Here is a 55,627-nt window from a genome sequence, read left to right as displayed (position 1 = left end):
CCATGCACGCGCGGGGCGTGGGAACGATCCTCAAGCCCGCCAGGCCCCTCCAACCGGTAGCGATCCAGCCACTTGTAACCGGTCTTGCGACTGATCTCGTAGCGCTCGCAAAGCTCCGTCATCGTCCACAAGCCGGTTCGCTGTTCCGATATGAAGCGTACCCGTTGGTCCATTGCACAGCTCTCTCGCCAAGGCATCGGCTGATCCTCCCAGCCGATAGAGAACTGTCACCCGTCCATCCGGTCTACTGTGTTACCAATCTATCCGGTTTGGACAGGAAGGCACCTTCTCCCACAAGGGGAGAAGGAAGGGATCACCGCGTCCTGCGGAACGTCAAATTAATCCGCTTCCTTCCCAGCAGCGCGTGCTCGCCTTCCGCAAGCGGCGCGACGCCGTGATAGGCGAGCCTGCTCGCCCCGCCCCAGACCACGACATCGCCATGCGCCAGCCGGAAGCGGCGCGGCTTGTCGCTGCGCGCCATGCCGCCGAACAGGAAGGTCGCGGGCAGGCCGAGCGAGACCGAGACGATCGGCGCCGAATAATCCAGCTCGTCCTTGTCCTGATGCAGCGACAGCCGCGTGCCGGGCTCGTAGCGGTTGACGAGGCAGGCATCGGGCGCGAAGTCTTTGAAGCCGCCCTGCTCCGCGGCGCGGCGGGCCAGATCGCAAAACACCGGCGGCATCGCTGGCCATGGCGCGCCGGTGCGCGGATCGATCGGATCATAGCGATAGCCGGTGTGATCGGTGATCCAGCCGCGCTCGCCACAATTGGTCATCGCCACGGACATCTGATAGCCGCCGGGCGTGGTCATCCGCCGGAACGGCGATTGCGCCACGATGGCGCGTACCGCTTCGATCAGCTCGGTCTCGATCGGCTTGACGAAGCCGCGCAGCAGCACGGCGCCGTCGGCGATCTCCTCGCGCGAGGGCTGCGCCTCGACGACGCTGTCGAACAGATCACTTGTCAATCGCAACGCTCATTTGGCATCGTGGAAGATCACACCCAGCGTGTGGCGCTGGCCGGACCTGATGCGGCTGACGCCGTGGCGGAGATTAACGCGGTAGGTGCCGCGTGTCCCCTGCACCGGGCGGTGATGCACAGCGAAGGCAACCGCATCTCCCTGCGCGAGCGGCACCACCTCGGCGCGGGACTGCATGCGCGGGCGCTGCTCGGTCAGCACGAACTCGCCACCGGTGAAATCGCGTCCGGGCTCCGAGAGCAGGATCGCGACCTGGAGCGGGAACACGTGCTCGCCATAGAGGTCCTGGTGCAGGCAGTTGTAGTCGCCCGCCTCGTATTGCAGCAGCAGCGGTGTGGGCCGCGCCTGCCCGGCCTCGTGGCAGCGCTTCAGAAACGCCGCGTGCGCTGAGGGATAGCGGATGTCGATCCCCATCGCCTCGTTCCAGCGATCGGCGACGCCTTGCAGGTGCGCATAGAGCGCCGGGCGCAGCTGCGCGATCAGATCGGGCAGCGGATAGGAGAAGTACTTGTATTCGCCGCGGCCAAAGCCGTGCCGGCCCATGACGATGCGGCTGCGGAAGTGTGCATCGTCAGGGTAGAGCGTTGCGATGGCGCGGCATTGGTCCGGCATCAGCAGGTTCTTCAGGACGGCGCAGCCCTGGGTGTCGAGTTCGGCGGTGATTTGTGGCCAGTCGAGGGCGTCGACGTGGGCGGCGAGGTCGGGAACGGAGGTTTGGGCCGATTTTCGTGCGGTCATTGTCATGGCAATCACCTATGCAGCCCGGCCCTCGCCCGCCACCCGATTTCCGATGACTACCTCCGCGTCATTGCGAGCGTAGCGAAGCAATCCAGGATCCCTCCGCGGAACCAGCCTGGATTGCTTCGTCGCAAGAGCTCCTCGCAATGACGCGGAGAGAGATCAGCCCCTCACCGGCAGCGTCGTCACGTCGTAGCCGTGCCTGATCGTCCGCTTCAGCACGGGGTCCTCGAGCTCGAAGTCGAAGCGCTCCGCCGGGCGGATGCCGCCCTTGGCCGCAAATGTGCCGCCGAACATGGCGCAGCCGTCGGGGAACTTGCCGCCCTCAAAGCCGCGCGCAATGAGATCGTTGACCGGGAGCATCGCGTCGAGCGTGCCCTCCTGGTAGAGCACGCGCTCGCCCTTGATCGTGGCGTAGGAGCGCAGGATCATCTTGTCCCAGTGGCCGACGACGTCCTCGAGCTCCCACAGCGTCGAGGCGATCGGCTTGTCGCACATCTGCTTGGAGACCGTGACATTATAGGCCTCGACCTTGCGGTCGGTATGATCGGAGCCGCAGCCGACGAAGATGCGGCCCTGCCAGCCGATCAGCACGAACTCGACCTCGCCACTGGAATCGCCGCCGCAGCATTCGATGCGGTCTTCCTGGGTCAACCGCCGCGCGGAGGCGCGGTAGTAGATCGGCGTCGAGGCCGGCGGGGCGATGCCCATCTCCTGCAGCTCGGCGATGTGCTTGTCGCGCGCGACGGGGTCGCGGCCGGTCCAGCCGGCGATGACCATCTGGTCGATCGCGAGCGTCAGCGGCGTGGTGGTGTCCTGGGCGTCGACGGTGAAAGTGAGGTCAAACACGAATGACGGCCTCCATGCCGGCAGCAAGTTCAAAGATGCGGCGGTCCGAGCCGCCCGCGCCCGCCAGCATCAGGCCGACGGGGACGTCGCCCGCGCGATGACAGGGCAGCGAGATGGCGCAGCCGTCGATCATGTTGATCAGGGTGCAGTTGCGCAGCGCGCGCAGGTTCTGAGTGGTGAACGCCTTGTCGTCGGCAAGATCGGCGATCTTCGGCGGCGTGTTGGCGGTGGTCGGCAGCACCAGGGCATCATAGGGTGCGATGCGTGCGTTGACGCGGGCGATCAGCGAGCGGCGCTCGTTGAGGAGATCGATGTAGTCCGCCGCGCTCTGCGCCTCGCCGCGCATGATGCGGACGACAACGCGGGGATCGTAGACGTCGCCCTTGGCCGTGATGAGATAGCGGTGCCAGGCATAGCTCTCGGACGCGGCGAAGCCGCCCTTGGCGTTCATCGGGCCGATGTCGTGGAATTCGGACATCTCGATCCGCTCGATGATGGCGCCATGGTCGGCGAGCGTCTTCAGCGCGCGCTCGAAGGTCGCGGAGACCTCCGCGTCGAGATCGTCGAGCGCGATCGTGGTGGGCACAGCGAGCCGCATGCCTCTTACGGGGCGCGGCTTCAGCGCCGTGATCGGCTCGTTGGCGAGCACGGCATCGAGTATGGCACAGCAGCTGACCGATCGCGCCAACGGCCCGATGCTGTCGAGCGAGAACGACAGCGGCACCGAGCCGTCGAGCGGCACGCGGCGCTGCGTCGGCTTGTAGCCGACGATGCCGTTGTAGGCGGCGGGAATGCGGCAGGAGCCGCCGGTGTCGGTGCCGAGCGCGCCATGCGCCATGCCGTCGAGCACGGACACCGCGGCGCCCGAGGAGGAGCCGCCGGGCACATGACCCTCGGCCCGATTCCAGGCGCCCTTCGGCGTGCCGTAATGCGGATTGATGCCGATGCCGGAATAGGCGAACTCGGTCATGTTGGTGCGGCCGATCAGCACGAAGCCGGCCTTGCGCAGCCGCGCGACCGCCGCCGCGTCGTGCTCCGCCGGATCGGAATCGTCGAGCGCACGGGAGCCCGCGCGCGTCGTCTGCCCCTGGATGTCGAAGAGATCCTTGATCGAGATGGGAATGCCGGCATAGCGCGACGGCGCCGCCTTGACCTTGCGCAGAGCATCCATGGAATCGGCGGTCGTCAGCGCCGCGTCCTTGTCGACATGGATGAAGGTGCGCCGGCCCTCGCCGGCAGGGTCGGCGATCCTGGCGATGCAGGCCTCGACCAGCTTGTGGGCGGTAGTGCGGCCGCCTTCGAGGTCTTCGGCGAGCTTCGCCAGCGTCGGAAAATCGGGCATGTCTGTCTCACGGAATATTGGCGCGCGCAATCTATAGCGCTGGCTCGGTTCGACACAAGCATTGTGCGCATGATGGCATGCATGCGCATTGCTGGACCGTTGACGCACGATGGTCGATTGTCGCATCAAGATCGAAACAGGCGGGCGCGAGGCCTGTCCTTGGGAGGAGCCGTCAATATGGCCGAACCGCAGCGCGCGCGACCGAAACCGACGCCGGAGACCCAGCACTTCTGGGACGGCACGAAAGCGGGCGAATTGCGCCTGCAGCGCTGCGACGTCTGCGCGCATGTCTACTTCCCGCCGCGCCCGTTCTGCCCGTCCTGTGCCTCGCGCAAGGTCAGCATCTTCAAGGCGAGCGGCAAGGGTTTCCTCTACAGCTACGTGATCAACCATCGTCCGGCCGCGCCCGGCTTCACGCCGCCTTATGCCATCGCCGTGGTCGAGCTCGACGAGGGCCCGCGGATGATGAGCAACATCATCGACTGCCCGCAGACGCCTGAGGCACTCGAGCTCGACATGAAGCTCGAGGTCGCCTTCCAAGAACTCGACGACAAGATCACCCTCCCCGTCTTCCGTCCGGCGAAGGGGTAAGTCATGCGCAGGAACCAGGTTGCCGTCGTCGGCGCGGCCGAGACCACCGAGCTCGGTGTCATCCCCAACACCTCGCAGCTCCAGCTCCATGCGGATGCGGCGCTCAATGCCATCGCGGACGCCGGGCTGAAGCTCTCCGACATCGACGGCTTTGCCACCGCGGTCGAGACGCCGCAGCAGGTCTGCCACTATCTCGGCATCAAGCCGACCTGGGTGGACGGCACCTCGGTCGGCGGCTGCTCGTTCATGCTGCATGTTCGCCACGCCGCGGCGGCGATCGAGGCGGGTCTCTGCAAGACCGTGCTGATCACCCATGCCGAGAGCGGCAAGTCGATGATCGGCAAGCTGCCGCGCTCGATCTCCGCCGACAGCCTGCAGGGCCAGTTCGAGGCGCCCTATGGCGTCTACGGCCCGCCCAGCATGTTCCCAATTCCCGTGCTGCGCTTCATGAAGACCTACGGCATCACGCACGAGCAGCTTGCTTCAGTGGCGGTGGTGCAGCGGGAATGGGCGGCGAGGAATCCGCGCGCGATGATGAAGGACCCGATCACGGTCACTGATGTCCTCAACTCGCGCATGATCGCCTATCCGTTCCGGCTGCTGCAGTGCTGCCTCGTCACCGACGGCGGCGGCGCGCTGATCCTGACATCGGCGGACCGCGCCAAGGATTTTCCGAGGAAGCCCGTCTACATCATGGGCACCGGCGAGAGCGTGGAGACGCCGATGGTCAGCCAGATGGAGACGTTCAACTCCTCGCGCGCCTTCAAGGTTGCCGGCCCCCTCGCCTTCAAGGAGGCAGGCATCGCGCACAACGACGTCGATCATCTCATGATCTACGATGCCTTCGCGCATCTGCCGCTGTTCGGCCTCGGCGACCTCGGCTTCATGCCCTATGAGGAGACGGGCCAGTTCATCGCGGACGGCAACACGCGGCCGGGTGGGAAACTGCCGCTCAACACCAATGGCGGCGGATTGAGCTACATGCATTCGGGCATGTACGGCATGTATGCGCTGCAGGAGAGCGTGCGCCAGATGCGCGGCATCGCGCCGGCGCAGGTGCCGAACGCGAAGATTTCGGTGTGCCACGGTGTCGGCGGCATGTTCGCGGCGAGTGGCACGATCGTGTTTACGAACGAGAGGTGATTTCTCGTCGTTCCGGGGTGGTCCGAAGGACCAGACCCGGAACCGCGAGATTCCGGGTTCGTGCTTCGCACGCCCCGGAATGACAGAGACAACAGGAGACTCCACATGAGCAAATCACTGCAGGACAAGGTCATCATCGTCACCGGCGCAGGCCGCGGCATCGGGCGCGAGATCGCACTGCTGTGCGCCGCGGAAGGCGCCAAGGTCGTGGTCAACGATCCCGGCGGAGCTGCCGACGGCGCCGGCTCAAACGCCGCGCCCGCGGAGGAAGTGGTCGAGGAAATCAAGAAGCGCGGCGGCACGGCCGTGGCCAATTTCGAGTCGGTCGCCGAAGCGATCCCCGCGAGCAAGATCGTGAAGACCGCGACCGATCATTTCGGCCGGCTCGATGGCGTCGTCAACAATGCCGGCATTTTGCGCGACATGATCTTCCACAAGATGAGCGTGGAAGCGTTCGAGGCCGTCATCAAGGTGCATCTGATGGGCTCGTTCTACGTCAGCCACGCCGCGGCGCGGATCTTCCGCGAGCAGGAGTCAGGCTCATTCGTGCATTTCACCTCGACCTCCGGCCTGATCGGCAACTTTGGCCAGGCCAACTACGCCGCCGCCAAGCTCGGCATCGTCGGACTATCGAAGTCGATAGCGCTCGACATGGGCCGCTTCAACGTCCGCTCCAACTGCGTGTCGCCGTTCGCCTGGACCCGCATGATCGGCACCATCCCGACCGAGACCGAGGCCGAGAAGGCGCGGGTCGAGAAGATCAAGCAGATGGGACCGGAGAAAATCGCGCCGCTCTGCGGCTATCTGCTCGGCGATTCCGCCAAGGACGTCACGGGGCAGATCTTTGGCGTGCGCATGAACGAGATCTTCCTGTTCAGCCAGAACCGCCCGATCCGCTCGGTGCAGCGGAGCGAAGGCTGGACACCGCAATCGATCGCGGAACACGGCATGCCGGCGCTGAAGGGTTCGTTCTACAAGCTCGACCGCTCCGCCGACATCTTCACGTGGGATCCGGTCTAACCGATCCCGGCATTTTGCTGCATTGCGAGCTCCGGTTGTCCAGCCGGAGATCGCCTGCTTTACGCCCGAATGCGGGCGGATGGTTTCCTCCCAACAAAAAATCGGGAGGCAACCATGACGAAACCACTGACCATTCCCGCAGGTACCAACGAGCCCTCTCTTGCGCGCCGCACCCTATTGAAGGGCGCGGCAGCCGCCGTCGCGGCGACGGGCGTCACCATGAACGGAGCCCTGGCAGCCTCCGTCGCCCCCCTGGGCCAGACCGGCGCACCGACGCGATCGACCGCGCCATTGCCCCTCGGACCACTGCCGGGCAGCCGCTACCCCGACTCTCATCTGGAATCGGCCAAGAAGGGGCCGCCGTCCTTCGGCCCGCCCGGCTTCCCGGCCTTCGCCGGCACCATGGCGGTCGAGCGCGTCGCAACCGGCTTCCGCTGGGCCGAGGGCCCCGTGTATTTCGCGGCCGGGCGATACGTGTTGTTCAGCGACATTCCGAACAACCGCATCATGCGCTTCTCGGAGGACGACGGTCATCTCAGCGTCTACCGCTCCCCGTCGATGAACTCGAACGGCAACACGATCGATCGCGAAGGACGCCTGATCACATGCGAGCATAGCGGCCGGCGCGTGACGCGGACCGAGCTCGACGGCTCGATCACCATCATCGCCGACAAATACAACGGCAAGCGGCTGAACTCCCCGAACGACGCGGTCGTGACTGCCGATGGCGCGATCTGGTTCACCGACCCCGCCTATGGCATCGGCGGCTTCTACGAGGGGATCAAGGCGGAGCCCGAGCAGGACAAGAAGAACGTCTACCGGGTCGACCCGAAGTCCGGCGAGGTCAAAGTCGTCGTCGACGATTTTGTCGAGCCCAACGGGCTCGCCATCTCGCCGGACGAGAAGAAGCTCTACATCTGCGACACTGGCTTCACCGATGGGCCGGACAACCCATCCCATATTCGCGTGTTCGACCTCGACGTGGCCGCGGGGAAGGTATCGAACAGCAAGGTCTTTGCAGACATGCCAAAACCGAGCATCACCGACGGTGTCCGCTGTGACACCGAAGGGCGGGTCTGGTGCTCGGTGGGCTGGGGCGATCCGAACGAGGACGGCGTGCGCTGCTATACGGCGTCGGGCGAATTGCTCGGCAAGATCCATATTCCGGAAACGGTTGCGAACTTGTGCTTCGGCGGCCAGCAGCGAAACAGGCTCTATATCTGCGGCTCGACATCGCTCTATGCCGTCTACACGAGTGTGCAGGGCGCGATGAAGCCGTGAGTTAGTGGCGCCGTCATTCCGGGCTGGTCCGCAAGGACCAGACCCGGAATCTCGAGGTTCCGGGTTCGATGCTTCGCATCGCCCCGGAACGACGGGTTGAGATTACCCCGTATTCCTCAACCCCGCCGAGATCCCGTTGATCGTCAGCTGAATCCCGCGCAGCACCTGCTCGTCCGGGTTCTGCGCGCGATGCTCTTTCAGCAGTTCGACCTGCACGTGGTTGAGCGGGTCGAGATAGGGGAAGCGGTGGCGCACTGAGCGCTCCAGCAGCGGATTGCCCTGCAGCAATCGGTCCTGGCCCATGATGTCGAGCAGCGTCTCGATGCAGGAATGCCATTCACGGCGGATGCGGCCGAAGATCTTTTCGCGCAAGGATTCGTCGGGCACGAGCTCGGCATAGCGCGAGGCGATTGCGATCGAGCTCTTCGCGAGCACCATGTCCATGTTCGACAGCAGCATGCGGAAGAACGGCCATTCCTTGTAGAGCTCTTTCAGGAACGGCATGCCCTGCTCTGGATGCGCGGCGATCCATTGCTCGACCGCGCTGCCGAAGCCGTACCAGCCCGGCAGCATCAGGCGGCATTGCGCCCAGGAGAACACCCAGGGGATGGCGCGCAGGTCCTCGATCGCGCGGGTCTTCTTGCGCGAGGCCGGACGGCTGCCGATGTTTAGCGTCGCGATCTCGTTGATGACCGTGGAGGCCCAGAAATAATCGACGAAGCCTTCGGTCTCGTAGACGAGGCCGCGATAAGCTCCAAGGGCGAGATTCGAAAGCTCGTCCATCGCGACCAGATATTCGCGGCGCGGCGCGCTCTGGCGCGGATGCAGGAGACTTGCTTCGAGCGTCGCGGCGGCGAGGATCTCCAGATTGTTGCGGCCGACCTCGGCGTTGGAATATTTCGACGAGATGATCTCGCCCTGCTCGGTGATGCGGATCTGGCCGTTCACGGCGCCGCCAGGCTGCGCGATGATGGCGTCATAGCTCGGCCCGCCGCCGCGGCCGACCGAGCCGCCGCGGCCATGGAACAGGCGCAGCCGCACGTGATGCCGCTCGAACACTTCGACGAGTCCGATCTCGGCCTTGTAGAGCTCCCAGCCCGAGGTGACGAAGCCGCCGTCCTTGTTGCTGTCGGAGTAACCGAGCATGACCTCCTGCACGCTGCCGCGGCTGTCGACGAGGCGGCGGTAATCGTGCAGCGACAGCATGCGGTCCATGATGCCGCTTGAAGCCTGCAAGTCCTCGATGGTCTCGAACAGCGGCACGATGTTGATGGCGCTGCGTCCGGAGGGATGGACGAGGCCGACCTCCTTCAAGAGTACCGCGACCTCGAGCATGTCGGACATGCCCTTGCACATCGAGATGATGCATTGCGGAATGGCGTCCGAGCCGAACCTCGCATGCGCCTCCGCGGCGGCATGGAACACATTGAGCTCGCCCATGGTCTCGTCGCTGTATTTGACGAAGGGCGACACCAGCGCGCGCGTCGAGCGCAATTCGTTCGTGAGCAGCGAGATGCGTGCGTCCTCGCCGAGCGCCAGATAGGACATGCCGGGATTGGCGGCGTCCATCAGCTCGGCAATGGTGCGTTCGTGCACGGCCGAGTTCTGGCGGATGTCGAGCCGGGCCAGGTGGAAGCCGAAGCAGTCCACCGCGCGGCGGAGCAGCCGCAGCCGGCCGCGCGCGATGACACGGGCGTTGTTGGAGATCAGCGAGCGGTGCAGCACGTCGAGGTCGGCTTGCAATTCCTTCACGCTCTCGTAGGGCGCGCCCTTGCCGACCGGCCGGCGCGTGATCTCGACCTCGAGCTTTTCGGCCGTGGCCGTGAGGCGGGCATAGATGCCGGAGACCGCCAGGCGATAGGGCTCGCCGCTCCGGTGCGGCGAAGTGTCCGGCGAACGCTCCGCCAGGTTGCGCAGCTCCTCGGAGACGTCGGCGAGGTGCGCCGCGATCGACAGCTCCGCGCCGAGCACGTGCAGTTCGTTCAGATAGAACTGCATCACCCGACTCGACTGCAGCCGCAGCGTGCCACGCATCACGTCGGCGGTGACGAAGGGATTGCCGTCGCGGTCGCCGCCGATCCAGCTGCCCATGCGCAGGAACGAGGCGAGCTCGCTGGCGGCCTGCTCGCCGCCCTCCTCCAGCCGGTCCTCCAGCGCGTTGATGAGCCGCGGCACCTCGCGCAGGAAGGTGTAGTCGTAGAACGCCAGGCCGTTGGCGACCTCGTCGAGCACGGTGAGCTTGGTCCGGCGGAGCAAATTGGTCTGCCACAGTGTCAGCACCTCGCGGCGGAGCTGCTCGTCGCTGGCATCTGCCTCCTCCCCAGTCAGCGCGACGCGCTCGCGGCGGTCGAGCAGGGCTGCAATCTCCATCTCGCGGTCCATGGTGCTCTTGCGGCGGACCTCGGTCGGGTGCGCGGTCAGCACCGGGCTGACCAGCGCGGTCTTGAAGAAGCTGCGAAGCTGGTCGGGGTCGATGCCGGCGTCCCTGGCGTGGGCGAGCGTTTCCGCCAGCACGCCGGAGCCGCCGCTTTTGGCGGCGCTGCGCGCGCGCATCTGACGGATGTTGTTCTGGTCCTCGGCGATGTTGGCAAGGTGCGAGAAATAGCTGAAGGCACGGACGATCCGCACGGTCTCGGAGATCGACATGCCGTCGAGGATCTGCTCGAGCTCGCGGCGGGCGAGCCGGTCCTCGTCGCGGTGAAACCGGATCGAGGTCTGCCTGATGCGCTCGACTAGGTCGAACACGTCGGCGCCCTCCTGGTCGCGCACGGTATCGCCGAGAATGCGCCCGAGCAGGCGGATGTCGTCCCGCAGCCGCGCATCCGCTTCCATCGCCTGGACGTCCTCAGGCCGGTTGGGGCGATGCTCGGTGGTGTCGGATGATACGGTCTGGAGGGACATGGCTCGCTCCCCTATTAGAGCTCCCAATGGCTCCCCGGCCCGTCGAGTGTGCGATATTTTTCTACCGCAGCGCAAGACGAAGTTGGTGGCGGCGCACAGGGCTGGGGTGATGATCAAGTGTCCCGGACAAGCAGCAACGCCGCAAGCGTTGCCGCGCAGAGCCGGGACCCAGATGCGACAGAACACATTGCCGCAATATGGGCCCCGGCTCTGCAGCGCACCACGCCGCGAAGACACGTCGCGCTGCGCTGCGTCCGGGGCACGAGAGCTTTCTCTTTTATAGGCATGCCTTCACGTTCTCGCGGCGCGTTCCGCCCGAGCTTTGCTGACCGTTTTCGCCCTCATCAAGAAGAAAGGGCGCAGGGAAGGCCGGGCGCCGGCTGGCACCCGAAGGTCCGCACGCGACAAGACGCACGCGGGGTGACCACAGGTGATGCCGGGCTCCCGGCCTTCCCTGCGCAATGGTTTTACGGCTTATGGCGCGCTCTCCCCGGGGAGCGATGCACTATTGCCCCCGTCGCCTTGCAGATGACTGATGCGCGCACCCGGTTGGGCCGCTTCACCACCGCAAGCCTTGACGCACAGACCCCGGGCGTCAGGACCACACGCTTTTGCCGTCCGCGGACGTCCCTCCCCAAACAGTCGGAAGCTCGCGCGTGCTCGCCCCCAATGCCGAAAAGAAACGCTGTGACCGCGCCGTGTCGTACCGCGGATCGTGATGGCTCACAGGCGCAGCCCGCCCTGCCACCCCGTCACGCGCCGGCGCTGCCGCGTCCATCGCATCCCGGCCTACGTATCGTGACGATCGCGAAACGTCCCTTTGACGGGCCAGGATGTGCTGCGGTTTACCCGAAACCGATAATTCGGTCAATCAGAATATTTTACGTTCCCATCCCTTGACCAGCATTTGGCGTGTTTTGCCCGCGGGCAACGAGAGGCATGGGCGCGCAGCATCGCCTGGTCGCGGCCCGCAGCACCGGAGATTGCCACCGACAGCCAGCGTAACAAACGAATGGAGATTTCGTCGCCTAAGGCCCAAGAGAACCTCACGACCATGTCCAATTCCAGCGCTTGCTGCGGCCAGAAAGCAAGATGACAACTTGCGGCGATAGTGGCAGAATGGTGACAGACGTGGTTTGAAGACTTGGCGACCAAGAACAACGAAGAGAATAGTTCGCCGCGGTCACGTTGTCCAAGGGAGGAGATGGCTCATGAAACGCTTGTTTCTGGGGTTGATCGCCGTTGCCCTGATCGCTTCGGCGTTTGTCGTATCCACCACAACAGTCATGGCGCAGACGAAGGTGTTGAAGATGCAGGCCACATGGCCGGCTTCGCTCACGCTCTATGACAACTTCACCTATTTCGCCGACCGGGTGAACAAGCTATCAGCCGGCGCGCTGAAGATCGAGGCGATGCCCGCCGGCCAGGTCGTGCCGGCGTTCGAGGTGCTGGATGCAACCCACAAGAAGGTGCTCGACGGAGCGCATGCGTGGGCCGGCTACTGGACCGGCAAGAACAAGACCGCGATCCTGTTCACCGGCGGTCCCGGCGGCACCTTCGGCATGGACTTCATGGACGTGATGGGTTGGCTCTATCACGGCGGCGGCCTCGATCTTTACAACGAGTTTTATCAGAAGGAGCTCAAGCTCAACCTCGTCGTGTTTCCAATCCTACCTGCGGGGCCACAGGCATTCGGCTGGTTCAAGAAGCCGATTCAGACGATCGAGGACATGAAGGGCATGAAATGCCGCCAGACCGGAATGGCCGGCGAAGTATGGCAGGCGCTCGGCTTCACGGTGGTCAACATGCCGGGCGGAGAAATCATTCCCTCCGCGCAACGCGGCGTGATCGATTGCGCCGAATGGGTCGGCGGCATCGAGGACCTGCAGCTCGGCTTCCACAACGTCTGGAAGTATCACTATTCACCCGGCTTGCATGAGAACGTGACGGTCGGCGAGCTCGTCATCAACGGCGATGTGTGGAAGGAGCTCAGCCCGCAACATCAGGAAATCATCAAGTCGGCGGCCAACGAGACATTCCTGGTCTGGTGGACCAAGTGGCAGCGCCAGAACGCCGATGCGCTGATTGAGATGCAGCAGAAGCACGGCGTACAGATCCTGCGCACGCCGACGGAGATCCTGCTGGCCTTCATCAAGAAGTGGGACGAGATCGCGGCGGCCGAGGGCGCCAAGAACCCGTTCTTCAAGAAGGTGCACGACTCGCAGAAGGCCTATGCCAGCGCTGTGGTGCCGTACAAGAGGTCTTACTTCCCGCCATACTCCTTCATGGCGAACTACTACTTCCCGACCGAGAAATAGGGACTTCCTCCGAGGGCGGCCGATTTGACCGCCCTCAATTCGCACGCAGGCGGCTGCTTTGTGCCGCGCGAACGATCGGCGAAAGGGGCGAGGCATGGCTGAGATAACAGGCAGGCAGCCGCCGGCGCTGCTGGCCATCATCCGGATGATCGACGGCTTCACGGACCGGACCGGCACGATCATCTCGTGGCTCTCGGTGCCACTGGTTCTCGCCGTCGCTTACGAGGTTGGAGCGCGTTACCTGTTCAACGCGCCGACCATATGGGCCTACGACGCAACCTACATGCTGTACGGCTCGCTCTTCATGCTTGGCGCCGCATACGCGCTGCACAAGGGCGCTCATATCCGTACCGACTTCTTCTGGGAGAAGTTCTCGATCCGTAGGAAGGGCTGGATCGACACGATCTCCTATGTCGTCTTCTTCTTCCCGAGCCTGATCATGCTGCTCCTGATCAGCTGGAACGAATTTCACTACGCGTGGCTGATCAACGAGACTTCGGACCAGACACCCTGGCGGCCCGTGCTGTGGCCGTTCAAATTCGTCGTGCCGCTCGCCTGCCTCCTGCTGCTGGTCCAGGGCGTGTCCGAGTTGATCAAGAGCATCTACATGGCGCGCACCGGCGTCGAACTGGAGCATAAGGAGAAGGTCGAGATATGACCGCAGAAGCGCTCATCGGCCTCATCATGCTTGTGGTGCTGCTTGGCGCGATCTTCATCGGTGTGCCGATCTCGTTCACGTTGCTGTTTCTCGCCTTCTCGTTCGGCTACTGGGGCATGGGCGGGACGGTCTTCGAGCTTGGTTACTTCCAGACCATCGGCATGATGAAGGAAGAACTCCTCGCCGCCGTACCGCTGTTCATCTTCATGGGCTTCATCACCGAGCAGGCGGGACTCATGGAGCGCCTTTTTACGGCGTTCCGCATGCTGCTTGCGCCAGTGCGCGGCGCACTCTTCCTCGTCGTCATCCTGACCTCGACCGTGTTCGCGATGGCGACAGGCATCGTCGGGGCGGCCGTCACCGTTCTTGGCATCATGGCATCGCCGATCATGACGAAGGCGGGCTATGATGCCAAGCTTTCAGCGGGCACCATCACGGCGGGCGGCACGCTCGGTATTCTCATTCCCCCGTCGGTCATGCTGATCGTGATGGGGCCGGTGCTCGGGGTTTCGGTCGCCGATCTCTATGCTGCAGCCTTCGGGCCGGGCTTTCTGCTGGCCGGCATCTACATCGCCTATCTGATGGGTCGCTCCTTCATCAATCCCAAGCTCGGGCCGCCAGTGCCAAAGGATGAGCGGATCCACTCCGCTGGATACATTGCGCGCGAGGTGGTCGTCGGCACGCTGCCGCTGCTCGGGCTCATCACGGCGACGCTCGGCTCCATCATCGGGGGACTTGCGACGCCGACGGAGGCGGCAGGCATCGGCAGCGTCGGCGCACTGATCCTCGCCATCGCATATGGCAGGTTCTCGTTCAGCGGACTGCAGCGCGCTATGACCTCGACGATGGCGACGTCGAGCATGGTTCTGCTGCTGGCGGTCACGTCGAACATTTTCGGCGCGGTGTTCGCCCGCCTCGGCTCGGCGAACTGGATCACCGAGTCGATGCTCGGCCTGCAGCTGCCGCCGAGCCTCATGCTGATCGTCGTGCTCTTTCTCGTCTTCCTGCTGGGGTGGCCGTTTGAGTGGCCGGCCATCATCCTGGTGTTTCTGCCGATCTTCTATCCCGTCGTGAAAGGCATGGGCATCGACCTCATATGGTTCGGAGCGTTGGTTGCGGTGGTGCTACAGACCGCCTTCCTGTCGCCGCCCGTCGCCATGTCAGCGTACTATCTCAAGCAGGTGGTCAAGGGTTGGAGTCTCGCGACGATCTACGCTGGCATGTTCCAGTTCATGGTACTGCAGGTGATCTGCGTTGGCCTGATGATTGCTTTCCCCGGCATTGCGACCTGGTTCCCACACACGCTGCAAGAAGCATCTCGCAGCCAGGTGATCCCGGAGGAGTACAGAAAAATCCTGGAACAGCAGAAACAAGCACCGTCCCTGGAAGACGAGGACTGGTTGACACCAAAAAAGAAGTAGCCGCGCGATTGCGTGCGCTGCGCTGCTCAATTTCCGCTTCGATGGGTTGAGCCCTTGCGAAACCCATCATGCTTCGTCATCCGCAGACGGTTTGATGGGATTCGCTTACGCTCTACCCATCCAGCTTCGTTATCGCGGATGGATTGATGGGTTTCGCAAGGGCTCAACCCATCCTACGAGCTCTGCTCTCTGCGGGCGACCGCCGGCCTTGGCTCAGCGCCCTCAATTGCGCTGTGCGGTCCAGTAGCCTGAACAGCGCGCGTTTCCTGAATGGCCGCTCCACGTCCCGCGGCCAAAATGGCTCGAGAGCCGACCTGAGCCGGAGGCGAATTTGTCCTGAACCGTCACCGACGCCCGAACTGCGCCGGAACGCGCCACATAGCCTCTGAACCTGACTAAATTCGGATGTGTAACTATTCCGTCAGTGATGTTGACGGTGAAATTATAGGTCGCATCGCAAGGTCCTCTTTGCGTCACGAAGATGAGGTCCCAGGAGCCGTCGAATGCAGAGCGGGCTTGCGCGACGGAGTTGAAGGCGACCAAGCAGCCCACGGTCGCCACACAGGTGAAAAGCTTCTTCATTGTCTGCTCCAAGCTGTCTCCCACACATGGCGAGCGGAGCTGGCGAGTTCAATGCGGCTCGCCGGGGGCCGGATCTGGACTCGACCGGGCCACCCGCTTTCCTATAGGTTTACCCATGTGCAGCTGCTTTCCAAGCACAGCCAGCGGTGAGCGAAATGGCTGAAAAAATCGATGTCGACGTTACCGGCAAATCGCAGTTTGAAGTCGCCTACGAGATGGCGAGATTCATTCTCGTCAATATGGAAGGCCGCCAAGTGAAAAACATAAAGCGGCAAGAACTCTTGCATTTGGTGGCCGACTGCATCGAAGCCTTGCGCGGCATCAAGGTCAAGGAGATCATCAGCTAAGGAGGTAACTGGCAGCAAGCGCGCAGGATAGGTTGAGCCCTTGCGAAACCCATCATGCTTCCTCATCAGCATTGATGGGTTTCGCTGTCGCTCTACCCATCCTACGAGTTCGTATCACGCCGGCACGATCACCTTGCCGATCGGCCAGAGCGCAATGCCCGCGAGCTTCAGATGGGCCCATGCGAAAGGGATGCCGATGATGGTGACGGCGAGCACCAAGGCCGTCACGAGATGGCCGAGCGCCAGCCACCAGCCGGCGAGCACGAACCAGATGATGTTGCCGATCACCCCGAGCGGACCGGTGCCGATATCCTCGACACCGGTAACCTCGTAGCGGCTGACCGCCCGCGAGCCGAACGGCAGCAGCGTGTAGACCGCGATGTTGAACGCCGCGCGCGCCCAGGGCAGGCCGATGATGGTGACGGCCATGATGACCGCAGCCACCAGCCAGCCGAACGCCATCCAGGCGCCGCCGATGAGGATCCAGAGGATGTTGAGCAGGATGGAAACGGGGGTCATGGGATGATCCGGAGATGGATGATCCCGTCTATATAGGTTCGAAATCTGTCGTCGCTAAGACGCTTCAATGCTGGCAAGGCGTCGCCCGGATGGAGCGCAGCGTAATCCGGGAAGATCTCTCCGCGGCGAGAGATCCCGGATTACGCTTACGCTCCATCCGGGCTACGGACTGTCAGATCTTCCGCCCCGCCTGCTCCCAATAGGGATCGCGCAGGCGGCGCTTGAAGATCTTGCCGGAATCTTCGCGCGGCAGCCCGGTGCGGATCTCGATGTGCTTCGGCACCTTGTAGTCGGCGAGCGAGGCCTTCAATCGCGCGCGGACATCGGCGGCATCGAGCGTCACGCCGGCTTGCGGCTCGACCACGGCCATCAGCGCCTCACCGAATTCGGCGTCGGGGATGCCGAACACGGCGCAGTCATGCACGCCGGGAACGGCGTGCAGCACGGACTCGATCTCGGCCGGATAGATGTTGACGCCGCCCGAGATCACCATGTCGCGCTTGCGGTCGCAGATGAAGACGTAGCCGTCCTCGTCGATGTAGCCGACATCGCCGGAGGTGATGAAGCCGTCGCGGTCGATCTCGGCGCGCTTCTCTGGCTTGTTGTGGTAGGTGAAGTCGGCCAGCTCCGCCATGCGGGAATAGATCTCGCCGATCTCGCCGACGCCGAGCACGCGTCCGTCCTCGCCGATGAAGCGCAGCTCGGCGCCGGGCGAGATCTTGCCGACGGTCCCGGGCTTCTTCAGCGCATCCTCGGAGGTTGCGAAGGTGACGGCGCTGGATTCGGTCGAGCCGTAGAACTCGTGGATCACCGGGCCCCACCACTCGATCATCGCGCGTTTGACGTCGGCCGGGCACGGCGCGGCGGCGTGGATGACATGACGCAAGGAAGAGACGTCGTACTTCCTGCGCACCTCTTCCGGCAGCTTCATCAGGCGGATGAACATGGTCGGCACCATGAAGATGGTGTCGATTTTGTAGCGCTCGATCGCTTGCAGAAATTTCTCCGCCTCGAAGCGCGGCATCAGCACCAGCACCCCGCCGAGCTTGCCGGCGCGGATGCCGAACGAATTCGGCGCGGAATGATAGAGCGGGCCCGGCAATAGCGCACGGGCACCTGGCTTGAGCCCATAGATCATGGCGCGCATGCGCTCGCCGGCGGCCTGCTGCTCCGGCGTCGGCGCGTTGCGGCGGACGCCCTTGGGATGGCCTGTTGTGCCCGAGGTGTAGATCATGTTCATGGGTTGCGGCACGACCGGGCCGTCATAGGGCTGGTGTTGCGCGAGCCAGGCTTCGAAATCGATCGCAAAGTCCGGGGTCGTCAGATGATCGGGATCGATCTTGTAGTTGGACAGGATCTCCGGCGGCGTCGGCACGCTGAGCACGGTGACGCCACTTGGGATCGCATCGCGGAGGGCGTGCAGCATGTCGGCATGCCCGATCAGCACTGACGTGCCGGAGTCGTTCAGGATGTAATTGATCTCCTCCGGCTTGAAGTGCCAGTTGATCGGCACGCCATAGGCGCCGAGCCTCATCGCAGCGTAGGCAGCTTCGAGGAAGGCGATGTCGTTGCGCATCAGCATGCAGACGCAATCGCCTTGGCGGACGCCGATTTTGGCGAGGCCGCTTGCGATGCGGTCGGCGCGGGCGGTGACCTCGACGTGGGAACGGCGGCGCTCGCCGGAGACGATACCGAGGAATGGGGACGTTTCGCTCATTTTTGTTTTTCTTTGTTGTGAGTTTGTCATTCCGGGATGGTCCGAAGGACCAGACCTCAGGTGCGCAATTGCGCACCGGGGAATCTCGAGGTTCCGGGTTCGATGCTGCGCATCGCCCGGAACGACCGGGAGATCAATCCGCAAACTTCGGCGCGCGCTTCTCCAGATTGGCACGCACCGCCTCGATCTGGTTGGCGCTGCCGATCAGCTTCTGCTGCTCGACGGACTCGGCCAGCAGCGCGGGCCCTGGATCGACCGAGAGATTGTTCAGCATCCGCTTGGCGGCGCGGATCGCGTCCGGGCTCTTGCCGGCGATCTCGCGCGCGACTTCGAGCGCGGCTGCGCGCGGATTGTCGCAGATGCGCGTGGCGAGGCCGTAAGTCATTGCCTCCTGTGCGGAGAAGATGCGGCCAGTGTAGGTGAGATCCCGCAGGATGTCGTCGCGCACCAGCGAGGCCAGGATCGGCGTGCCCGCCATATCAGGCACGAGGCCCCATTTGATCTCCATCACCGACATCCGCGCATCGGGCGCGAGGAAGCGCATGTCGGCACCGAGCGAGAGCTGGAAGCCACCGCCGAAGGCGACGCCATGCACGGCCGCGATCACCGGAACCGGAAGCTGGCGCCAGCCCCATACCGCCTGTTGCGGAAAGTTCGCCTGGCCATGCGTCCGCTTGGTGAGGTCGCGATTTTCGCCACCCGGAATTCCGTTGCCGCCCTTCTCCTTCATGGCGGCAAAACGCCCCATGTCGAGCCCGGCGCAGAAGGCACGGCCTTCACCCGAGAGCACGACGACGCGCAGGCCTTTTTCCTTGGAAAGCCGGTCGGTTGCGGCGACGAGGGCCTCGAACATGGGCTGATCCAGCGCATTCATCTTGTCAGCGCGCACCAGGCGCACGTCGGCGACGCCTTCCGAGATCGAGATCGAGACGCGATCTTCCATGGACGAATTCTCCCCTGTTCTTGTTCAGTGCCGCTTTACAGAAGGCTGACGGCCGGATTTAGTCAATCGACCAATTAACTGACAATCCGTACGGGAGAAACAGCGATGTTCAAGGAAAATCTTCTGGCCGGACGGCGCATTCTCGTGACCGGCGGCGGCACCGGGCTCGGCAAATCGATGGCGGCGCGCTTCCTCCAGCTCGGCGCCGAGGTGCACATCTGCGGCCGGCGCAAGATCGTGTGCGACGAGACAGCGACCGAATTGATGGATCTCTATGGCGGCCGCGTCACCAGCCACGGCGTCGACATCCGCAACGCGCTCGCGGTGGAGGAGATGATCGAGACCATCTTTCGCGATGGCCCCCTCACCGATCTCATCAACAACGCCGCCGGCAACTTCATCTCGCGTACCGAGGAACTGTCCCCGCGCGGCTTCGATGCGGTCGCCAACATCGTCATGCACGGCACGTTCTACGTGACGCACGCGGTCGGCAAGCGCTGGATCGCGCTAAAGCAGCCCGGCAATGTCGTCTCCATCACCGTGACCTGGGTGCGCAACGGCTCGCCCTACGTGGTGCCGTCGGCGATGAGCAAATCCGCCATCCATGCCATGACGATGTCGCTCGCGACCGAATGGGGCCGCTACGGCATCCGCCTCAACACCATTGCACCCGGTGAGATCCCGACCGAGGGCATGAGCAAGCGCATCAAGCCCGGCGACGAAGCCGGCGCGCGCACTAGGGCGATGAACCCGATGGGCCGGGTCGGCACAATGGAGGAATTGCAGAACCTTGCCGTGTTCCTGATCTCGGGCGGATGCGACTGGATCAACGGCGAGACCATCGCCATGGACGGCGCGCAGGCGCTCGCCATGGGTGGCAATTTCTACCAGCTCCGCGACTGGAGCGACGACGACTGGAAGACCGCGCGCGAGAGCATCATGGCGCAGAACGAGAAGGACCGGGCGAAGCGGGGGTGATCCGCGCTGCGAGAGCGAGGGCCGACGCTTTCGCCTCGCATCCAACTGTCGTCCCCGCGAAGGCGGGGACCCATAACCCCAGGGAGAAGTTTGACGCGAGACCGGCAACTCCGAGTCTTCGCAAAACCTCTCCCTGTGGCTACCGCGACGAGCGCAAGCGCTCGCGCTGAGGTCCCGGATCTGCGCGCGCTTTGGGCGCGCTTGTCCGGGACGACAGCGAGGCGTCTTGTCTTCACCCGCGGATGACGCCACACTCCCGGGCATAAAAACAAGAGCCACGGGAGAAACATGTCCACACAGCCATTGGCGAACCTCGCCGACATGGTGCGCGAGCGTGCGAAGAGCCGCGGCAGCGCCATTGCCTATGAGTTCGAGGGCCGCACCACCAGCTTCGCCGAGTTCGACATCAAGACCAACAAGGTCGCGAACGCGCTCCTCGCGATGGGCGTGAAGAAGGGCGACCGCATCGCCTATCTCGGCAAGAACAGCGACACCTATTTCGAGCTCTTGATGGGTGCGATGAAGGCAGGCGTGGTGATGGCGCCGGTGAACTGGCGGCTCGCCGGGCCCGAAGTCGCCTTCATCGTTTCGGATTGCAAGGCGCCGGTGCTGTTCGTCGGGCCGGAGTTCATCACACAGGTTCGCCAGATCAGGGATCAGATACTGGGAGTGCGCACGATCATCACCACCGAAGGCAGCGCGCCGGAGTGGCAGGATTTTGCGGCTTGGCGCGATGCGCAGAGCGGCGACGATGCAAGAGTGCCGATCGACACCAAGGACATCGCGATCCAGCTCTACACGTCGGGTACCACCGGCAAGCCGAAGGGCGCGATGCTGAGCCACGCGAACTTCCTCAACCTGGTGCAGACCGGAAACGCCGAGGACAAGCCGGAATGGAACCGGTGGTCGACCGACGACGTCTCGCTGGTGGCGATGCCGATCTTCCACATCGGCGGTTCGGGCTGGGGCGTGATGGGGCTCTATCACGGCGCCCGCGGCGTGATCGCGCGCGAGTTCGATCCGGCCAAGGTGCTGGATTTCTTCGAGCAGTCGGGCATCACAAAGCTGTTCATGGTGCCGGCGGCGATGCAGTTCGTGGTGCGGCAGCCGCGCGCCAAGACGGTGGATTTCTCCAGGCTGAAATACATGCTGTACGGCGCCTCGCCGATCCCGGCGGCGCTGCTGAAGGAGTGCATCGAGGTCTTCAAATGCGGCTTCGTGCAGATGTACGGCATGACCGAGACCACCGGCACCATCGTCGCGCTGCCGCCGGAGGACCACGTCGAAGGGCTGGAGCGGATGCGCTCGGCCGGCAAGGCGCTGCCGGGCGTCGAGATCGCGATCCTCGATCCCGACGGCAAGCCGCTGCCGCCGCGTCAGGTCGGCGAGATCGCGACGCGCTCGGGCTCGAACATGGCGGGCTACTGGAATCTGCCGGAGGCGACCGCCGCGACCCTGCGCAGTGACGGCTGGCTGCGTACCGGCGATGCCGGCTACATGGACGAGGACGGCTATCTCTACATCCACGACCGCATCAAGGACATGATCATCTCCGGCGGCGAGAACATCTATCCCGCCGAGGTCGAGAGCGCGCTGTGCGATCATCCTGACGTCGCCGAGGCGGCCGTGATCGGCGTGCCCGACGACAAATGGGGCGAAGCGGTGAAGGCTGTCGTGGTGATGAAGCCGGGCAAGCAGGCGACCGCCACCGACATCATCAACTTCACCCGCGAGCGCATCGCCGGCTACAAGACGCCGAAGAGCGTGGAGTTTCTGCCGGCGCTGCCAAGGAATCCGAGCGGCAAGATTTTGCGGCGGCAATTGCGCGAGCCGTATTGGGCGGGGAAGGATCGAAGGGTGAATTGATCGCGCGGCCCGTAGGGTGGGGTTAGCCGCAGGCGTAACCCACCTCTTTGCTGCCCGCGCGGATAGAGATCGGTGGGTTACGCCGAGCATTGCGCTTCGCGCAATCGCACGGCTAACCCACCCTACGGTCCAGCCTCAATGCTTCCCCGGCCCCATATACCCGAACAAGAACCCCGCCACCTTGCGCATCTGGATCTCCTCACTGCCTTCGGTGATGCGATAGCGGCGGTGGTGGCGGTAGATGTGCTCGAACGGCTTGTGGCGTGAGTAGCCCATGCCGCCGTGGACTTGCATGGCGCGGTCGGCGGATTCGCAGCAGAGGCGGTTTGCCCAGTAGTTGCACATGGAGACGCGGTCGGAGAGCGTGCGCTCGACCTGCTCCTCGGTGAGCTGGTCCATCTCCCAGGCGGTCTTGCGGATCAGAAGACGCAGCATCTCGGCTTGCGTGGCGAGCTCGACCAGCGGGAACTGGATCGCCTGGTTCTCCGCGAGCGCCTTGCCGAACGGCTTTCGCTCGCGCGCATATTTCACGCTCTCGTTGATGCAGTAGACGGCGGCGCCGAGCGAGCTTGCGGCCTGGCGGATGCGGTTCTGGTGCACGAAGCATTGCGCCAGCGACAGGCCGCGACCGACTTCGCCGAACAGCGCATCCTCGGGCACGAACACGTCGGTGAAGCTGACGCGGGGGTGATCGGTCGGCATGTTGAAGGTCCACATGTACTCCTCGACCTTGACGCCGGGATTCTTGGCCGGCACCAGGAAGCAGGTGATGCCGCGCGCATCGCCGTCATTGCCCGACGTGCGCGCGAACAGCGCGCAATGCGTGGCGACGTGCATGCCTGTCGTCCACATCTTCTCGCCGTTGATGATCCAGCCCTTGACGTTGTCGCGGGTCGCAGGCACCGCGCGTGTCTCCATGTGGGTGGCGTCCGAGCCGTGATGCGGCTCGGTCAGACCAAAGGTGATGCGGTACTTGCCCTTGATCGAGCCGTCGATCATCGCCTTCTGATCGTCGCGGCCGTAGCGGTCGAGCATGGTGACGACCGGGAAATTGCCGACGATGGAGTGCTCGTTCTGGAGGTCGTTGTGCAGGCCGAGGCCCTTCGCGGCAAAGTGCTCGCGGATCACGGCCATCCAGAGGTTGGAGCCGTCCTTGCCGCCATATTGCTTTGGCACCGGAAAACGCAAATGCCCGGCAGCATCGGCGAGATCCTTGGCCTTGCGCAGCAGCGCTTCCCATTCGTGGCGCGGCAGGCCGCCATTCTCGAAATCGGTGCGCGCCCATTCGCGGCGATGGTCGAAGAAGCGGATGTTGTCGTCGGCCTCTTCCAGCGGCTTGATCTCGCGTTCGATGAAACGGTCGAGCTCTCCGAGATAGGCGACGAGATCGGCAGGCAATGAGAAATCCACAGGTTCTCTCCCGGATTGATTTTATCGTTTTGCGTTAAGGCGCTAGGCGCGCTTTTGCTTGGCACGATTAAGGTGAGAAGAGCGCGTGCAAGTCAAGCAAGCCGAGACGTGATGACGACGCAAGGCGCACCAGCGCAATTCGATGGTGCTCGGGCGCACCCGCACGGTAGTATGGCGCCAATATTCCTTCGAAAGAAAATCCGGGAGCGCACGATGGAGCTGAAATTCTCAAAGGTGGAACGCAAGGGTCCGATCACGATCGTTACGCTGTCGCGGCCTGAGGTCTACAACGCGCTGCACACCGACGCGCATTTCGAGCTGCAGAAAGTATTCGACGATTTCTCTGCCGATCCCGAACAGTGGATCGCGATCGTCACAGGCGCCGGCGACAAGGCGTTCTGCGCCGGCAACGACCTGAAGTGGCAGGCGGCCGGTGGCAAGCGCGGCTGGGACAAGGGCGGCTTTGCCGGCCTGACCTCGCGCTTCGACTGCGACAAGCCGATCATCGCCGCCGTGAACGGCGTGGCCATGGGCGGCGGCTTCGAGATTGCGCTAGCCTGCGACCTCATCATTGCCGCGGAGAACGCGACCTTCGCCCTGCCCGAGCCACGCGTTGGCCTGGCCGCACTTGCCGGCGGACTGCACCGCCTGCCGCGCCAGATCGGCCTGAAACGCGCCATGGGCATGATCCTTACCGCGCGCCATGTCAGCGCCAAGGAAGGTTTTGAGCTCGGTTTCGTCAACGAGGTGGTGCCGCAGGGCGAGGCGCTCGCGGGCGCGCTGCGCTGGGCCGAGATGATCGCCAAGAACTCGCCGATGTCGATCCGGGCCTCCAAGCAGGCGATCCAGAAGGGGCTCGCCGTTTCGCTGGAGCAGGCCATCGCGGAGCAGCGGGAGTATCCGGCGGTGCAGGCGATGGTGGCCTCGCAGGATTATATCGAGGGCCCAAAGGCGTTTGCGGAGAAGCGGCCGCCGAAATGGGTGGGGAAGTAGAAGGTGTACCGTCACGACGTCGAGCGCGCCCAACATCACCGGTGTCATGCCCCGGCTCGACCGGGGCATCCAGTACGCCGCGGCTTCTACGTGGCTCACTGCCGTCTCTGGAATACTGGATCGCCCGGTCAAGCCGGGCGATGACAGCAGAAAATGTGGCGCTGCCTACTCGCCCCGCTCCAGCTCCCGCTTGTACGAGGCGTAGTTCGGCTGATCGACGGCGAGCTTGTCCAGCGTGGTCGCCCAGAGATGCTCGGCGAGTCCGGGCGTTGTGAGGTCAATCTCGCCTTTCGCTATTCGCTCGGCGAGCGCGCGGTTGAGCTCGGTGACCGTTCCGTCCATGCCGAGCAGCGCGCGCAGGCGCTCCACCTCCTTCGCGTCACTCCCCTCCTCCTGCGTCAGCTGCCGCGTCACGAGATCGAGGATGTTGATGGCGACGCGCAGCTTGAAGGCCTGATGGCCGGAGATCAGCGGCGCGATGTCGCTGCGGAGGAAGTCGGCGACTGCTTTCGTCAGCTCGATCGGCGTCGGTTCGTCCTGCATGCGTCAGCTCCCGCGCGGCGCCAGGAGCCGCAACAGATCGATCTCGGTCTCGGAGGCGCGACGGCCGATCATGGCGCGCTCCATGGAATGGTCGGGCCCTTCGCGAAAACGCTGCATCATGCCGCCGCACATGATGCCCCAGCGCAGTGTTCCCATCACTTCCCAGAATTTGACGCGCGCTGGATCAACCTTGCGGCCCGCGGCCTCGTAGCCCGCGAACAGCTCCTCGCGCGAGCCAAAGCCGCCGACCGGCTTGTCGATCTCGCCAAAACGCCAGGAGTTGACGCAGACCCAGCCGAGATCCTCCATGGGATCGCCGAGATGAGCGAGCTCCCAGTCGAGCACCGCGCGAACGCCATCCGCGCCGATGATGAGATTGCCGTTGCGGAAGTCGCCGTGCACCAGCGTCGTCTCGGCCGCAGGACCGGGATCGTGGTCACGCAGCCAGCGCAACGCCAGCTCGAACACAGGCTTGGGCCAGTTCAGGCTGCGATAGTCGCGTTCGAACTCGGCGATCTCCTGGGTCGCGCCGCGGCTGCGCAGCGCCGGCAGCTTGTCTTTTGGCAGTCGATGCAGGCCAGCGAGAATGCCACCGATCTGCCGTGCGAGATGCGGCCGCGCCGCCGCGTACTCCTCATCGCGCAGAATCTTGCGCGCGATGGTCTCGCCCTCGACCCGCTGCATGATGAAGCCGGTGCCGAGATCGTCCTCCGGCGTCAGCACATGCATCACGCGCGGCGACGGCACGCCGGCCTCAAACGCGAGCTGCATCAGCTGCGCTTCAGCGGCAAGACCGGCCGCACGCGACGGCGCCGCGCCATAGCCCTTCGGTGAGCGACGCAGGATCGCGCCGATCGGCCCATCGGGATGCACGATGTCGAAGCGCCAGGTTTCCTGGCTGGCGCCGCCGGACAGTTTTGCGGCGCCTGTGACGCCGGTTGCCCCCTTGCACCAGCGCTTGACGCTGCGCGAAAGCTCCGTCTCGATCATTTGCCCTTGAACTGCGCGGGACGCTTCTCCAGGAATGCGCCGACGCCCTCGCGAAAATCCTGGGTGTCGCCGGCGCGAAGCTGGCACTGGAATTCGAGGTTGAGCTGATCCTCGAAGGAACTTTCGGGGCTGTCCCAATAGAGCTTGCGGATCAGCGACAGTGCGACCGTCGGCCCGCTGGCGAGCTCGCGCGCGAGCTTCATCGCCTCCTCCATCAGCACGCCGTCGTCGTAGACGCGGTTGACCAGGCCCCATTCCAGCGCCTTCTCGGCCGGCAGCCGCTCGCCCATCAGCGACAATTCGATCGAGCGCGCGCGGCCGACGAGCCGCGGCAAGAGCCAGGTCGAGCCGCAATCCGGCACGAGGCCGATGCGGCGGAAGGCCTGCAGGAAATAGGCCGAGCGCGCGCACAGGATCATGTCGCCGAGCAGCGCGAAGCTCATGCCGGCGCCGGCGGCGGGACCGTTGACCGCGGTCACGATCGGGCAGTGCAGATTGCGGATGCGGCGCAGGAAGGGGTGAAAGCCGGTCTCCAACGTCAGGCCGGCCTTGGTCTTCTTCGATTGATTGTTGCGGCCCTGGAGATTGGCGCCGGTGCAGAACGCGCGGCCCGCGCCGGTCAGCACCACGCAGCGCACCTCGTCCCTCTTCTCCTCGATCGCATCGAGTGCTTCGGCGAGGCCGCCCAGCATGTCCACGGAGACCGCGTTCATCACCTCCTGATGGTCGAGCTTGAGGATCGCGACCGATCCATCGAAATCGAGCGTGACGTGTTTGAACTGCATGGTTTCCTCATCAGTTGCGCCTGCGTCAGTTTCGCAGACCGGAATTCATTTTGCCGGGGCGCATATTTGATTTTTGTCGCGACCTTGTCCATGGTGATCGGAGCATAGCAAGCAATCTTGTGCGCAGCGGCTGATGGGCCGCAGACCAAGAAACAGGAAACGCGCCATGAACATTTTCGACCTCTCCGGCCGCGTCGCCGTGATCACCGGCGGCAATGGCGGCATCGGGCTCGGCATTGCACAGGCGCTTGCCGGCCAGGGTTGCAACGTCTCGATCTGGGGCCGCAATCCCGACAAGAACAAGGCTGCTGCCGCGAACCTGGCCGGTCTTTCCGGCAAGGTCGATACCCGCGTCTGCGACGTCACCGACCGGGCCTCGGTCAATGCCGCGCTGAAGGCGACGCTCGATACCTTCGGCCGGGTCGACGGCTGCTTCGCCAATGCCGGCATCGGCGGCGGCGGCCGGCGCTCCTTCATCGAGCGCACCGAGGAGGAATGGCGCACGATGTTTGCGACCAACCTCGATGGCGTGTTCCACGCGTTCCAGGCCGCGGCGAAGCACATGACGGATCGCGCCAATGCCGGCGATGCCTTTGGCCGACTGGTTGCGACCTCGAGCCTCGCCTCGATCTTCGGCACCGCGCGCAACGAGCACTATGCCGCGACCAAGGCCGCGATCAACGCGCTGGTGCGCGCGCTCGGCGTCGAGCTGGCGCGTTACGGGGTCACCGCAAACGCGATCCTGCCCGGCTGGATCAAGAGCGACATGACCGCAGGGCTCATGGCCAACGACAAGTTCGTCGCCAACGTCATGCCGCGGATTCCGCAGCGCCGCTTCGGCGAGGCATCTGACTTCGGTGGCATCGCGGTGTACCTGATGAGCAAGGCGTCGTCCTATCACACAGCGGATACGTTCGTCATCGACGGCGGCTATACGGCGTTTTGAGATTTCGTGGCCCGGATGGAGCGCAGCGCAATCCGGGACCGGCGTAACGTGAGGCAAGACCCCGGATTTCGCTACGCTCCATCCGGGCTACAAATTCTGAGGGAACGGGCAAATGTTTTCACACGTCATGATCGGCACCAACGACCTGGACAAGGCCAAGGCGTTCTACGACCAGCTGCTCGGCACGCTCGAGGTGCGGCCAGCCAGAGGCGACGGCCATCGCATCTTCTACATCACCAAGACCGGCGTCTTCTCGGTGTCGAAGCCGATCAACGGCGAGCCGGCGACCTGCGCGAATGGCGGCACGATCGGCTTTGCCTGCAATTCGCCAGAGCAGGTAGATCAATGGCACGCAGCGGGCGTCGCGGCTGGCGCGAAATCTATCGAGGATCCGCCCGGCATTCGCCAGGGCCCGGGCGGCAAGCTCTATCTCGCCTATCTGCGCGACCTCGACGGCAACAAGATCTGCGCGATGCATCGGATGCCGGCGTGAGCTAGCCACACCCACAGCTGTCATGCCCCGGCTTGCCGCCTTCGCTAAAGCTCCGGCGCGCCGAGCACTCTTGCCCCGGCGTAGCCTTGGCGAAGACGGGACCGGGGCATCCAGTACGCCGCGGCTTCTCGATTCATCACTGCGGTCTCTGGAATACTGGATCGCCCGATCAAGTCGGGCGATGACCGCGGAGAGTGAGGCGCGCGCCTGCCGCCCCCCACACCATTCAAACAACATTTCAAACGGCCTCGCGATATTCCATCGCATGGCATGGCCCTACGTGAAAAATGCGCGCTCGCACTTTCGCAACGCTGCGACTATTCTTGCCCCAGCATGATCTCAGCGTCCCCGGGAGGAACAATGACAAAACACACCTACATTCCCCGCACCACCAATTACACCCTCAATCCCGGCGACGAGCTCAACGATCTCCGCATGTCGGATCAGGTCCGGCCGCTCTACGATCACGTCAAGAAATTCATCCGCGACACCGTCGAGCCGATGTCGATCGAGTTCGCCAAGGCAGGAGAAGGCAAGGAGGATCGCTGGAGTTTTACGCCGAAGCAGCTCGAGGTGCTGGAGAAGGCCAAGAACAAGGCCAAGCAGGAAGGCCTCTGGAACTTCTTCCTGCCCGATGACGAAACCGGCCAGGGCCTGAAGAATCTCGACTATGCCTATATCGCAGCCGAGCTCGGCAAGAGCCCGCTGGCGTCCGAGACCATGAACTGCTCGGCGCCGGATACCGGCAACATGGAGGTGCTGGAGCGCGTCGGCACCAAGGAGCAGAAGGAGAAGTGGCTGAAGCCGCTGCTCAACGGCGAGATCCGCTCGGCCTATGTCATGACCGAGCCGAACGTCGCCTCCTCCGATGCCAAGAACATCTCGACCACGGCAAAGCTCGTCGGCGACGAATGGGTCATCAACGGCGAGAAGTACTACATCTCAGGTCTCGGCGATCCCCGCTGCAAGATCCTCATCGTGATGGTGAAGACCAATCCCGATGCACCGCCGAGCAAGCAGCAGTCGCAGATCCTGGTGCCGCGCGACACGCCCGGCGTCGAGGTGCTCGGCCCCATGTACGTGTTCGGCCAGGACCACGCGCCGCGCGGCCACATGCACATGCGCTTCAACAATGTCCGCGTGCCGAAGGAGAACATCCTGCTCGGTGAAGGCCGCGGCTTCGAGATCTCGCAGCTCCGCCTCGGACCGGGCCGCATCCATCACTGCATGCGCACCATCGGCAAGGCCGAGAAGGCGCTCGACCTCATGGTGCAGCGAGGCCTCACCCGCGAAGCCTTCGGCAAGAAGATCGCCCATCTCGGCGGCAACATGCAGATCATCGCGCAGGCGCGCTGCGAAATCGAGGCGATGCGGCTGATGGTGCTGAAGGCCGCCAAGGCGATGGACGTGCTCGGCAACAAGGAAGCCCGCGTCTGGGTTTCCATGGTCAAGGCCATGGTGCCCGAGCGCGCCTGCAAGATCATCGACCAGGCCATCCAGATGCACGGCGCCACCGGCATCTCGCACTGGACCCCGCTCGCGGAGATGTATCAGGACGTGCGGCATCTGCGTTTTGCCGACGGTCCGGACGAGGTGCACTGGATGGTGGTGGGACGCCATGAGCTGAGCATGGCGTGAAGGTCTCTCCTCTCCCTCTCCCCGTTCTTACGGGGTCGCGACGAGCTTCGCTCGCGCTGAGAGGGTTGGGGTGAGGGGCCTCTCTCCACAGATGAGATGGCAGTGAGACCTGTACCCCCTCACCCGAATTCGATCTGCGATCGAATTCGACCTCCCCCCGCAAGCGGGGAGAGGTAAAGACGCTACGTCGCGGGCGCGAGCTTGTCCTGCGTCTTCGTTTCGAAATCGCTCGCGTCGTGACGCTCGTGCAGCTGGCTCGCGGGGTCGCCGGAGACACGGTTGACCATGCGGCCGCGCTTCACGGCCGGACGCTTGGCGATCTGGTCGGTCCAGCGCTGCACGTTCTTGTAGTCCTGCACCGAGAGGAATTCGCCGGCGCCATAGACCAGCCCCTTGGCGAGCGCGCCATACCAGGGCCACACCGCGATGTCGGCGATGGTGTACTCCTTGCCCGCGAGATATTCGTTGTCGGCGAGACGCCGGTCGAGCACGTCGAGCTGGCGCTTTGTCTCCATCGCGAAACGGTCGATGGCGTATTCGATCTTGGTCGGCGCATAGGCGTAGAAATGGCCGAAGCCGCCGCCGAGATAGGGCGCGCTGCCCATCTGCCAGAACAGCCAGGACATGGCTTCAGTACGGGTCTTGATGTCCTTCGGCAGGAAGGCGCCGAACTTCTCGGCGAGATAGAACAGGATCGAGCCGGACTCGAACACCCGGATCGGCTCCGGACCCGAGCGATCCATCAGCGCGGGGATTTTCGAGTTCGGATTGATATCGACAAAACCGCTGCCGAACTGGTCGCCATTGCCGATCCTGATCAGCCAGGCGTCGTACTCGGCCCCCTTGTGGCCGAGCGCCAGCAGTTCCTCCAGCATCACAGTGACCTTCACCCCGTTCGGCGTCCCCAGCGAATAGAGCTGGAGGGGGTGCTTGCCGACCGGCAGCTCCTTGTCGTGGGTGGGGCCGGCGATCGGGCGGTTGATGCTGGCGAACTGCCCGCCATTCTCCTTGTTCCAGGTCCAGACTTTGGGCGGCACGTAGGCGGGGGCGTCGGTCATGCGGGGGCTCCGGCGGAAAGATGCGTCTGCATTAATTAGCCCGCGGATGGCCGATGACAAGGGCGCCGAAATGCATTGTCGGACGGGCCAACTCTACTTTTTGTCATGGCACCCCCTCCCCGCCGTCATTCCGGGGCGCCCGCAGGGCGAGCCCGGAATGACGGCGTCACCGCCGCGACCTCGTCACTGATCCGCCAGGAGACGTCGGTGCTGCAGGCGTAATCGCACGACGTCTGCACGCAAGATGCGTCGTCGAATCCGGCATGGCATCGCAGGTGACGATCAGCTAGCGTCGTCTCGCATCGCTCCGAAGCCAACGAGAACGCGACGGTTGCCGCCGGGAGAGAGCCATGAAATCGCCGATCTGCGACATGCTGGGCATCGAATTCCCACTGCTCGCCTTCAGCCATTGCCGCGACGTCGTCGCTGCCGTCAGCCGTGCCGGCGGCTTCGGCGTGCTGGGCGCGACCGTGCACACGCCCGACACGCTCGAACGCGAACTGACATGGATCGACGATCACGTCGACGGCAAGCCCTACGGCATCGACGTGCTGATCCCCGAAAACATCTCGACCGCAGGCGAGAAGGACGTCACCTGGAAGAGCCTGGAAGCGCGCGTGCCGCAGGCGCACCGCGACTACACGCGCGATCTTCTGAAGAAATACGATATCGAGCTGACCGCCACTGAAGTGGCAGACAATCAACCGCAACCGTTCGATGCGAAGACCGCGCTTCAGCTGCTGGAGGTCTCCTTCAATCATCCGATCCGGCTGATCGCCAATGCGCTGGGCGTGCCGCCGAAGGCGATGATCGAGATGGGCAGGAAACACGGCGTCCCCGTTGCGGCACTGGTCGGCGCCAAGGAGCACGCGCTGCGCCAGGTCGCGGCCGGCATCGACATCCTCGTGGTGCAGGGCACCGAGGCCGGCGGCCATTGCGGCGAGGTCTCGACCATGGTGCTGGTGCCGGAGGTGATCAAGGCGATCAAGCCCATCCGCGACGTGCCGGTGCTGGCGGCCGGCGGCATCATGACCGGACGACAGATGGCGGCCTGCATGGCGATGGGCGCGGCCGGCGCCTGGACCGGCTCGGTGTGGCTCGCCACCGTCGAGGCCGAGACCACGGAGATCTTTCGCAAGAAGATGATCGCGGCCTCCTCGCGCGACGCGGTGCGCTCGAAAGGCCGCACCGGCAAACCGGCCCGGCAGCTCCGTTCGGTCTGGACCGATGCCTGGGACCGCGCGCCGGACAGCCCGGGCGCGCTGCCGATGCCGCTGCAAAGCATCATCAGCCGCGACGCCTTCCATTCCATCGACCGAGCTGCCGCAAGCGGCAACGCCAAGGCGCGCGATCTCGTCAGCTATTTCGTCGGCCAGGGTGTCGGCCTGATCGACAGCGTGAAGTCGGCGGGTGCCGTGGTGCAGGAGTTCAAGGAAGATTTTGCCGAAGCCGTCGAGCACATGAATGCGCTGGTGGCGGAGTAGTTGCTGTGGCCGGCGTGGTGTTCGCGGCCCATCCTTCGAGGCTCGCCCGACGGCGCGTTGCGCCGCCGGCCTCGCACCTCAGGATGACGCTTCCCCCGCAGCCGTCATCCTGAGGTGCCGTAGCGCAGCGAAGGCCTCGAAGGACGACGGCGTGCCCGAGACTGAAACGTGAAGCAAGAAGAAATGACCAATATTCCTGAAGACCGCATTCCCGTCATCGTCGGCATCGGCGAGATCGTCGACCGCCCCAAGGAGATCACGGAAGGCCTCGAGCCGCTCGATCTGCTCGAACAGGCGCTGCGGCGCGCCGAGGCCGATGCCGGTGCAAAGCTGCTCGGCGAGGTGCAGTCGCTCGACGTCGTCAACTTCCTGAGCTGGCGCTATCGCGATCCGGAGAAGCTTTTGGCACGGCGCCTCGGCATCTCGCCCGCGCATTGCTATTACGGCCCGGTCGGCGGCGAGAGCCCGATCCGCTACATCCACGAGGCGGCCAAGCGCATCGCGCGCGGGGAATGCGGCGTGGCGGCAGTCTGCGGCGCGGAGGCGCAGTCGACTGCGACCAAGGCGGAGCGTGCCGGCGTCAAGCTGCCATGGACCCCGTTCGCCCATGATGTCGAGGAGCCCAAGCGCGGCGCGGCGTTCCAGAAGCCCTTAGCGGTGAAGCTCGGCGTATTTCGTCCCGTCACCGTCTATCCGTTCTATGAGGCGGCGTCTTCTGCGCAGTGGGGCCAGACGCCGCGCGAGGCAATGGCGGAGTCCGGCACGCTATGGTCGCGCTATTCGGAAGCCGCCGGGCAAAATCCCAATGCTTGGCTGAAGCGGCGCTATGCGCCCGAGGAGATCACGACGCCGACTGCCGATAACCGCCTGATCGCGTGGCCCTACAACAAGCTCATGGTTGCCAATCCCAGCGTCAATATGGGCGGCGCGCTGCTGCTCACCAGTCTTGCCAAGGCGCGGGCGGCCGGGATTGCCGAGGACAAACTGGTCTATCCGCTCGGCGGCGCCTCGGCGGAGGAGCCGCGCGACTATCTGCTGCGCGACCAGTTCTACGAGAGCCATCCGCAGAACGCGGTGCTGAAAGCGGTGACGGACCTCGCCGGGGGCGACGGCAGACAATTCGACGCGATCGAGCTCTACAGCTGTTTTCCGTGCGTGCCCAAGATGGCGCGGCGGACGCTGGGCTTAGGTGCCGATGTGCAGCCAACCATGACCGGCGGGCTCACCTTCTTCGGCGCTCCGCTCAACACCTACATGACGCATGCGGCCTGTGCGATGGTGCGGCGTGTGCGTGATGGCGCAAGGCTCGGCCTGCTCTATGGCCAGGGCGGCTTCGTCACCAAGCATCATGCGCTGGTGGTCTCGAAGACGCCACCGCGCGAGGCGCTGGCGCAGGAGACGAGCGTGCAAGGCGAGGCCGACCGCAACAAGCGCGCGGTCCCGGAGTTCGTGACGGAGGCAAACGGCAAGGGCAAGGTCGAGAGCTTTACGGTGCTCTACGGCCGCGGCGGCGATGTCGAGCACGGCGTGGTGATGCTGCGGACGCTGGATGATCGCCGCACGTTGGCGCGAATTCCGGCGAGCGATAGCGCGACGCTGGCGCATCTGCTCAACATGGATCGCACGCCGGTGGGTTCGTTCGGCGAGATCACGATGGCTGGGGATGGCGTGCCGGAGTGGCGGGTGGCGTAGCCGGCTCTCGTGTCCCGGACGCGGTGCGGTGCGAAGTGCCGCTCCGCAGAGCCGGGACGACCCAGACAGCAACGTATACCGCTAGGAGAGATGGGCCCCGGCTCAGCAGCGCATCATTTCATGCTGCGCTGCGTCCGGGGCACGAGACCGCCCTAGCTCTTCGGCGGCTGCTTCTCCGACGCGGTCGCCGGCTTGCCCTTGGCGCCGGCGCCGACGACGCGGACCGCATCACCGTCGGAAAGACCATCCGGCGGCGCCGTGATGATGCGATCGTCCGGCGCGATGCCTGAGGCGAGCTCGATCTCGCGGCCGAGGTCGCGGGCGATGGTCACGCTCTTGAACCGCACCTTGTCGTCCGCACCGACGGTCGCGACACGCAGGCCGCTGCCGTTGAAGATCAAGGCGCTGGCGGGAATGCTGAGCGGCGCGGCGTCACGCTGGAGGCTCAGTTTCACGCTGGCATAGCCGCCGGGCATCAGCTCGCCTGACGAATTGTCGAGCCCGAGCTGCATGCGCGTGGTGCCGGAGGCGACGTCGACGGCCTGCGAGGAGGCCTCCACCGTCGCCTGGAACGTCCGGTTTGGATATTCCGGCAGCGTGATGGTGGCCTTGGCGCCGATTTTGATCGCCGGCACGTAATTCTGGGGCACGTTGACGTAGACGCGCAGCTTGGTGATGTCGGAGATCACGAACATCGCCGGGCCTGAGCCGCCGCCGGCATTGATCAGCGCGCCGACATCGGTGTCGCGCGCGGTGACGACGCCGTCGAACGGCGCGGTGATCTTCTTGTAGCCGGCGAGCGCTTCCAGCCGCTCGACATTGGCCTTGCCCGAATTGACCGCGGCGTTCTTGTTGGAAAGGTCGGCGGTGCGCTCGTCGATCTCCTGCGCGGAGACGAAGTTGGAAGCGACCAGCGTCTTGCGCCGGTTGAGCGTTGCCTCCGACAATCTGGCGCTGGCCTGCTGGCTGGCGAGATCGGCGCGGGCCTGCAGCAGCTGCTGATCGAGATCGGGCGCCTCGATCTCCGCAATCACCTGACCTGCCCTGACGCGGGCACCGATGTCGGCACTCCAGCTCTTCAGGTAGCCCGACACGCGCGCGAAGATCGGCGCACGGTAGTAGGCTTCCAGCCGGCCCGGCAGATCGATGGTGGCGTTGAGGTCCTTGACGCTGGGCAGCGTCACCGCCACGCTGGGAACGGCCTGGTCGTCAGTCCATTCTTTCAGCTTGATGCCCTGCTCCTCGCGGGCCCTGATGCCGGTGCCGACGACAAGGCCTGCCGCAATCAGCGCCACCACGCCGAAGATGCCCAGTTTCCGGTGCGACACCGCCGAGCGGGATTCAGTGGGCGACATGCGGAGTCTCCAATGAGGCGGCGGCTTTGGCGCCTTGTTTCTTGTGGACCATGCTGAACACCACGGGAACGAACATCAGCGTGGCGAAGGTTGCAAAGATGAGGCCGCCGATCACGGCGCGGCCGAGCGGCGCATTCTGCTCGCCGCCCTCACCCAGCCCCAGCGCCATCGGCGCCATGCCGATGATCATGGCGAGCGCGGTCATCAGGACGGGGCGAAACCGGACGAAGCCGGCTTCGAGCGCAGCAGTGATGGGATCGCCGAGCTCCTCGTAGCGCTCGCGGGCGAAGGAGATCACCAGCACGCTGTTGGCAGTGGCAACGCCCATGCACATGATGGCGCCGGTGAGCGCCGGGACCGACAGCGTGGTCTCCGTCATGAACAGCATCCAGACGATACCGGCGAGCGCGGCCGGCAGCGCCGTGATGATCACGAACGGATCGGACCAGGACTGGAAGTTCACGACGATCAGGAAGTAGATCAGCACGACGGCTCCGAGCAGGCCGAACAGCAGACCGGTGAAGGCGCTGTTCATGGTCTGCACCTGGCCGAGCAATACCACGGAGGAGCCCTTCGGAACCTCTTTCGCAGTGTCGGCGATCAATTTTCGGATGTCGGCGGCGACCGCGCCGAGATCGCGGCCCGAAGTCGTCGCAAAGATCTGCACCATCGACTGGATGTCGTATTGCGACACCACCGCGCTGGAGGTCGAGCGCTTGATGTCGGATATGCCGCCGAGGATCGGCGACTGCGCATTGCCGGCTGCGGTGATCGGCAGCGTCTGCAGCGCGCTGAGCGAGTCGATCTGGTATTGCGGCGTCTGCATCACGATCGAATAGGACACGCCGTTGTCAGGATTGAGGTAGTAGGTCGGCGCGACCTGCGATGAACCGGCGAGATTGACCACGAGGCTGTTGGTGACATCGCGCTCGGTCAGGCCGACATATTGGGCGCGGGTGCGGTCGACGTCGATGTTGAAGGTCGGGTTGTTCGGCGACTGCTGGATGCGTGCGTCGGCAACGCCCGGAATCTTGCGGACCTTGGCCAGCAGGCTGTTGGCATAAGCGAAATTCGCGCTCAGATTGGGGCCGCGGATTTGCAGGTCGATCGGCGCCGGCGCGCCGAAATTCAGGATCTGGCTGACGATATCGGCCGGCAGGAACGCGAAGCTGACGCCGGGGAACAGGCGCGGCAGCTGCTCGCGCAGCACCTTCACGTGCTCTTCCGTCGGCTTGTGGCCTTCCTTCAACTTGATCTGGATGTCGCCGTCCTGCGGGCCGATCACGCCGGTGTTGTTGTAGGTCATGTTGATGCCGGAGATCGGCATCCCGATGTTGTCGGTCATGGTCTCGATCTCGCCCGGGATCAGCTTGCGCACTGCCTTCTGCACATCGGCGAGCTGGTTCGCGGTCTCCTCGACGCGGGTGCCTACTTGCGTGCGGACATGCATCAGGATGTTGCCGGCATCGACCGCCGGGAAGAAGTTGCGTCCCAGGAACGGCACCAGCGCGAAGGACGCGCCGACCACGCAGAGGAAGCCGATCACGAACACCGCGCGGTGCGCCAGCGCGAGAGCGAGCAAACCACGATAGCCGCCACGGATACGTTCGAACCGCGCTTCGAAGCCGCGCTGAAACCAGATGAAGGGATTGCGCGATTTCGGCGGTCCGCCTTCGTGATGGACGTGCGCTTGCAACAGATAGTTCGCCATGGTCGGCACCAGCGTGCGCGACAGGATGAACGACCAGATCATCGCGAACATCACGGCTTCCGCCATCGGCACGAACAGGAAGCGTGCCACGCCGGTGAGGAAGAACATCGGCACGAACACGATGCAGATGCACAGCAGCGAGACGAAGGCCGGCGTCACGATCTGGTTGGCGCCGTCGAGGATCGACTGCTCGACCGGCTTGCCCTGCTCCAGATGGTAGTTGATGTTCTCGATGGTGACGGTTGCGTCGTCGACAAGGATGCCGACCGCGAGCGCGAGACCGCCGAGCGTCATGATGTTGAGCGTCTCGCCGATCGCCGACAGCATGATGATGGCGCCGAGCACGGAGAGCGGGATCGACACCGCGATGATGATCGTCGAGCGCCAGCTGCCGAGGAACAACAGGATCATGACGCTGGTGAGCAGCGCCGCGATCACGCCCTCGAAGGCGACGCCTTGGATCGCGCCGCGGACGAACACCGACTGGTCGCCGATGAAGCCGATCTTCAGCGCATCCGGCATCTGATCCTTGACGTCGATGACCTTCTGCTTGATGCCGGCGATGATATCGAGCGTCGAGGTCGCGCCCGCCTTCAGCACCATCATCAGCACCGAGCGGTTGCCGTCGACATGGACGATGTTGGTCTGCGGCGGATTGCCGTCGCGCACGGTGGCGACGTCGCGCACATAGACCATGGCGCCGTTGACGGTCTTGATCGGCAGATTGCCGAGCTCGTCGATCCGGAGCGGCGAGTTGTTGAGCTGAATGTTGTATTCGAACTGACCGATCTTCTGGGTGCCGACCGGCGTGATCAGGTTTTGCGCGGCGAGCGCATTGGCGACATCCTGGCCGGAGAGGCCGCGGGCCTGGAGCGCGGTGGGATCGAGGTCGATCTGGACCTGGCGCTGCTTGCCGCCGAAGGGGTAAGGGATCGCCGCGCCGGGCACGGTGACCAGCGGCGTGCGAAGCTGATTGATGCCGATATCGGCGAGGTTCTGCTCGGTGAGCCCCTCACCTGACAGCGCGACCTGGATGATCGGCACGGTGGACGCCGAGTAGTTCAGGATCAAGGGCGGCGTCGCGCCCGGCGGCATCTGCTTGAGCAGCGTCTGCGAGATCGCGGTCACCTGCGCGTTGGCGGTGCGGATGTCGACGTTGGGCTGGAAGAAGATCTTGATGATGCCGAAGCCGTTATAGGAATTGGCCGTGATGTGCTCGATGTCGTTGACGGTCGTCGTCAGCGCGCGCTGGAACGGCGTGGTGATGCGGCCAGACATCTGGTCCGGCGGCAGGCCGGTGTACTGCCAGACCACGCCGATCACGGGAATGCGAATGTCCGGGAAGATGTCGGTGGGCGTCCGCAGCGCCGCGAGCGGTCCGATGATCAGCAGCAGCAGCGCTAGCACGACGAACGTATAAGGTCGGCTCAGGGCAATACGGACCAGAGCAATCATGCGCCAGGCAGTTCCAGGTCAGGCAGAGATACGGAATCCGCCCCCACGGGGATCCTGTTTCCCCTTTACCTGAGCACCGCCGGAAACGCTAACCTCCGGCGGCCTTCACGCATTCACTTCCCTGCTACCGCACTGCGAAATCGACATCGCAGCCATGCGGCCAGACGTCTCACGCCGCGCGGACGTTGGTCAGGAAGTTGCTGACCTCGGTCTTCAGCCGGTTCGAGTCGTTGGACAGCATCTGCGCCGCCGACAGCACCTGCGAGGAGGCCGTGCCGGTCTCGGTCGCGCCGCGCTGCACGTCGGTGATGTTGGACGAGACCTGCTGGGTGCCCTGCGCCGCCTTCTGCACGTTGCGGGCGATTTCCTGCGTCGCCGCGCCCTGCTCTTCCACAGCCGCCGCAATCGCCGAGGAGATTTCCGACAGGCGCTCGATGGTCGAGGAGATCTCCTTGATCGCACCGACCGAATCGTTGGTCGCCGCCTGGATGCCGGAAATCTGCTGGCCGATTTCGCCGGTTGCCTTCGCGGTCTGCTCGGCCAGCGCCTTCACCTCGGAGGCGACGACAGCGAAGCCGCGACCGGCTTCGCCCGCACGCGCCGCCTCGATGGTGGCATTCAGTGCCAGGAGATTGGTCTGGCCGGCGATGGTGTTGATCAGCTCGACGACATCGCCGATGCGCGAGGCGGCCTTGGAAAGCTCGCTGACGCGCTCGGTGGTGGAACGCGCCTGGCCGACGGCATCGCCCGCCATCCGCGCCGATTCCTGCACCTGACGGCTGATCTCGCCGACCGAGGAGGCCATCTCCTCCGTCGCCGAGGCCACCGATTGCACGTTGGTCGAGGCTTCCTCCGAGGCGCCCGCCACTGTGGTCGCCAGTCGCTGCGAGCGGTCGGCGGTCGCAGTCAGGGTCGAGGCGGAGGCTTCGAGCTGGGTCGAGGCCGACGACACGGTCTGGACGATCTCCCCGATCATCGTTTCAAATTCGCGGGTGATGTTGTCGACGCGACGGCCACGCTCGATCTTGGCCTCGGCATCGGCCGCGGCGGCTACGTCCGCGGCCTTCTTGGCGATCAGCGCCTCCTTGAAGATCTGGAGCACGTCGGCCATGGCGCCGATCTCGGTCTTCTCGCCGCGATGGGGGACTTCGGCGGAGAGATCGCCCTTACCCAGCGCCTGCATCGGCTGGATGATCGAGTTGATGCCGCTGGAGATGTCCCGGACGAGATAGAAGCTGATACCGATACCGGCGATAACCGCGGCGCCGAGGATGATCGAGACCAACATGAATGCAAAGGAATAGCTGTCGGCCGCATCTTGCGCAGCTTGATCACCGCCCTTGGTATTAAGCTCGATGTCCCTGTTCAGGATCTCATCGGCCTTGAGCCCGATCTTGTTGACCTTGATGTTGAGCTCATGAGCCTCGTGCGGGACCTTGCCGGCTTCCTTGCGCGACAGCGCCATCACTTCCTGAGTACCCGCCTTGTACTCGTCCCAGACCTTGGACCATTCGTTGTAGAGCGCGCGCTCCTCCGGCGAGGTGATCATCGGCTCATACTTCTGGCGGAGCTTGGTGTTGGCTTCGACCATGGTCGCCAGCGTCTTCTCGTTCGTGAGCTTCTCTTCCAGCGTCTCGGCGAGCATGTGTTCGCGGATCACGTCGCGATAGGTAATCACCCCGGCTCGCAAGTTGCCAAGCACCCGCACGCTCGGCATCCAGCTCGTGGTGATGTCGACCGTGTTGGCGTTCATCGACCGCATCTTCATGACGGCGAGCAGGCCCATGCCAGCCATCGCAACCAGCAGGAACGCCACGACACTGATGATCTTGGCGCGGATGGAAATGGTGGCGAGCATAATCGGGTCTCTTTGTACTGGCGCGGGTGGCGCGTCCGGAAATTCTACGAATCAACCAAAGGGAGCAGCAACGACATCCAACACCAGAGCACCTGTGCAGATGTTAACTACGACTCCGTACGAGTACGGAGCCCGAAAGAAATGAACAGGCAGCTAAGAATGCTCTGCGCTCAGCGCATGAGCCTAAGCGCATCGGAGAAAAACTCTCCGCCGCCGAAATTTCCGGACTTCAGTGCGAGCAGCATGTCGCTGTCGGCGCCGACCGCGCGCAGCACCGGGACGCCCGCCGCGATCTCCACTCCTACGAGAAACCCAGGAATCTTCAACCGATCGACAACGGCCCCGGACGTCTCGCCGCCGGCAACGATCAGTCGCCGCACACCCGATTTTACGAGGTTTTCTGCAATATCGGCCATGGCCTGCTCGATCGCATGGCCGGCGGCGTCGCGACCGTGGCGCGCTTGCAGCGCGGCGACCTGATCGGGTGTCGAGCTCGATGCAATCAGCACCGGACCCTCGGCCAGTCGTGGTCTTGCCCAGTCCAGCGCGCGCTGCGCTTCGCCTGACCCCGCAATGATACGGTCTGGGTCGAGATGGAGCACCGGCATGATGCGTTCGGCGTTGGCGATCTGCTGAAGCGTCGCCTGCGAGCAGCTGCCGGCAAGACACGCCACCGATCCGCCGACCGCCGTGCCGGTTTCGCTGCTCGCCGCAGCCGTCTTGACCTTGCCCGTCGACACCAACGCGCGCGCGAGCCCAAGACCGATGCCGGAGGCGCCGACCGACAGCCGATGTTCGGCCGCGACGAGACCGATGATCTCGAGGTCGCGGTCGAACACGGCGTCGATGATCGCAGCGCCGATACCTTTGCCTGCGAGCTCGGCCAATCGCGCCCGGACCGCATCGGCGCCGCGCGTGACGGTGGCGAGATCGACGAGGCCGATCGGTGTCCTGCTCTGACGCGCCAGCACGCGCACCAGGTTGGAATCATGCATCGGGTTGAGCGGATGGTCCTTCAGCGGGCTCTCGTTGAGCGGCGCGGCGCCGACGAAGAGGTTGCCCTGATAGACGGTGCGGCCGGTCTCCGGAAACGCCGGCGTCACCAGAACGGCAGCCTCGCCGCAATCGGCGCGCAGCGCGTCCATGACGGGGCCGATATTGCCGGCGTCGGTGGAATCGAAGGTCGAGCAAATCTTGAACAACACGTGGCCTGCGCCGCGGCCGCGTAGCCACGCCTCCGCCGCGCGCGAGCGCGACACGGCAAGGCCCGCCTCGATCGAGCGGCTCTTCAGGGACACCACGACGGCGTCGACCTCGGGCAGCGCGAGATCGTCCGCGGGCACGCCGATGGTCTGCACGGTACGCAAGCCGGCGCGCGTCAACGTGTTGGCGAGATCGGAGGCGCCGGTATAGTCGTCGGCGATGCAGCCCAACGCAAGTGTCACGGCTTCACTCCAGCATAAGGCTTGAACCAGGCAAGGCCGTCGGTGGTCTTGCCGCGCGGATTGTATTCGCAGCCGACAAAGCCGGCATAGCCGAGCCGGTCGAGCTCTTCGAACAGGAACGGATAGTTCAGCTCCTCGCCGTCAGGCTCGTTGCGCGAGGGAATGCTGGCGATCTGGATGTGGCCGATGATCGGCATCATCTCGCGCAGCCGCATGGTGACGTCGCCATGGATGATCTGGCAGTGATAGATATCGAACTGGAGCTTCAGGTTCGCAAGTCGCAGCTCCTGGATCAGATCCCGCGCGAAGCCGAAATCGTTGAGGAAGTAGCCGGGCACGTTGCGGGCATTGATCGGCTCGAGCACGATATCGATGCCATGGGGTGCGAAGAATTCCGCGGCCCAGGCCACCGATTTGTAGAACGCCTCGATCGCAACGCGCTCGCCGCGGTTGGCGATGCCGGCCATCAGGTGCAGCCGCTTGACGCCGGTCGCCTTGGCGTAAGGCAGCGCTGTCTCCAGGCTCGCCTTGAGATCATTGAACCGCGCCGGGAGCGCCGCAAAGCCCTTCTCGCCGGCATTCCAGTCGCCCGGCGGCAGGTTGAACAGCGCCTGCGTCAGTCCGTTACGCTTGAGCCGCTCGCCGACCGCCTCGGCCGGATGCTCGTAAGGAAAAAGGAACTCAACGGCGGTGAAGCCCGCTTGCGCGGCGGCATCGAAGCGGTCGAGGAATGGCACCTCGGTGAACATCATCGAGAGATTGGCGGCGAAACGGGGCATCAGAGTTCCTCTTGCTTACTTGTCGCCGGGCAGCTTGACGCCGGTGACCTGCGCATACATGCGCGCAACCGACGCGTCGTCGTCGCGGCCCATGCCGGCGGCTGATGTCATCAGGAACATCTGGAGCGCGGCGGCGGAGACCGGCACCGGGAATCGGGCACTGCGCGCCATGTCCTGGATAATGCCGAGGTCCTTGACGAATATCTCCACCGCGCTTCGCGGTGTGTAATCGCCGTCGAGCACGTGCGGCATGCGGTTTTCGAACATCCAGGAATTGCCGGCGGACGCCGTGATCACCTCATAGACCTTGCGGATGTCGAGGCCCTGCTTGGCGGCGAACGCGATGGCTTCGCTGGCGGCAGCGATGTGCACGCCGGCGAGAAGCTGGTTGATCATCTTGAACGCCGCACCCTGCCCGGCGGCATCGCCGAGCTCGTAAAGCTTTGCCGCCATGGCATCGAGCGCGGGCCGCGCCTTGGCAAAAGCGGCGGGACTGCCGGAGGCAAGGATCGTCAGCTCGCCTTGCGCAGCGCGCTGCGCCCCGCCCGAGATCGGCGCATCCAGATAGTGCCGGCCGGTCGCCTCCAGCTGCTTGGCGAGGCGCCGCGCCACGTCGGGATCCATGGTGGCCGAGGATATGAAGACGCTGTCCTTCGGCATGGTCTCGGCGGCACCATCCTTGCCGAACAGGATCGCCTCGGTCTGCGCCGCATTGACGACGACGCTCACGACGATGTCGGCGTCCTTGGCCGCCTCGGCCGGCGTTTTGGCGCCGGCGCCGCCATCCTTGACGAACCGCGCCACAGCGTCCGCCGAAACGTCGCAGCCGGTGACGGCATGGCCGGCGCGTCTCAGCGAGGTCGCCATGCCAAAACCCATCGAGCCGAGCCCGACGACGGCGATACGCTGATTTTGTGACGTGGAGGCGGACATGCAATTAACCCTTGAACGTTTCCCGAATAGCCGCCCTTTGCGGCAGCTTGGCAACCGAATAACACGGCTTGGCCGCGCTGCCAAAGCATGAGACAAGCAGGCATGACGGCCATGAGCAACGAGACATTGCTGCGCGAGGATATCTGCCGCTTCGGACGGTCCCTGTTCGAGCGCGGGCTGACGCCGGGATCCTCCGGCAATATCAGCGTCAAGCTGGACGATGGCGGCTGGCTGGTGACGCCGACCAACGCCTCGCTCGGCTTCCTCGACCCCGCGAAGCTGTCGCGGCTGGATAGCCAGGGCCGGTTGGTCTCGGGCGACGCGCCGACCAAGGAAGTTCCGCTGCACAATGCGCTTTATGACACGCGTGGGAGTGCGCGGGCCATCGTGCATCTGCACTCCACGCATTCGGTCGCGCTCTCGATGCTCCCCGAGATCGACCCGCGCGCCGCGCTGCCGCCGATGACGGCCTATTACCTGATGAAATGCGGCGCCACCGCGCTCGTGCCCTATTACCGCCCCGGCGATCCCGCGGTCGCGGACGCGATCAAGGGGCTGGCGGGAAAGTACTCATCCGTGCTGCTCGCCAATCACGGCCCGGTCGTCGCCGGCGACACGCTGGAGGCGGCGGTGTTCGCCACGGAAGAGCTGGAGGAGACGGCGAAGCTGTACTTGCTGCTGCGCGGGACGAACCCGCGGTATCTGTCACCGGAGCAGGTGACGGATCTGGTCAAGGTGTTCGGGGTGACGTTGCCGGAGCATGGGCACGAGGATTAAGCCCCGCTCTACCCTCGTCATTGCGAGCGCAGCGAAGCAATCCAGAGTCTTTACGCCGAGGGATTCTGGATTGCTTCGCTACGCTCGCAATGACGGAGGACGTGGCAGCGCCTGTAGCCCGCATGAGCGAAGCGACATGCGGGACCAGCGGCCCCGGATATCGTTGCGCTCATCCGGGCTACGGCAGTGGGCTTGCGCCTACAGCCCCAGATACGCCTTCCTCACGTCCGGATTGCCCTTGATCTCCGCGGAGGGGCCCTGCATCAGCACGCGGCCGGTTTGCAGGATGTAGGCGCGGTCGGCGATCTCCAGGCACTCGGCCATGCGCTGCTCGACGATCAGCACGGTCATGCCGGCGTCGCGGATGCGCTTCACCGCCTGGAAGATCTCGTCCACCAGTTTTGGCATGATGCCTTGCGAGGGCTCGTCCAGCATCAACAGCCGCGGGCGCGTCATCAGGGCGCGGCCGATCGCGAGCATCTGCTGCTCGCCGCCAGAGAGCGTCTCGGCGCGCTGCTCGAGGCGTTCGGACAGGCGCGGAAACAGCTGGAAGACGAGATCGAGCGGCCCCTCGCGGTTCGCCTCGCCGCGATAGAGATAGCTGCCGAGGCGAAGATTGTCGCGCACGGACAGGCGCGGGAACAGGCGACGATTCTCTGGCACATAGGCGATGCCTGTTGCGGTGATGTGATGCTGCGCCAAGCCGTCGAGGCGCTTGCCGTCGAACGTCACCGAGCCCGCGCGCGGGCGTTCGGCGCCGGCGATGGATTTCAGCAGCGTCGACTTGCCCGCGCCGTTGGCGCCGGCGACGCAGACGATCTCGCCCTTCTGTACCTCGATCGAAACCGCGGAGATAGCAACCAGCCCCTGATAGGCGGTGGTGACTTCACGCACCGACAGCATGACGATCTCCCAGATATGCCTTGATCACCTTGGGATCGCGCACGACGTCGGCGGGCTTGCCCTCGGCCAGCACCTTGCCGAGGTCGAGCACGATGGCGCGGTCGACCAGCGGCATCACGATCTCCATGACGTGCTCGACCATCAACACGGTGATGCCGGAATCGCGCACCTTGCGCACCAGCGCCACGCCGGTCTGCGCCTCGGTCGGCGTCAGGCCGGTGAGGACCTCGTCGAGCAGCAGCAGCTTCGGCTCCGTTGCGAGCGCCCGCGCGACTTCGAGACGGCGCTTCTCGGCCGGCACGAGGTCGCTGGCGAGCACGTCGGCACGCGCGGCGAGGCCGGTAAACTCCAGCACCTCATGCGCCTTGCGGCGGGCCTCGCGCATCACGGTGTTGCGCACGAGAGCCCCGACGATGACGTTGTCGATGACCGTCATGGTCTCGAAGCTCTTGACCACCTGGAAGGTGCGCCCGATGCCGCGCTGGCAGCGCGCGGCCGCCGGCAGATTGGTGACGTCCTCGCCGTCGAAGACGATCGAGCCCTGGGTTGGCGGCAACACGCCGGCGATCAGGTTGAACAGCGTCGACTTTCCGGCGCCGTTCGGACCAATCAGGCCGACGATCTCGCCGCGCCCAACGGAGATCGAGACGTCGCTGTTGGCGATCAGGCCGCCGAAGCGCTGCCAGACGCCGCGGGTTTCCAGGAGCGCCGTCATCGCGTGGCCTCCTTGCGCCGCCGCGAGAACAGGCCGACCAGCCCTTCCGGCCGCGCGAGTGCGATCAGGACGATCAGCGCGCCGTAGACGATGAGGTCGACGCCGCGGCCGGAGCCGCCGATATAGGAGCGCGTCAACTCGGTGATCGGGATCAGGATGACGGCGCCGAGCATCGGTCCCCACAGCGTGCCGATGCCGCCGAGCACTGCCGGCAACGCCATCAAGAGCGAGAACTGGAAGCCCATGACGCTTCCGGGATCGATGTAGGAAACGAACTGCGCATAGAAGCTGCCGCCGACCGCGACCAGGAAGGCGGAGACCGCCGCCGCGCCCATCTTCGAATTGAACACGACGACGCCGAGGCTCTCGGCCGCCTGCGGATTGTCTTTCACCGCGCGCCACCAATAGCCCCATTTGGAATCTTCCAGCCACCAGGTGACGAACCAGGCGACGCAGGCGAGCACCAGCGCGAAGTAGAAGTATGGCAGTTTCGAGCGCGTGAACTGGAATTTAAGCCAGCTGTCGCCGCGCACGGGAATGTCGATGCCGAGGGCCGCGCCGGCCCAATCCCAGTTCTGGATCAGCAGCAATCCGATCTCGGCGATCACGATGGTGGCGATCGCAAAGTAGTGGCCGCCGAGGCGGAAGCAGGGATAGCCGAGCGCCATCGCGATTGCGGCGGAGATCAGCCCGCCGGCGATCATGCCGAACCACGGCAGCACGCCGAACTTGGTGAACAGCAGCGCGGTGGTGTAGGCACCGAGCCCGAAATACAGCGCGTGTCCGAGCGATATCTGCCCGCAATAGCCGGACAGGATGTTCCAGCTCTGCGACAACGCCGCGTACATCAGCGTCAGCACCATGATGTTCTGGACGTAGACGTCCTTGACGAACAGCGGCACGATCGCGGCGACGGCCGCGAGACCGGCGGCGGTGATGAGGTCGCGGCGGCGCCGCGCGACGAATTGCTTGTCCATCACATCGACCCGAACAGGCCACGCGGCCGAATGAACACGACGAGCAGATAGACCGCGTAAATACCGACCGACTTCAACGATGGCGGCAGGATCAACGCAGTGGTGGCTTCGACCAGGCCGACGACGATGCCGCCGGCAAAGGCGCCGAACACGCTGCCAAAGCCGCCGAGCGCCACTGTGACATAGGCGATCAGCGCAAAGGACGCGCCGACGTCGGGATAGATGTAGAAGAAGGTCGCCATGATGGCGCCGGCAAGCCCGACCAGCGCACCGCCGAGGCCCCAGCCGAGCGCGAACACGCGGTTCTTGTCGATGCCGACGAGGGCCACCGCGCCGGGATCTTCACGGGTCGCTTCGAGCGCGCGGCCGAAATCGGTGCGGTTGATGAATAGATAGAGCCCGCCGAACGCGGCGATCGCGACCAGCGCGCCGAACAGCTGCGGCTGCGGCAGGTAGATCCCGGCGACCGATACCGTCTTGCCGCCGAGCCATGAGTTGGGAACGCTGCGGTAGTCGGCGGTGAAGAACAGCTGCGCTAGGCCCCGCATCACGATCGCGAGGCCGAAGGTGGCGAAGATCTGCACCATGCCGACATTGGCCTTGGCACGCATCGCAAACCGCACGATCAGGAGATAGACCGCCGCCCCCAGGACAAACAGGGCAGCGGCGGCCAGCGGCGCCGACAGCAGTGGATCGATCGCGAAGAACGTGAACAGGAAGAATGTCACGTACATCGCCAGCATCAGGAATTCGCCATGGGCGAAGTTGACGACGTCCATCAGGCCAAAGATCAACGCCAGGCCGACGGCGATCAGTCCGTAAAGCAGCCCCATCAGCAGGCCGCTCGCGAGACTCTGGATAATCGTTTCAGCTGTCACGTCGCTTCGTCCCCCGCCCGCAACCTGATCGCTTACTTCATCGGCCAAATTGCATCCGCCACCGCCGCCTGCGACGGGAAGACGGTGACGAACTTGCCGCCGACATATTGCAGCAGGACCGGATCGGCATCGTTGTTCTGGCCCGACTCGTCGAACTTGACGCGCTTCCAGGGCATGATGGTCTGGTCGCCCGGCATCTCGGTCGCGGCCAGCGCGTCACGGATCTTCTCGCCGTCGGTCGATTTGGCGCGGTTGATAGCGTCCGCCATGATGATCATGGCCATAAACTGCCGCGACGTGTTGTCGTTGAGGTCCTTGCCCGACTTGGCCTTGAATAGGTCGTTGATCTTGCCGACCATCGGCCGCTTGGCGGCGAGATCGAGCGAGAAGCTGCCGCGGGTGATCGCACCCTCGAGCTTGTCGCCAACGGCGTCGTAGAGCGCTTTCTCGGAGAAGCCGGCCGCCTGGGCCACGATCGCGTTCGGCTTGTAGCCGAGCTCGGCCATGGTCTTGACCAGCAGGATGCCGTCCGTGGTGTAGCTCGACGGCATTAGCACGTCGGCATTGGCAGCCTTGAGCTGCTGTACCTCGGCCGACAGCGACGGCGAGTTGGCGCGGTACTTGATGTCGGCGACGATCTTGTAGCCGCGCTCGGTCGCGAGCTTGGTCTGGGCGTTGGCGGAGTCGGTGCCGAAGATGGTGTCTTCGTGGAACAGCGCCAGCGTCTGCGCCTTGGCGCCCTTCTTCTTCATCGCATCGAGGAAGTCGAACATCCCGGCCGAAAACATCTCGTCATGCGGCGAGGCGCGGAAGTAATATTTCAGACCGCGGCGATGCAGGCTCGGCGAGGAGTTGTCCGCCGACATGAACGGAATCTGGTAGCGTTCGCAGATTTGGCTGATCGTCACCGCGACCGCGCTTTGATAGGAACCGAGGATGGCGCAAACCTTTTCCTGCGTGATCAGCCGCTCGGCTTCGGCGCGCCCCTTCTGCGGATCGCCCTGGGTGTCGGCATAGACAATACGGATCTTGGCACCGCCGAGGCCGGGCAAACCTACGCCCTTCGCGAGCGGAAGCTCGAAGTCCTGGTCGTTATTGATGATGTCGATCGCGGTCTCGAAAGCACGCTGCGCATCGACACCCACCTGCGCGCCGGAGCCCGACAGGGGATAGGTTGCGCCAATCACCACCTCAGACGTTTGCGCGCGCGCAGCTAGCGGCAGCAGCGCAGCGGCGGCGGTGGCTCCGAGCAGTACGTCGCGGCGAGTCATCGTCATTGGCTAAGGTCCCCTGTTATCCGATTTTTTGCGCGTATCGAATGAAGCGATTGGCAAAGAGCGTAAAGCCCGAAGAAGCAGCAAACGCTGCCTACTAAATCACGGCCATGTTTCTGTTTTTCAGATCGGTCACCAGCATCAGGCCGGGCGAATGCGTGATCGCGAACGGCAGCTTCGCTGCGTTGATAACCGATTGCGGCGTCACGCCGCAGGCCCAGAATACCGGAATCTCGTCTTCGGCGACAGGTACGGGGTCGCCGTAGTCGGGCTTGGCGATGTCCTTGATGCCGATCAGGTGCGGATGGCCGAGATGCACGGGCGCACCGTGCACTGCGGGATAGCGCGAGGTGATCTGCACCGCGCGGATCGCATCGGCCGGCTTGAACGGACGCATGGATACCACCATGGGGCCGGCGAACGGACCGGCCTCGCCGCAGGCGATGTTAGTGCGGTACATCGGCACGCGCACGTTCTTTTCGATGTGGCGGATCGGCATGCCCTCCTCGAGCAGCGCCTCCTCGAACGAGAACGAGCAACCGAGCACGAACGTGACGAGATCGTCGCGCCAGTAGCTCTTCACGTCGGTCGGCTCGTCGACGACTTCGCCGTCGCGCCAGACGCGGTAGCGGGGAACGTCGGTGCGGATGTCGAGATCGGCGCCGAGCGAGGGGATGAAAGGGCTGCCGACGGCGGACATGCCGATGATCGGGCACGGTTTCGGATTGAGCTGGCAGAAGCGGTGAAAGGCGCCGGCATATTCCGCCGGCAGGATCGCCAGATTGCCCTGAACGTAGCCGGCGGCCACGCCGGCGGTGGAGGCGACCAGCCCCTCGCGGTAGGCGAGCCGAGCCTTGCGGCTCGGAAGGGCATCGGGCGTTTCAGTTTGCTGCGCTGCCACCAAAACAGTCATGTGATCGACCTGCCTATAAACTCGACAAAGACAAGCCAACACCAAGCGTGCTATAATGTCTAATCTTCGTTTCTAATCAATCTCGATAAATCTGATTTATCGATTGGGAAAATCGTTCCAATGCTGGACTTCAGGTCGATCGAGACGTTCCTGTGGGTTGTGAAGCTCGGAAGCTTCCGCGGCGCCGCGCAAAGGCTCAACACCACCCAGCCGGCGATCTCCCAGCGCATCGCCCAGCTCGAGCGCGAGATGGGCGTGAAGCTCCTGAACCGCGATCATCGCATCGCTTCGCCGACGCCGAGCGGCCGGCAGATGATGGTCTATGCGGAGAAGCTGATCGGCCTGCGCGCCGCGATGATGGCGGAGATCGGCGACCGCTCGGCGATGCGCGGCGTGATGCGGCTCGGCGTCGCGGAGACCATCGTGCACACCTGGCTGCCGCGGCTCGTCAAGAGCGTGAACGAGGTCTATCCGAACCTGTCGCTGGAGATCGAGGTCGACATCACGCCGAACCTCACCGCGCGCCTGCTCGCGCAGGAGATCGAGCTCGCCTTCGTCGTCGGGCCGCTGTCCGCTTCCGGCGTGCACAACCGCGTGCTCGCCGACTACCCGATCGGCTTCCTCGCGAGCCCCGCGCTGGGGCTCGGCAAGGGCCCGCTGACGTCGGCGGAGCTCGCGCGGTTTCCGATCATCACCTTCCCGCGCAAGACCAAGCCTTACGAGGTCGTGCGCGAGGTGTTCGACCGGCCGGAGCTGCCGCCGATCCGCCTGCATGCCTCCGCCTCGCTGGCGACCGTCATCCATATGGCGGTCGAGGGACTCGGCATCGCCGTGATCCCCGACGCCATCGTCGAGAACGAGCTTGCCGACGGCCGGCTGCAACTGCTCGACACCGATCTCGCGATCGCGCCGCTGACCTTCACCGCGAGCTGGCTCGCCTCGCCCGACGTCGTCGCCGTGGAGCGCGTCGCCGAGCTTGCACGGCAGATTGCGCAGAGCAGCCTCGCGGTTGACGCGCCCGCGCAGGCGCGTCATTGAAAAAGGCGCCGGACAACCTTTTCCTTTTCCCGTCATTCCGGGATGGTGCGTAAGCACCAGACCCGGAATCTCGAGATTCCGGGTTCGATGCTCCAGGCCGCGCTTTGCGGTCCTGTCGCATCGCCCCGGAATGACAGATTAAAATGGACTGACGCATGAGCCGAGCCGCCACCAATCTACAAATCGATTCCGCCCGCCTGTGGGGCTCCATCCACGAGACCGCGCAGTTCGGCGCGACCGCCAAGGGCGGCGTGCGGCGGCTGACGCTCAGCAGCGAAGACAAGCAGGTGCGCGACTGGTTCCGCAAGGCCTGCGAGGATGCCGGACTGGAAGTCCACGTCGACGCGCTCGGCTCCATGTTCGGCCTTCGCAAGGGCCGCGACATGTCGAAGCCGCCTGTCGGCATCGGCTCGCATCTCGACACCCAGCCGACCGGTGGCAAATATGACGGGATCCTGGGAACGCTCGGCGCGCTGGAAGTGATCCGCACGCTGAATGATGCCGGCATCGAGACCGAGGCGCCGATCTGCGTCGTCAACTGGACCAACGAGGAAGGCTCGCGTTTCGCACCTGCGATGATGGCCTCCGCCGCCTATGTCGGCGACTTCACCACCGACGACATTTTGTCGCGCAAGGACGCCGAAGGCATGACCGTCGGCCAAGCGCTCGACAGCATCGGGTATCGCGGCGACAAGCCGGTCGGCTTCCAGAAGCTCGGCTGCTTCGTCGAGCTGCACATCGAGCAGGGGCCAATTCTGGAAGCGGAAGGCAAGACCATCGGCGTTGTCGATTCCGGCCAGGGCGTATTGTGGTACGACGGCAAGATTTCCGGCTTCGAGAGTCATGCGGGTTCGACCCCGATGCCGCTGCGGCGCGATGCGCTGGCGACACTGTCGGAGATCGTGCTGGCGATGGAAGCGATTGCCAAGAAGCATGGGCCCAACGCGGTCGGCACCATCGGCGAGGCCGTGATCGCAAATCCCTCGCGCAACGTCATTCCCGGCGAGATCGCCTTCACCATGGACTGCCGCAGTGCCGATGGCGGGATCATGGACGCGCTCGATCGCGATCTTCGGGCGGCGATCACCGAGATCGCCGCGCGCCGCAAGGTCGAGGTCAAGATCGATCTGGTCTGGCGCAAGCCACCGACGCATTTCGATCCGAAGCTGATTGCGGCAGTCGAGAACGCCGCGAAGACGCTCGGCTATTCCTCTCGCCGCATCACCTCCGGCGCCGGCCACGACGCCTGCAACCTCAACACAATCATGCCGGCCGCGATGGTGTTCGTGCCCTGCAAGGACGGCATCAGCCATAACGAGCTGGAGGATGCGACGCAAGGCGACTGCGCCGCGGGCACCAATGTCCTCATGCATACCGTGCTGGCGATCGCCGGCGTCGCGTCCTGACCGGAGAGAGCCATGCGCGGAGTTTTCGTCGACGCCAATGAAGCCCTCGCGGCGATCATGGAGCGGCTAACGAGGCCCGGCGACCCCAAGGTCCGGATCCACAGGGACCCTGATATCAAGCCCGAGCAATACCCTGAGATCCTCGACGGCGCCGAGATCGCCATCGTCGACCACACCGCGCTGCCGACCGATGTCGCAAAGAAGTGCGCCGGCTTGAAGCACGTCGTGTTCCTCGGCACCGGCGCGCGCAGCTACATGAACCCGGAGGAGCTTAGTCAGCTCGGCATCTCCGTCCATCTGATCAAGGGCTATGGCGACACGGCGGTTGCCGAATCCGCGATCGCGCTGATGTGGGCCTCGGCCCGCGTCATCGCGATGATGGACCGCGAGATGCGGGCCGGGAACTGGCTGCGCGAAGACGGCATGCAGCTCACCGGCAAGACCCTCGGCCTGATCGGCTTCGGCGGCATCGCCGCCGAAGTTGCGCGCATTGCCAGCGGCAGCGGCATGAAGGTGATCGCCTGGAACCGCTCGACCAAGAGCTATCCGGGCGTCGAATTCACCGACCTCGACACGGTGCTGGCCAAAAGCGACGTCGTCTCGCTGCACCTGCTGCTCAATGACGAGACGCGCGGCATGATCACGCGCGAGAAGATCTTTGCGATGAAGCATGGTGTCATCCTCGTCAACACCGCCCGTGCCGCTGTTGTCGACGAGGCCGCCATGATCGACGCACTGAAATCCGGCCACATTCGCCATGCCGGCCTCGATGTCTTCAACATCGAGCCGTTGCCCGGCGACCATCCGCTGACGAAGCTGCCGAACGTGACGCTGTCGGCGCATTCGGCGTTCCGCACGCCGGAGGCGAGCGAAAACCTGATTGAAGCGGCGTTGGTCCACTGCCGCCGGATCGTGAAAGGATAAGAGCAACAACAATGGCCGACTATCGCACCATCAAGGCAGAGCCGCTCACCAACGCCATCCGCGCCATCGTCAAGGCCGGCGGCTCCTCGGACCGCGAAGCCGAGCTCGTGTCCACCAATCTCGTCGAGGCCAATCTGAAGGGACACGACTCCCATGGCGTCGGCATGATCCCGCGCTATGTCCAGAGCGTCACCAATGGCGGCCTCGCCGTGAACCAGCACGTCAAGATCGTGCTCGACACGGGTCCGCTCCTCACCCTCGACGGCCTCACCGGCTATGGCCAGGTGATCGGCCATGAAGCGATGGAGCTGGCGGCCGAGCGCGCCAAGCGCAACGGCGTGTGTCTCGTCGGCCTCTCCAACTCGCACCACATCGGCCGCATCGGCCACTGGGCCGAACAGTGCATCGACCACGGGCTGGTCTCGATCCACTTCGTCAACGTGATCTCGCGTCCGATCGTGGCGCCCTGGGGCGGCAGCGATGCGCGCCACGGCACCAACCCGTTCTGCGTCGCCATCCCGCGCACGGGCAAGGACCCGATCGTGCTCGACTTCGCCACCAGCAGGATCGCGCAGGGCAAGACCCGCGTCGCCCACAACAAGGGCGTCGAGCTGGAGCCCGGCACCATCATCGACAATGAAGGCAACCCAACGGTCAATCCGCGCTACACCGTGATCCCGCCGTACGGCGCCATCCTGCCGTTCGGCGAGCATAAGGGGTCGGGCCTCGCGTTGGTCTGCGAAATCCTCGGCGGCGCACTCTCCGGCGGTCAGGTGGTCAAGGGCCCGTCCGACGGCAAGTACAATGTCCTCAACGGCATGCTGTCGATCATCATCGACCCGACCAAGCTCGGCACCGGTGAAAACCTCGCACGCGAAGTCGAGAGCTTCGTCGCCTGGCACACCGGCTCGCCGCCTGCCCCCGGCGTCGACAAGGTCAGAATCGCCGGCGAGCCCGAGCGCGAGACCAAGAAGAAGCGCCTGGCCGAAGGCATTCCGGTCGATCCGAACACCTGGCAGGAGATTCTGGAGGCCGGGAAGAAGTTCGGGTTGGATCAGGCGGCGATCGAGAAGATCGCGGGTTGATCGGAACGAGGCGCGTTCCTCGGCGTCGCCTCGCTCCTCATGACCAATCGCGCAAGAGAAGCTGGACGGCGGCGAAATGTCGACGTGCTCGCGGGAGGGGTTTGAACCGCCCCGCATGACCTTGCGACAACGCGGATATCCCGACCACATCCGCCCCCGAGGTTCACATGCTCTCCCGTCTCGCAAAGTTCGTGTCCGGCTCAAACCGGCCGTCGCCCGGATCCGATCTCTACCAGCAACGGCTCGCCGTCTATGAGAGCGAGCTCGGCGAGCCTGAGCGCACATTCACGGACTACGCAGAGCGCCGCATCGACATCCACGCCTTCGGCCGCGATTTCGTCCCGGTCTGTCAGGAGGGCTCCGACGAAGGTTATGTCCTTCTGACCAACGGCATGAGCGAGCAACGGATGCACGGCGTCCCCGGGGACGCAAAGCCTCGCGCCGAGCTGATGTGGTATGTCCGCGAGCCGACGGAAGAGGTTTGCGCCAATCTGCGCTGGCTGGCCAATCTTCCGTTCGTCGACACGACCTGGTTCGGCTTCGGACATCGCGTCGCGCTTCCGTGGCCGCCGGTTGCAGGAACGGACTTCCAGACGTTCCTGTTTCTCACACCGATCATCGGCCCCGACAAGGAGATCGCCGAGGCGCTGAAGATCGCGGGCGATCCCGTGGAGATTTTGACCGTGAACCTGATCTCGCATCAGGAGCTTGCGCTGATTAAGTCCGAAGGGCTGGATCCCTTCCTCGATCTACTCGATGACAACGACTATCCGCCGATCTTCGATCCGGCGCGGAAGTCGTATGTTTGAGGCGTAGGCCAAAAGCACTGCTGCCCTTCCCTTCTCCCCTTGTGGGAGGTGGCGCGAAGCGCCGGATGAGGGGTTCTCTCCGCGAGCAATTTTACGAGTGATAGGTCTGCATCTGCGGAAACAGACCCCTCACCCGTCTTCGATGCTTCGCATCGAAGCCACCCTCT

Annotated in this window: 49 protein-coding genes; 22 read left to right on the top strand and 27 right to left on the bottom strand. The window is 64.4% G+C overall.

The genetic code is table 11. The annotated features are described in order from the left end of the window. The 5 genes from YU9_RS49675 to YU9_RS0102130 all read right to left on the bottom strand — a co-directional run. Positions 1–173: helix-turn-helix domain-containing protein (locus YU9_RS49675; RefSeq protein ID WP_256375851.1), on the bottom strand; the 173-nt coding region annotated here is incomplete at its 3' end. A 140-nt stretch (positions 174–313) separates the two neighbouring features. Next, entirely contained in the window at positions 314–967 is a 654-nt protein-coding gene (alkB, locus tag YU9_RS0102145) for a DNA oxidative demethylase AlkB (RefSeq protein ID WP_027571297.1), read from the bottom strand. A gap of 9 nt (positions 968–976) precedes the next feature. Beyond that, positions 977–1,723, bottom strand: coding sequence for a 2OG-Fe(II) oxygenase (locus YU9_RS0102140; protein ID WP_027571296.1), 747 nt, complete (start codon positions 1,721–1,723; stop codon positions 977–979). Positions 1,724–1,879: 156 nt separating this feature from the next. Next, entirely contained in the window at positions 1,880–2,566 is a 687-nt protein-coding gene (locus YU9_RS0102135) for a DUF2848 domain-containing protein (protein ID WP_027571295.1), read from the bottom strand. Then, positions 2,559–3,908 carry an amidase gene (locus YU9_RS0102130; protein ID WP_027571294.1) on the bottom strand — a complete coding sequence of 450 codons (1,350 nt, stop codon included), beginning with the start codon at positions 3,906–3,908 and terminating at the stop codon, positions 2,559–2,561. The genes YU9_RS0102135 and YU9_RS0102130 overlap by 8 nt, the downstream gene beginning before the upstream one ends. A 177-nt stretch (positions 3,909–4,085) precedes the next feature. Here YU9_RS0102130 and YU9_RS0102125 point away from each other — a divergent pair, with 177 nt between their 5' ends. From YU9_RS0102125 to YU9_RS0102110, 4 genes are all read left to right on the top strand, one after another. Further along, positions 4,086–4,499, top strand: coding sequence for a Zn-ribbon domain-containing OB-fold protein (locus tag YU9_RS0102125; RefSeq protein ID WP_027571293.1), 414 nt, complete (start codon positions 4,086–4,088; stop codon positions 4,497–4,499). 3 nt (positions 4,500–4,502) lie between these two features. Continuing rightward, on the top strand, positions 4,503–5,642 hold the full coding sequence (locus YU9_RS0102120; protein ID WP_027571292.1) for a thiolase: 1,140 nt from the start codon (positions 4,503–4,505) through the stop codon (positions 5,640–5,642). Positions 5,643–5,747: 105 nt separating this feature from the next. Then, the gene (locus YU9_RS0102115) at positions 5,748–6,662 is read left to right on the top strand and encodes an SDR family NAD(P)-dependent oxidoreductase (RefSeq protein ID WP_027571291.1); all 915 of its coding nucleotides are present in this window, start codon (positions 5,748–5,750) and stop codon (positions 6,660–6,662) included. Between the two features lie 114 nt (positions 6,663–6,776). Beyond that, positions 6,777–7,943, top strand: a complete 1,167-nt coding sequence (locus tag YU9_RS0102110; RefSeq protein ID WP_027571290.1) for an SMP-30/gluconolactonase/LRE family protein — start codon at positions 6,777–6,779, stop codon at positions 7,941–7,943. 102 nt (positions 7,944–8,045) lie between these two features. Here YU9_RS0102110 and ppc read toward each other — a convergent pair whose 3' ends face one another. Then, positions 8,046–10,775: a phosphoenolpyruvate carboxylase gene (ppc, locus tag YU9_RS0102105; protein ID WP_371259096.1), complete on the bottom strand. Its 2,730-nt coding sequence runs from the start codon at positions 10,773–10,775 to the stop codon at positions 8,046–8,048. Positions 10,776–12,055: 1,280 nt separating this feature from the next. On the opposite strand from ppc, the gene YU9_RS40615 reads away from it, so the two are divergent. From YU9_RS40615 to YU9_RS40605, 3 genes are all read left to right on the top strand, one after another. Beyond that, positions 12,056–13,162 (top strand): TRAP transporter substrate-binding protein, encoded by a 1,107-nt coding sequence (locus YU9_RS40615; RefSeq protein WP_084298871.1) that lies wholly within the window; start codon positions 12,056–12,058, stop codon positions 13,160–13,162. 94 nt (positions 13,163–13,256) lie between these two features. Continuing rightward, positions 13,257–13,820, top strand: coding sequence for a TRAP transporter small permease subunit (locus YU9_RS40610; RefSeq protein WP_051380303.1), 564 nt, complete (start codon positions 13,257–13,259; stop codon positions 13,818–13,820). Beyond that, complete coding sequence (locus YU9_RS40605) at positions 13,817–15,241, top strand: TRAP transporter large permease subunit (RefSeq protein WP_063623697.1); 1,425 nt, start codon at positions 13,817–13,819, stop codon at positions 15,239–15,241. The genes YU9_RS40610 and YU9_RS40605 overlap by 4 nt, the downstream gene beginning before the upstream one ends. A gap of 222 nt (positions 15,242–15,463) precedes the next feature. Here YU9_RS40605 and YU9_RS45300 read toward each other — a convergent pair whose 3' ends face one another. Further along, positions 15,464–15,823: a hypothetical protein gene (locus YU9_RS45300; protein WP_084298875.1), complete on the bottom strand. Its 360-nt coding sequence runs from the start codon at positions 15,821–15,823 to the stop codon at positions 15,464–15,466. Positions 15,824–15,978: 155 nt separating this feature from the next. Between YU9_RS45300 and YU9_RS0102085 the strand changes: the two genes are divergently transcribed. After that, the gene (locus YU9_RS0102085) at positions 15,979–16,170 is read left to right on the top strand and encodes a hypothetical protein (RefSeq protein ID WP_027571288.1); all 192 of its coding nucleotides are present in this window, start codon (positions 15,979–15,981) and stop codon (positions 16,168–16,170) included. Positions 16,171–16,284: 114 nt separating this feature from the next. On the opposite strand, the gene YU9_RS0102080 is transcribed toward YU9_RS0102085, so the two are convergent. The 3 genes from YU9_RS0102080 to YU9_RS0102070 all read right to left on the bottom strand — a co-directional run bounded on the left by YU9_RS0102080 (position 16,285) and on the right by YU9_RS0102070 (position 19,349). Beyond that, positions 16,285–16,689, bottom strand: a complete 405-nt coding sequence (locus YU9_RS0102080; RefSeq protein WP_027571287.1) for a YccF domain-containing protein — start codon at positions 16,687–16,689, stop codon at positions 16,285–16,287. A 172-nt stretch (positions 16,690–16,861) separates the two neighbouring features. Further along, positions 16,862–18,406 (bottom strand): acyl-CoA synthetase, encoded by a 1,545-nt coding sequence (locus YU9_RS0102075; protein WP_027571286.1) that lies wholly within the window; start codon positions 18,404–18,406, stop codon positions 16,862–16,864. 133 nt (positions 18,407–18,539) lie between these two features. After that, positions 18,540–19,349: a crotonase/enoyl-CoA hydratase family protein gene (locus tag YU9_RS0102070; protein WP_027571285.1), complete on the bottom strand. Its 810-nt coding sequence runs from the start codon at positions 19,347–19,349 to the stop codon at positions 18,540–18,542. 105 nt (positions 19,350–19,454) lie between these two features. Here YU9_RS0102070 and YU9_RS0102065 point away from each other — a divergent pair, with 105 nt between their 5' ends. Together YU9_RS0102065 and YU9_RS0102060 are read left to right on the top strand one after the other, a co-directional pair. Beyond that, complete coding sequence (locus YU9_RS0102065; RefSeq protein WP_027571284.1) at positions 19,455–20,327, top strand: SDR family oxidoreductase; 873 nt, start codon at positions 19,455–19,457, stop codon at positions 20,325–20,327. 288 nt (positions 20,328–20,615) lie between these two features. After that, positions 20,616–22,193, top strand: coding sequence for a fatty acid--CoA ligase (locus tag YU9_RS0102060; protein WP_027571283.1), 1,578 nt, complete (start codon positions 20,616–20,618; stop codon positions 22,191–22,193). A gap of 135 nt (positions 22,194–22,328) precedes the next feature. Here YU9_RS0102060 and YU9_RS0102055 read toward each other — a convergent pair whose 3' ends face one another. Continuing rightward, positions 22,329–23,603 (bottom strand): acyl-CoA dehydrogenase family protein, encoded by a 1,275-nt coding sequence (locus YU9_RS0102055; RefSeq protein ID WP_027571282.1) that lies wholly within the window; start codon positions 23,601–23,603, stop codon positions 22,329–22,331. A gap of 213 nt (positions 23,604–23,816) precedes the next feature. On the opposite strand from YU9_RS0102055, the gene YU9_RS0102050 reads away from it, so the two are divergent. Continuing rightward, positions 23,817–24,596, top strand: a complete 780-nt coding sequence (locus tag YU9_RS0102050; RefSeq protein WP_027571281.1) for an enoyl-CoA hydratase-related protein — start codon at positions 23,817–23,819, stop codon at positions 24,594–24,596. Positions 24,597–24,761: 165 nt separating this feature from the next. Here the strand turns inward: YU9_RS0102050 and YU9_RS0102045 are convergent, their stop codons facing one another. The 3 genes from YU9_RS0102045 to YU9_RS0102035 are packed head-to-tail and all read right to left on the bottom strand — an operon-like array spanning position 24,762 to position 26,914. Beyond that, a complete protein-coding gene (locus YU9_RS0102045) occupies positions 24,762–25,139 on the bottom strand; it encodes a DUF6285 domain-containing protein (protein ID WP_027571280.1) in 378 nt (125 codons plus the stop codon). A gap of 3 nt (positions 25,140–25,142) precedes the next feature. After that, on the bottom strand, positions 25,143–26,129 hold the full coding sequence (locus YU9_RS0102040) for a phosphotransferase family protein (protein WP_027571279.1): 987 nt from the start codon (positions 26,127–26,129) through the stop codon (positions 25,143–25,145). After that, complete coding sequence (locus YU9_RS0102035) at positions 26,126–26,914, bottom strand: enoyl-CoA hydratase/isomerase (RefSeq protein ID WP_027571278.1); 789 nt, start codon at positions 26,912–26,914, stop codon at positions 26,126–26,128. Before YU9_RS0102035 ends, YU9_RS0102040 begins: the two co-directional genes overlap by 4 nt. 166 nt (positions 26,915–27,080) lie before the next feature. Between YU9_RS0102035 and YU9_RS0102030 the strand changes: the two genes are divergently transcribed. The 3 genes from YU9_RS0102030 (at position 27,081) to YU9_RS0102020 (ending at position 29,991) form a co-directional block, all read left to right on the top strand. Next, positions 27,081–27,860, top strand: a complete 780-nt coding sequence (locus YU9_RS0102030; protein WP_027571277.1) for an SDR family NAD(P)-dependent oxidoreductase — start codon at positions 27,081–27,083, stop codon at positions 27,858–27,860. Positions 27,861–27,972: 112 nt separating this feature from the next. Beyond that, positions 27,973–28,353, top strand: a complete 381-nt coding sequence (locus YU9_RS0102025) for a VOC family protein (protein ID WP_027571276.1) — start codon at positions 27,973–27,975, stop codon at positions 28,351–28,353. A gap of 360 nt (positions 28,354–28,713) precedes the next feature. Beyond that, complete coding sequence (locus tag YU9_RS0102020; protein ID WP_027571275.1) at positions 28,714–29,991, top strand: acyl-CoA dehydrogenase family protein; 1,278 nt, start codon at positions 28,714–28,716, stop codon at positions 29,989–29,991. 182 nt (positions 29,992–30,173) lie between these two features. On the opposite strand, the gene yghU is transcribed toward YU9_RS0102020, so the two are convergent. Beyond that, complete coding sequence (gene yghU / locus YU9_RS0102015) at positions 30,174–31,049, bottom strand: glutathione-dependent disulfide-bond oxidoreductase (protein ID WP_027571274.1); 876 nt, start codon at positions 31,047–31,049, stop codon at positions 30,174–30,176. Between the two features lie 350 nt (positions 31,050–31,399). Here yghU and YU9_RS0102010 point away from each other — a divergent pair, with 350 nt between their 5' ends. Both YU9_RS0102010 and YU9_RS0102005 read left to right on the top strand, forming a co-directional pair. Beyond that, positions 31,400–32,533, top strand: coding sequence for a nitronate monooxygenase (locus YU9_RS0102010; RefSeq protein ID WP_027571273.1), 1,134 nt, complete (start codon positions 31,400–31,402; stop codon positions 32,531–32,533). Positions 32,534–32,716: 183 nt separating this feature from the next. Then, positions 32,717–34,225, top strand: coding sequence for an acetyl-CoA acetyltransferase (locus YU9_RS0102005; RefSeq protein ID WP_027571272.1), 1,509 nt, complete (start codon positions 32,717–32,719; stop codon positions 34,223–34,225). A 152-nt stretch (positions 34,226–34,377) separates the two neighbouring features. Here YU9_RS0102005 and YU9_RS0102000 read toward each other — a convergent pair whose 3' ends face one another. The 6 genes from YU9_RS0102000 to ltnD form a co-directional block, all read right to left on the bottom strand. After that, positions 34,378–35,580: an efflux RND transporter periplasmic adaptor subunit gene (locus YU9_RS0102000; protein ID WP_027571271.1), complete on the bottom strand. Its 1,203-nt coding sequence runs from the start codon at positions 35,578–35,580 to the stop codon at positions 34,378–34,380. Beyond that, positions 35,567–38,746 (bottom strand): efflux RND transporter permease subunit, encoded by a 3,180-nt coding sequence (locus YU9_RS0101995; RefSeq protein WP_027571270.1) that lies wholly within the window; start codon positions 38,744–38,746, stop codon positions 35,567–35,569. The genes YU9_RS0102000 and YU9_RS0101995 overlap by 14 nt, the downstream gene beginning before the upstream one ends. Before the next feature lie 169 nt (positions 38,747–38,915). After that, a complete protein-coding gene (locus YU9_RS0101990) occupies positions 38,916–40,604 on the bottom strand; it encodes a methyl-accepting chemotaxis protein (RefSeq protein WP_027571269.1) in 1,689 nt (562 codons plus the stop codon). 170 nt (positions 40,605–40,774) lie between these two features. Then, the gene (gene otnK, locus YU9_RS0101985; protein ID WP_027571268.1) at positions 40,775–42,049 is read right to left on the bottom strand and encodes a 3-oxo-tetronate kinase; all 1,275 of its coding nucleotides are present in this window, start codon (positions 42,047–42,049) and stop codon (positions 40,775–40,777) included. Next, positions 42,046–42,828, bottom strand: a complete 783-nt coding sequence (otnI, locus tag YU9_RS0101980; protein WP_027571267.1) for a 2-oxo-tetronate isomerase — start codon at positions 42,826–42,828, stop codon at positions 42,046–42,048. Before otnI ends, otnK begins: the two co-directional genes overlap by 4 nt. Positions 42,829–42,843: 15 nt before the next feature. Further along, positions 42,844–43,761: an L-threonate dehydrogenase gene (ltnD, locus tag YU9_RS0101975; RefSeq protein WP_027571266.1), complete on the bottom strand. Its 918-nt coding sequence runs from the start codon at positions 43,759–43,761 to the stop codon at positions 42,844–42,846. Positions 43,762–43,863: 102 nt separating this feature from the next. Between ltnD and YU9_RS0101970 the strand changes: the two genes are divergently transcribed. Next, complete coding sequence (locus tag YU9_RS0101970; protein WP_036016775.1) at positions 43,864–44,538, top strand: aldolase; 675 nt, start codon at positions 43,864–43,866, stop codon at positions 44,536–44,538. A 198-nt stretch (positions 44,539–44,736) separates the two neighbouring features. Here the strand turns inward: YU9_RS0101970 and YU9_RS0101965 are convergent, their stop codons facing one another. The 6 genes from YU9_RS0101965 to YU9_RS0101940 form a co-directional block, all read right to left on the bottom strand. Beyond that, positions 44,737–45,441: an ABC transporter ATP-binding protein gene (locus YU9_RS0101965; protein WP_027571264.1), complete on the bottom strand. Its 705-nt coding sequence runs from the start codon at positions 45,439–45,441 to the stop codon at positions 44,737–44,739. Next, positions 45,425–46,156, bottom strand: a complete 732-nt coding sequence (locus tag YU9_RS0101960; protein WP_027571263.1) for an ABC transporter ATP-binding protein — start codon at positions 46,154–46,156, stop codon at positions 45,425–45,427. Before YU9_RS0101960 ends, YU9_RS0101965 begins: the two co-directional genes overlap by 17 nt. Further along, the gene (locus tag YU9_RS0101955; protein ID WP_027571262.1) at positions 46,153–47,133 is read right to left on the bottom strand and encodes a branched-chain amino acid ABC transporter permease; all 981 of its coding nucleotides are present in this window, start codon (positions 47,131–47,133) and stop codon (positions 46,153–46,155) included. The genes YU9_RS0101960 and YU9_RS0101955 overlap by 4 nt, the downstream gene beginning before the upstream one ends. Next, complete coding sequence (locus YU9_RS0101950; RefSeq protein WP_027571261.1) at positions 47,133–48,011, bottom strand: branched-chain amino acid ABC transporter permease; 879 nt, start codon at positions 48,009–48,011, stop codon at positions 47,133–47,135. Before YU9_RS0101950 ends, YU9_RS0101955 begins: the two co-directional genes overlap by 1 nt. A 32-nt stretch (positions 48,012–48,043) precedes the next feature. Next, a complete protein-coding gene (locus YU9_RS0101945) occupies positions 48,044–49,288 on the bottom strand; it encodes an ABC transporter substrate-binding protein (RefSeq protein ID WP_027571260.1) in 1,245 nt (414 codons plus the stop codon). 94 nt (positions 49,289–49,382) lie between these two features. Next, positions 49,383–50,198, bottom strand: coding sequence for a putative hydro-lyase (locus YU9_RS0101940; protein ID WP_027571259.1), 816 nt, complete (start codon positions 50,196–50,198; stop codon positions 49,383–49,385). A 120-nt stretch (positions 50,199–50,318) separates the two neighbouring features. On the opposite strand from YU9_RS0101940, the gene YU9_RS0101935 reads away from it, so the two are divergent. The 5 genes from YU9_RS0101935 (at position 50,319) to YU9_RS0101915 (ending at position 55,460) form a co-directional block, all read left to right on the top strand. Further along, a complete protein-coding gene (locus YU9_RS0101935; protein ID WP_027571258.1) occupies positions 50,319–51,236 on the top strand; it encodes a LysR family transcriptional regulator in 918 nt (305 codons plus the stop codon). Between the two features lie 155 nt (positions 51,237–51,391). Further along, positions 51,392–52,642, top strand: coding sequence for a Zn-dependent hydrolase (locus tag YU9_RS0101930; RefSeq protein WP_027571257.1), 1,251 nt, complete (start codon positions 51,392–51,394; stop codon positions 52,640–52,642). A gap of 12 nt (positions 52,643–52,654) precedes the next feature. Continuing rightward, the gene (locus YU9_RS0101925; protein WP_027571256.1) at positions 52,655–53,566 is read left to right on the top strand and encodes an NAD(P)-dependent oxidoreductase; all 912 of its coding nucleotides are present in this window, start codon (positions 52,655–52,657) and stop codon (positions 53,564–53,566) included. An 11-nt stretch (positions 53,567–53,577) separates the two neighbouring features. Next, positions 53,578–54,651 carry a malate/lactate/ureidoglycolate dehydrogenase gene (locus YU9_RS0101920; protein WP_027571255.1) on the top strand — a complete coding sequence of 358 codons (1,074 nt, stop codon included), beginning with the start codon at positions 53,578–53,580 and terminating at the stop codon, positions 54,649–54,651. A 167-nt stretch (positions 54,652–54,818) separates the two neighbouring features. Further along, a complete protein-coding gene (locus tag YU9_RS0101915; protein WP_027571254.1) occupies positions 54,819–55,460 on the top strand; it encodes a suppressor of fused domain protein in 642 nt (213 codons plus the stop codon). Positions 55,461–55,627 lie beyond the last annotated feature (167 nt).

The sequence above is a fragment of the Bradyrhizobium sp. WSM1743 genome (assembly GCF_000473065.1).
In the GTDB taxonomy this organism is placed as follows: Bacteria; Pseudomonadota; Alphaproteobacteria; order Rhizobiales; family Xanthobacteraceae; genus Bradyrhizobium.
The sequence above is the reverse complement of the archived record's forward strand: the minus strand, read 5'-3'. Positions and strand labels throughout refer to the sequence as shown.

What these genes read in the sequence shown, in the direction of transcription:
- YU9_RS0102125 (WP_027571293.1), top strand. Translation starts at nt 4,086, where the DNA reads ATGGCCGAACCGCAGCGCGCGCGACCGAAACCGACGCCGGAGACCCAG.
- YU9_RS0102025 (WP_027571276.1), top strand. Translation starts at nt 27,973, where the DNA reads ATGTTTTCACACGTCATGATCGGCACCAACGACCTGGACAAGGCCAAG.
- YU9_RS0102000 (WP_027571271.1), bottom strand. Translation starts at nt 35,580, where the DNA reads ATGTCGCCCACTGAATCCCGCTCGGCGGTGTCGCACCGGAAACTGGGC.
- YU9_RS0102030 (WP_027571277.1), top strand. Translation starts at nt 27,081, where the DNA reads ATGAACATTTTCGACCTCTCCGGCCGCGTCGCCGTGATCACCGGCGGC.
- YU9_RS0102035 (WP_027571278.1), bottom strand. Translation starts at nt 26,914, where the DNA reads ATGCAGTTCAAACACGTCACGCTCGATTTCGATGGATCGGTCGCGATC.
- YU9_RS0101990 (WP_027571269.1), bottom strand. Translation starts at nt 40,604, where the DNA reads ATGCTCGCCACCATTTCCATCCGCGCCAAGATCATCAGTGTCGTGGCG.
- YU9_RS0102075 (WP_027571286.1), bottom strand. Translation starts at nt 18,406, where the DNA reads ATGAGCGAAACGTCCCCATTCCTCGGTATCGTCTCCGGCGAGCGCCGC.
- YU9_RS0102085 (WP_027571288.1), top strand. Translation starts at nt 15,979, where the DNA reads ATGGCTGAAAAAATCGATGTCGACGTTACCGGCAAATCGCAGTTTGAA.
- YU9_RS0102080 (WP_027571287.1), bottom strand. Translation starts at nt 16,689, where the DNA reads ATGACCCCCGTTTCCATCCTGCTCAACATCCTCTGGATCCTCATCGGC.
- YU9_RS40610 (WP_051380303.1), top strand. Translation starts at nt 13,257, where the DNA reads ATGGCTGAGATAACAGGCAGGCAGCCGCCGGCGCTGCTGGCCATCATC.
- YU9_RS0101940 (WP_027571259.1), bottom strand. Translation starts at nt 50,198, where the DNA reads ATGACTGTTTTGGTGGCAGCGCAGCAAACTGAAACGCCCGATGCCCTT.
- YU9_RS0101935 (WP_027571258.1), top strand. Translation starts at nt 50,319, where the DNA reads ATGCTGGACTTCAGGTCGATCGAGACGTTCCTGTGGGTTGTGAAGCTC.
- YU9_RS0102040 (WP_027571279.1), bottom strand. Translation starts at nt 26,129, where the DNA reads ATGATCGAGACGGAGCTTTCGCGCAGCGTCAAGCGCTGGTGCAAGGGG.
- YU9_RS45300 (WP_084298875.1), bottom strand. Translation starts at nt 15,823, where the DNA reads ATGAAGAAGCTTTTCACCTGTGTGGCGACCGTGGGCTGCTTGGTCGCC.
- YU9_RS0101965 (WP_027571264.1), bottom strand. Translation starts at nt 45,441, where the DNA reads ATGCTGTCGGTGCGTGAAGTCACCACCGCCTATCAGGGGCTGGTTGCT.
- YU9_RS0102070 (WP_027571285.1), bottom strand. Translation starts at nt 19,349, where the DNA reads ATGGAAGATCGCGTCTCGATCTCGATCTCGGAAGGCGTCGCCGACGTG.
- YU9_RS0102020 (WP_027571275.1), top strand. Translation starts at nt 28,714, where the DNA reads ATGACAAAACACACCTACATTCCCCGCACCACCAATTACACCCTCAAT.
- YU9_RS0102045 (WP_027571280.1), bottom strand. Translation starts at nt 25,139, where the DNA reads ATGCAGGACGAACCGACGCCGATCGAGCTGACGAAAGCAGTCGCCGAC.
- YU9_RS0101915 (WP_027571254.1), top strand. Translation starts at nt 54,819, where the DNA reads ATGCTCTCCCGTCTCGCAAAGTTCGTGTCCGGCTCAAACCGGCCGTCG.
- yghU (WP_027571274.1), bottom strand. Translation starts at nt 31,049, where the DNA reads ATGACCGACGCCCCCGCCTACGTGCCGCCCAAAGTCTGGACCTGGAAC.
- otnI (WP_027571267.1), bottom strand. Translation starts at nt 42,828, where the DNA reads ATGCCCCGTTTCGCCGCCAATCTCTCGATGATGTTCACCGAGGTGCCA.
- YU9_RS0101930 (WP_027571257.1), top strand. Translation starts at nt 51,392, where the DNA reads ATGAGCCGAGCCGCCACCAATCTACAAATCGATTCCGCCCGCCTGTGG.
- YU9_RS40605 (WP_063623697.1), top strand. Translation starts at nt 13,817, where the DNA reads ATGACCGCAGAAGCGCTCATCGGCCTCATCATGCTTGTGGTGCTGCTT.
- YU9_RS0102120 (WP_027571292.1), top strand. Translation starts at nt 4,503, where the DNA reads ATGCGCAGGAACCAGGTTGCCGTCGTCGGCGCGGCCGAGACCACCGAG.
- YU9_RS0101925 (WP_027571256.1), top strand. Translation starts at nt 52,655, where the DNA reads ATGCGCGGAGTTTTCGTCGACGCCAATGAAGCCCTCGCGGCGATCATG.
- YU9_RS0102050 (WP_027571281.1), top strand. Translation starts at nt 23,817, where the DNA reads ATGGAGCTGAAATTCTCAAAGGTGGAACGCAAGGGTCCGATCACGATC.
- YU9_RS0102140 (WP_027571296.1), bottom strand. Translation starts at nt 1,723, where the DNA reads ATGACAATGACCGCACGAAAATCGGCCCAAACCTCCGTTCCCGACCTC.
- YU9_RS0102060 (WP_027571283.1), top strand. Translation starts at nt 20,616, where the DNA reads ATGTCCACACAGCCATTGGCGAACCTCGCCGACATGGTGCGCGAGCGT.
- YU9_RS0101955 (WP_027571262.1), bottom strand. Translation starts at nt 47,133, where the DNA reads ATGGACAAGCAATTCGTCGCGCGGCGCCGCCGCGACCTCATCACCGCC.
- YU9_RS0101970 (WP_036016775.1), top strand. Translation starts at nt 43,864, where the DNA reads ATGACGGCCATGAGCAACGAGACATTGCTGCGCGAGGATATCTGCCGC.
- YU9_RS0102065 (WP_027571284.1), top strand. Translation starts at nt 19,455, where the DNA reads ATGTTCAAGGAAAATCTTCTGGCCGGACGGCGCATTCTCGTGACCGGC.
- YU9_RS0101995 (WP_027571270.1), bottom strand. Translation starts at nt 38,746, where the DNA reads ATGATTGCTCTGGTCCGTATTGCCCTGAGCCGACCTTATACGTTCGTC.
- YU9_RS0101920 (WP_027571255.1), top strand. Translation starts at nt 53,578, where the DNA reads ATGGCCGACTATCGCACCATCAAGGCAGAGCCGCTCACCAACGCCATC.
- YU9_RS0102005 (WP_027571272.1), top strand. Translation starts at nt 32,717, where the DNA reads ATGACCAATATTCCTGAAGACCGCATTCCCGTCATCGTCGGCATCGGC.
- YU9_RS0101945 (WP_027571260.1), bottom strand. Translation starts at nt 49,288, where the DNA reads ATGACGATGACTCGCCGCGACGTACTGCTCGGAGCCACCGCCGCCGCT.
- YU9_RS0102115 (WP_027571291.1), top strand. Translation starts at nt 5,748, where the DNA reads ATGAGCAAATCACTGCAGGACAAGGTCATCATCGTCACCGGCGCAGGC.
- ppc (WP_371259096.1), bottom strand. Translation starts at nt 10,775, where the DNA reads ATGGAAGCGGATGCGCGGCTGCGGGACGACATCCGCCTGCTCGGGCGC.
- YU9_RS0101960 (WP_027571263.1), bottom strand. Translation starts at nt 46,156, where the DNA reads ATGACGGCGCTCCTGGAAACCCGCGGCGTCTGGCAGCGCTTCGGCGGC.
- YU9_RS40615 (WP_084298871.1), top strand. Translation starts at nt 12,056, where the DNA reads ATGAAACGCTTGTTTCTGGGGTTGATCGCCGTTGCCCTGATCGCTTCG.
- YU9_RS0102110 (WP_027571290.1), top strand. Translation starts at nt 6,777, where the DNA reads ATGACGAAACCACTGACCATTCCCGCAGGTACCAACGAGCCCTCTCTT.
- YU9_RS0102010 (WP_027571273.1), top strand. Translation starts at nt 31,400, where the DNA reads ATGAAATCGCCGATCTGCGACATGCTGGGCATCGAATTCCCACTGCTC.
- ltnD (WP_027571266.1), bottom strand. Translation starts at nt 43,761, where the DNA reads ATGTCCGCCTCCACGTCACAAAATCAGCGTATCGCCGTCGTCGGGCTC.
- YU9_RS0102130 (WP_027571294.1), bottom strand. Translation starts at nt 3,908, where the DNA reads ATGCCCGATTTTCCGACGCTGGCGAAGCTCGCCGAAGACCTCGAAGGC.